Annotated in this window: 36 protein-coding genes and 2 pseudogenes (1 of these 38 cut by a window edge); 22 read left to right on the plus strand and 16 right to left on the minus strand. The window is 38.1% G+C overall.

All coding sequences use genetic code 11. The features are described from left to right. The 3 genes in view from ADICYQ_RS14105 to ADICYQ_RS14115 are tightly spaced (at most 58 nt apart) and all read right to left on the minus strand, a layout consistent with a single transcriptional unit that may run on beyond the window. A protein-coding gene (locus ADICYQ_RS14105; RefSeq protein WP_040416338.1) for a TonB-dependent receptor crosses the window boundary here: on the minus strand, window positions 1-1,832 show its 5' portion. It extends 16 nt beyond the left edge of the window; the window shows 1,832 of its 1,848 coding nt (coding positions 1-1,832); its start codon is at window positions 1,830-1,832; its stop codon lies beyond the left edge, outside the window. Then, window positions 1,822-2,259, minus strand: coding sequence for a phosphoribosyltransferase (locus tag ADICYQ_RS14110; protein WP_020891576.1), 438 nt, complete (start codon window positions 2,257-2,259; stop codon window positions 1,822-1,824). The genes ADICYQ_RS14105 and ADICYQ_RS14110 overlap by 11 nt, the downstream gene beginning before the upstream one ends. Window positions 2,260-2,317: 58 nt before the next feature. Then, window positions 2,318-2,848: a hypothetical protein gene (locus ADICYQ_RS14115; RefSeq protein WP_020891577.1), complete on the minus strand. Its 531-nt coding sequence runs from the start codon at window positions 2,846-2,848 to the stop codon at window positions 2,318-2,320. 452 nt (window positions 2,849-3,300) lie between these two features. On the opposite strand from ADICYQ_RS14115, the gene ADICYQ_RS26100 reads away from it, so the two are divergent. From ADICYQ_RS26100 to ADICYQ_RS14135, 4 genes are all read left to right on the plus strand, one after another. Then, window positions 3,301-3,687, plus strand: coding sequence for a hypothetical protein (locus ADICYQ_RS26100; RefSeq protein ID WP_146946834.1), 387 nt, complete (start codon window positions 3,301-3,303; stop codon window positions 3,685-3,687). A 118-nt stretch (window positions 3,688-3,805) separates the two neighbouring features. Further along, window positions 3,806-6,148 carry a TonB-dependent receptor gene (locus tag ADICYQ_RS14125; protein ID WP_020891580.1) on the plus strand — a complete coding sequence of 781 codons (2,343 nt, stop codon included), beginning with the start codon at window positions 3,806-3,808 and terminating at the stop codon, window positions 6,146-6,148. A gap of 117 nt (window positions 6,149-6,265) precedes the next feature. Then, window positions 6,266-7,519: a PepSY-associated TM helix domain-containing protein gene (locus ADICYQ_RS14130; protein ID WP_020891582.1), complete on the plus strand. Its 1,254-nt coding sequence runs from the start codon at window positions 6,266-6,268 to the stop codon at window positions 7,517-7,519. A 437-nt stretch (window positions 7,520-7,956) separates the two neighbouring features. Further along, on the plus strand, window positions 7,957-8,862 hold the full coding sequence (locus tag ADICYQ_RS14135) for an NAD(P)/FAD-dependent oxidoreductase (RefSeq protein ID WP_020891583.1): 906 nt from the start codon (window positions 7,957-7,959) through the stop codon (window positions 8,860-8,862). 154 nt (window positions 8,863-9,016) lie between these two features. On the opposite strand, the gene ADICYQ_RS28690 is transcribed toward ADICYQ_RS14135, so the two are convergent. The 6 genes and pseudogenes from ADICYQ_RS28690 to ADICYQ_RS28715 all read right to left on the minus strand — a co-directional run bounded on the left by ADICYQ_RS28690 (window position 9,017) and on the right by ADICYQ_RS28715 (window position 14,290). Further along, window positions 9,017-9,538 carry a response regulator gene (locus ADICYQ_RS28690; protein WP_369073256.1) on the minus strand — a complete coding sequence of 174 codons (522 nt, stop codon included), beginning with the start codon at window positions 9,536-9,538 and terminating at the stop codon, window positions 9,017-9,019. Between the two features lie 9 nt (window positions 9,539-9,547). Continuing rightward, window positions 9,548-10,194: pseudogene (locus tag ADICYQ_RS28695) on the minus strand (sensor histidine kinase); the annotation flags it as partial. Then, window positions 10,128-10,898: a 7TM-DISM domain-containing protein gene (locus tag ADICYQ_RS28700; RefSeq protein WP_316929312.1), complete on the minus strand. Its 771-nt coding sequence runs from the start codon at window positions 10,896-10,898 to the stop codon at window positions 10,128-10,130. The gene ADICYQ_RS28700 and the pseudogene ADICYQ_RS28695, both read right to left, overlap by 67 nt. 5 nt (window positions 10,899-10,903) lie before the next feature. After that, window positions 10,904-11,428: pseudogene (locus ADICYQ_RS28705) on the minus strand (7TMR-DISMED2 domain-containing protein); the annotation flags it as partial. Between the two features lie 434 nt (window positions 11,429-11,862). Continuing rightward, on the minus strand, window positions 11,863-13,413 hold the full coding sequence (locus ADICYQ_RS28710; RefSeq protein WP_235114679.1) for a response regulator: 1,551 nt from the start codon (window positions 13,411-13,413) through the stop codon (window positions 11,863-11,865). Then, the gene (locus tag ADICYQ_RS28715) at window positions 13,325-14,290 is read right to left on the minus strand and encodes a 7TMR-DISM family protein (RefSeq protein ID WP_020891590.1); all 966 of its coding nucleotides are present in this window, start codon (window positions 14,288-14,290) and stop codon (window positions 13,325-13,327) included. Before ADICYQ_RS28715 ends, ADICYQ_RS28710 begins: the two co-directional genes overlap by 89 nt. Before the next feature lie 186 nt (window positions 14,291-14,476). Between ADICYQ_RS28715 and ADICYQ_RS14150 the strand changes: the two genes are divergently transcribed. Beyond that, window positions 14,477-15,298 (plus strand): helix-turn-helix domain-containing protein, encoded by an 822-nt coding sequence (locus ADICYQ_RS14150; protein ID WP_020891591.1) that lies wholly within the window; start codon window positions 14,477-14,479, stop codon window positions 15,296-15,298. Window positions 15,299-15,452: 154 nt separating this feature from the next. Continuing rightward, window positions 15,453-16,028: an NAD(P)H-dependent oxidoreductase gene (locus tag ADICYQ_RS14155; RefSeq protein WP_020891592.1), complete on the plus strand. Its 576-nt coding sequence runs from the start codon at window positions 15,453-15,455 to the stop codon at window positions 16,026-16,028. Window positions 16,029-16,191: 163 nt separating this feature from the next. Here the strand turns inward: ADICYQ_RS14155 and ADICYQ_RS14160 are convergent, their stop codons facing one another. Beyond that, window positions 16,192-17,652 carry a hypothetical protein gene (locus ADICYQ_RS14160; RefSeq protein ID WP_040416344.1) on the minus strand — a complete coding sequence of 487 codons (1,461 nt, stop codon included), beginning with the start codon at window positions 17,650-17,652 and terminating at the stop codon, window positions 16,192-16,194. 592 nt (window positions 17,653-18,244) lie between these two features. On the opposite strand from ADICYQ_RS14160, the gene ADICYQ_RS14165 reads away from it, so the two are divergent. Further along, window positions 18,245-18,430, plus strand: a complete 186-nt coding sequence (locus tag ADICYQ_RS14165) for a hypothetical protein (protein ID WP_020891594.1) — start codon at window positions 18,245-18,247, stop codon at window positions 18,428-18,430. A gap of 496 nt (window positions 18,431-18,926) precedes the next feature. On the opposite strand, the gene fdhD is transcribed toward ADICYQ_RS14165, so the two are convergent. Continuing rightward, window positions 18,927-19,796, minus strand: coding sequence for a formate dehydrogenase accessory sulfurtransferase FdhD (fdhD, locus tag ADICYQ_RS14170; RefSeq protein WP_020891595.1), 870 nt, complete (start codon window positions 19,794-19,796; stop codon window positions 18,927-18,929). Further along, window positions 19,780-22,080, minus strand: coding sequence for an FdhF/YdeP family oxidoreductase (locus tag ADICYQ_RS14175; RefSeq protein WP_040416346.1), 2,301 nt, complete (start codon window positions 22,078-22,080; stop codon window positions 19,780-19,782). The genes fdhD and ADICYQ_RS14175 overlap by 17 nt, the downstream gene beginning before the upstream one ends. A gap of 365 nt (window positions 22,081-22,445) precedes the next feature. On the opposite strand from ADICYQ_RS14175, the gene ADICYQ_RS14185 reads away from it, so the two are divergent. From ADICYQ_RS14185 to ADICYQ_RS14195, 3 genes are read left to right on the plus strand one after another with little or no spacing between them, the layout of a single operon-like run. After that, entirely contained in the window at window positions 22,446-23,942 is a 1,497-nt protein-coding gene (locus ADICYQ_RS14185) for a sulfatase (RefSeq protein WP_020891598.1), read from the plus strand. A 13-nt stretch (window positions 23,943-23,955) separates the two neighbouring features. Continuing rightward, the gene (locus tag ADICYQ_RS14190) at window positions 23,956-25,470 is read left to right on the plus strand and encodes an arylsulfatase (protein ID WP_020891599.1); all 1,515 of its coding nucleotides are present in this window, start codon (window positions 23,956-23,958) and stop codon (window positions 25,468-25,470) included. Further along, window positions 25,454-27,598 carry a pyrroloquinoline quinone-dependent dehydrogenase gene (locus ADICYQ_RS14195; protein WP_020891600.1) on the plus strand — a complete coding sequence of 715 codons (2,145 nt, stop codon included), beginning with the start codon at window positions 25,454-25,456 and terminating at the stop codon, window positions 27,596-27,598. Before ADICYQ_RS14190 ends, ADICYQ_RS14195 begins: the two co-directional genes overlap by 17 nt. Before the next feature lie 390 nt (window positions 27,599-27,988). Here the strand turns inward: ADICYQ_RS14195 and ADICYQ_RS14200 are convergent, their stop codons facing one another. The 4 genes from ADICYQ_RS14200 to ADICYQ_RS14215 form a co-directional block, all read right to left on the minus strand. Beyond that, window positions 27,989-29,551, minus strand: coding sequence for a purple acid phosphatase family protein (locus tag ADICYQ_RS14200; RefSeq protein WP_020891602.1), 1,563 nt, complete (start codon window positions 29,549-29,551; stop codon window positions 27,989-27,991). Window positions 29,552-29,781: 230 nt separating this feature from the next. Further along, window positions 29,782-32,256, minus strand: coding sequence for an ATP-dependent helicase HrpB (hrpB, locus tag ADICYQ_RS14205; protein ID WP_020891603.1), 2,475 nt, complete (start codon window positions 32,254-32,256; stop codon window positions 29,782-29,784). 178 nt (window positions 32,257-32,434) lie between these two features. Continuing rightward, window positions 32,435-32,944 carry a DUF2911 domain-containing protein gene (locus ADICYQ_RS14210; protein ID WP_040416349.1) on the minus strand — a complete coding sequence of 170 codons (510 nt, stop codon included), beginning with the start codon at window positions 32,942-32,944 and terminating at the stop codon, window positions 32,435-32,437. 75 nt (window positions 32,945-33,019) lie between these two features. Further along, on the minus strand, window positions 33,020-34,165 hold the full coding sequence (locus tag ADICYQ_RS14215) for a Gfo/Idh/MocA family protein (protein WP_020891605.1): 1,146 nt from the start codon (window positions 34,163-34,165) through the stop codon (window positions 33,020-33,022). A 512-nt stretch (window positions 34,166-34,677) separates the two neighbouring features. Between ADICYQ_RS14215 and ADICYQ_RS14220 the strand changes: the two genes are divergently transcribed. The 12 genes from ADICYQ_RS14220 (at window position 34,678) to ADICYQ_RS14275 (ending at window position 45,158) form a co-directional block, all read left to right on the plus strand. Continuing rightward, a complete protein-coding gene (locus ADICYQ_RS14220; RefSeq protein WP_040416350.1) occupies window positions 34,678-35,199 on the plus strand; it encodes a helix-turn-helix domain-containing protein in 522 nt (173 codons plus the stop codon). Beyond that, on the plus strand, window positions 35,196-35,945 hold the full coding sequence (locus ADICYQ_RS14225) for a glycosyltransferase family 2 protein (RefSeq protein ID WP_020891607.1): 750 nt from the start codon (window positions 35,196-35,198) through the stop codon (window positions 35,943-35,945). Before ADICYQ_RS14220 ends, ADICYQ_RS14225 begins: the two co-directional genes overlap by 4 nt. 183 nt (window positions 35,946-36,128) lie before the next feature. Then, a complete protein-coding gene (locus tag ADICYQ_RS14230; RefSeq protein WP_020891609.1) occupies window positions 36,129-36,860 on the plus strand; it encodes a GNAT family N-acetyltransferase in 732 nt (243 codons plus the stop codon). 27 nt (window positions 36,861-36,887) lie between these two features. Then, window positions 36,888-37,853, plus strand: a complete 966-nt coding sequence (locus tag ADICYQ_RS14235; RefSeq protein WP_146946843.1) for a hypothetical protein — start codon at window positions 36,888-36,890, stop codon at window positions 37,851-37,853. A gap of 6 nt (window positions 37,854-37,859) precedes the next feature. Next, on the plus strand, window positions 37,860-38,780 hold the full coding sequence (locus ADICYQ_RS14240) for an O-fucosyltransferase family protein (protein ID WP_020891611.1): 921 nt from the start codon (window positions 37,860-37,862) through the stop codon (window positions 38,778-38,780). Window positions 38,781-38,783: 3 nt separating this feature from the next. Then, a complete protein-coding gene (locus ADICYQ_RS14245; protein ID WP_020891612.1) occupies window positions 38,784-40,016 on the plus strand; it encodes a hypothetical protein in 1,233 nt (410 codons plus the stop codon). A 211-nt stretch (window positions 40,017-40,227) separates the two neighbouring features. After that, window positions 40,228-41,097: an ABC transporter ATP-binding protein gene (locus ADICYQ_RS28720; protein WP_235114668.1), complete on the plus strand. Its 870-nt coding sequence runs from the start codon at window positions 40,228-40,230 to the stop codon at window positions 41,095-41,097. After that, window positions 41,009-41,833 (plus strand): ABC transporter ATP-binding protein, encoded by an 825-nt coding sequence (locus tag ADICYQ_RS28725; RefSeq protein ID WP_235114669.1) that lies wholly within the window; start codon window positions 41,009-41,011, stop codon window positions 41,831-41,833. The genes ADICYQ_RS28720 and ADICYQ_RS28725 overlap by 89 nt, the downstream gene beginning before the upstream one ends. A 246-nt stretch (window positions 41,834-42,079) precedes the next feature. After that, window positions 42,080-42,757, plus strand: a complete 678-nt coding sequence (locus tag ADICYQ_RS14255; RefSeq protein ID WP_020891615.1) for a sulfotransferase — start codon at window positions 42,080-42,082, stop codon at window positions 42,755-42,757. Window positions 42,758-42,761: 4 nt separating this feature from the next. Further along, window positions 42,762-43,379 carry an acetyltransferase gene (locus ADICYQ_RS14260; RefSeq protein WP_020891616.1) on the plus strand — a complete coding sequence of 206 codons (618 nt, stop codon included), beginning with the start codon at window positions 42,762-42,764 and terminating at the stop codon, window positions 43,377-43,379. Window positions 43,380-43,688: 309 nt separating this feature from the next. Continuing rightward, a complete protein-coding gene (locus ADICYQ_RS14265) occupies window positions 43,689-44,333 on the plus strand; it encodes a class I SAM-dependent methyltransferase (RefSeq protein WP_020891617.1) in 645 nt (214 codons plus the stop codon). Window positions 44,334-44,777: 444 nt separating this feature from the next. Beyond that, window positions 44,778-45,158, plus strand: a complete 381-nt coding sequence (locus ADICYQ_RS14275; RefSeq protein ID WP_040416354.1) for a hypothetical protein — start codon at window positions 44,778-44,780, stop codon at window positions 45,156-45,158. The last annotated feature ends 13 nt before the right edge of the window (window positions 45,159-45,171 follow it).

Consider the following 45,171-nt stretch of genomic DNA (forward strand, 5'->3'; position numbering starts at 1 on the left):
ATGCCAGTCATGAAATTTACGCCTGGCATTGGGAAGCCATTTTCGAGTTGATAGGCTTCGTCCAAGAGGTTTTTCCCTGAAATATAGGCGCTGATTTTTGGATTTATCTGGTACATGCCTTTGAGATTTAGCAAGGCATAATTTTCATTTTCTGCACTTTCCTGTAGGCTGTTTCGGAGACCACCAATAAGCTGGAAGAAAGGAGAAATAGTGAATTTGTTTATCGAGAAATCCCCCTGAAAGTTCAAGTTATGTGTCGGGGCAAACAGCACATTTTCACTGGCATTCACATAAGCGTAGTTGAGTACGAACTGCCATAATTCTGAAGACCTAAATCGGATTTGGCTTTCAATGCCATTGTTGGAAAAGCTACCCGTATTTCTCCCTATAGGAGGGGTATTGATGGGATTAACTTGTATCAGGTTGTCTCCTTTGGCCAGGAAAGCCATGACCTCAATTTCCAACTTTCGATCCATAAACAAGGCTTGAAAGCCTGCTTCGTGGTTCCATAGCTCTTCCGGTTGTAGCATTTCATTTGAGGTGGGAAATAAGAAAAGATCCACAACGGATGGACTTCTAAAAGCTTTTGAAGAGGAAGCTTTAAAGGTAACATTCTTAGCGGCCTGAAAGGCCAGTCCAAAACCTGGCAGCACTTTTCCTCCATACTGGGAATTCTGTACTTTACGCACACCCGCATTCAAACTCAAACGCTCGCCCAGATCTTGCTGCACTTGAATATACAGGTCTGTTTCATTGATCAGATGCTGCTCTCCCAAACCGGTACGGGCTGGAGGAGGTAGTGTTTCATTAAAAGCCTTCCCACCAAAACGCTTATAGTCTATTCCTACCGTAATCACTTGTTTGGGAAGTAGACTGATATTTTGGAAAAAGGTTAGGCCTTGGTTTTGATCTTTGGAGGAAAATCCTGTCTGAAATTCATGGGTTCCAAAATTATGAAACAGCAGTAATGCCCCGGAAACATTTTCCCAATCATTTGTCAGGGAAACAGCAGCTCTTCCCCTTAAGTATTCCCGTCGGTCTTCTTCCTGTGGTGCATCAGTAGACCCTGGTTGATAATAGATGGCATCAGAAAATTGTACGTCTCCGGAAAGAGCCAGGGAAGGGGAGAAGGTATAGCCCAATTTTAAATAAGCAGAGGTATTGTCGAAACTGTCATCGGCATCGGCTCGAAAACCATTTGTGCTATTTTTGTTTAGGGAGAGCATGGAATGAAATTTGTCTTGCTTATATGCGGCATTAACAGTTCCCTGAAAGGTCCCGAAAGACCCATAGCCCATGTTTGCAGCTCCCTGCCAGCCTTCTTTGGTAGCTTTTCGGGTGATGAGGTTGATGGCGCCGCCCATGGCATTGGAGCCATAGAGTATGGATGCTGCACCGCGTTGAACTTCCACCCGCTCTATATCGGATGCATTGTAGGCATCTGCAATTGGATGGGCAAAAATCCCCATGTATTGAGGTTGACCGTCAATCAATACCAGTACCCTATTATTGGGCGTTCCACTAATACCTCGAATACTGATGTTTCCACCTGATCCGGGACCCACACCATAGCCTGTCAGACTTCTGTCGTTCAGAAAAAAACCGGGTACTTGATAAGCGATAAGTGGCAATATATTAAGTTCACCTGACCGAGCGATAGTTTCCCTTGAAATGGTGGATATTGAAGCGGCTACTTTTCTTTTTTGCCGTTCAATCCTTGTTCCGGTTACCACTGCTTCTTCCAGGGAGATTACCAGGCTGTCGTTTTCCTGCGCCATCAGCGATGTGGTGCAACAAATAAATAGAAGCCCTATAATGCAACTAATTTTCATAGGTGAGGGATTTAGCGGCAGGGTTCCATGGCCAGTGTACACAGGTCTTAATGTCTGGAAAAAGGACAAAATCAGCCTTTCCTTTTAAGACAAAAGTATTGACCTCATAATCCTTCAATGTTTTTTTCAAGAGTGCTACGGTCTTTCCGGAAACAGCTACATCATCCACCAGGAGTATACGACTGCCTTTTGGGAAGGAAGCAGGAAACACATCTAAAAATTCCGGTGATTCTCGAATGGGTTGATTGCTGTCATCTCTATAGTTGACAGCCGCAATAAAAAGGGGGAGATCAAGTTGATGAGCCACCAGGCTGGCAGGAACAATTCCACCTCTGCCTATCCCAACGACGATATCGGTTGTAGGGAAGGCGAACCTGGCCAATGCTTTACTTATCTTAACAAAAGAAACGGGTACTTTTGTATCCATGCTTGTTTGATTTTAGCCACAGGTATTATCTCAGGCCTTTGGGTTTAATAAATGCTTTTTAATCCGCGCCTTCTTGACTTGGGAGGTATTTTAAACTTAAAATATTGATCACCAATAAAATCAAGATACCAGTAGCCGCATTATTTAGTGAAGTGCTGAAAAATTGATAAGGGGCAACTTCAATCAGCGGTATGAAAATCAAAAAAGCGGATGAGATTGTTTTGGCACCCAAATAGGCTAAAGGAGCAGCAAACCATTTTATGGTATTCGGAAGCAGAAGTGCATAAGCCAGAAAGGTAAAAGTGACCAGTTCTATTGTAAGAATCCCCATTAATCCCCATTGAGGATTGCCGGTGATAAGGAAGTTTAATGGTGGTGCCAAAGCGGCTACAATAAGTGCTACAGGAAGGCGGTAAGCTACTAAAGCCACAAATGGAATATAGAACATGGGCAATAAATACGCGCCAACTGGAACACCATTAATAGGAGGGGCAAGGTGCACAAGGATTGGGAATACAATGGCGATAGGCAATACCCAGCCAGCTGTTTTCAATGTAGACCTGTGGTCAGTTTTTAGGGTTATTTGCATGGTTTCTCAGGGATTTAGTACGAGCCATAAATAAGCAACAATTGAATTTGAAGTAATCAAAAGTTACTTTTTTTATTCTGTTGATATATATGTTTTAAATTAATGAATTCTTTTTTATTCTCCAATACTGAAGCATTAATTACTGTATAATTACAATAATACATGTAAAATTAATGGTTGGAATTTAGGTCAGCTTCAGCTAGTGAATGTTGTAGTTCATCAATCCGTATTGGGAGACTGAGTGGTATTTCCTGTGGTTGGGGCCTGAGCCTGTCGAAGGTCGGTGTCTGAGCTTGTCGAAGACAGACAGCAGGATTGCCCATTTTATAATTGCTTTGCCTCTAAGAAAAAAATAACTATCAGACTTAGAGCTAAGTGTGGTGGTAAGACAGGTTAGTCCCTTTTAAAACCAAAGAAAAACCATACTTTTGCAAAAAAAAACAACAACCTACTTGAATAAAGCGGTTTCCATATTGATGATAGCTGTAATGCTGCTTCCTGGTTTTACGAAAATTGGGATTCTGATCGATTTTAAAATCAACCAGGATTTTATAGCGGAAGTATTGTGTATCAATAAGGATGAACCGATGACAATGTGTAATGGTAAATGTTTCCTTTCTGAACAACTTAAAAAGGCTGAAGAAAAGGAAGAGAAACAAGCTCCTGGAAGTAAGGACGATCGGATGAGTATCGTCTATTATCAATCCAAACGACTTTTCAATTTTTTAAGTTTTAACGACAAATACTTCAGTAAATTAAAAGGAGGCTACCAAAATAAATTTTTCAAAGCTTCTTTTGTAACTGATATTTATAAACCACCAAAGCTCAATTTGATTTAATGATTTTGATTGGTTAAGTCCCTTCAGAATGATAAGATCCCTGTTTTTTTCAGGGTGTTTTGGGGACTGCTATGTGTCTTCCCCCTTTTCATTAATTCAAAATTTTTAAAGAATCAAAATGAGTTTTAAAAACATCATGCTGGCATGCTTATGCCTGTTTTCGGTAAATATTTTTGCCCAAACTATAACCGTCAAAGGAAAAATATACGATAGTGAGACCAAGGAGCCTGTAATTGGAGCAATTGTTCAATCGCTTTCTTCCGCTAATACTGGAACCATTTCTACCTTCAGTGGTGAATTTACTTTGTCAGAGATTTCAGCCAATGACTCTTTAAGTATCCAACTTCTTGGTTACATGAGGGTAGTGATACCTGCTTCAGAGCAGGCAATTGTGGCGTTAATACCAAATCCTCAGGATTTACAGTCTGTTGTGGTGACTGCCAATCGCGAAGCTGGGTTAAGGACAGAAAATCCGATTGCCATTTCAAAATTATCTCCGACCTTGATAAATGAAACAAAGGCGACCCAGGTCTTTGAAATCATCAATAAGACACCAGGTGTGATCATGCCTAGCTATAACAATGAGGAGCATGGGATGTCTATCCGTCAGCCAATGGGTACAAGTGCCTATTATTTATACATGGAAGATGGTGTACCATTGAGGCCACTAGGAGTCTTTAATCACAATGCCTTGTTGGAGGTCAATCAGTTTGCTATTAGTAATATAGAAGTGGTAAAAGGCCCTGTTTCTTCTATTTACGGTCCCGAAGCCGTAGGGGGTGCCATTAATTTCATTACGCAAAGACCTACAATTTTGCCTACGGCCAGAATAGGCATTCAGGCCGATAATTGGGGACATCGAAGAATTCAATTTGGTGCAGGTGGTAAAATCAATAAGTTCGGCTTTTATTTAGGTGGACTTAGCAGTAAACAAACCAATTCCTGGTTAGAAAGTTCTGATTATGATAAAACCTCAATAAATGCTCGATTAGAGTATGACTTTACCGATAAAACAAGATTAATCGGAACGTTTATCTATGGTGATTACTATTCCCAAAGCCCGGGAAGGGTAGACAGTGTACAGTTCTTTACCCGAGATTATAAAAGCAGTACTGATTTCACCTATCGGAAATCCAATGCCTACCGTTCCCGTCTGACTTTGGAACACGATTGGAACAATGAGGCCAAATCTTTTATCACGCTTTTTCAACGAAACAATAAACTTGGGCAAAATCCTTCCTATCGTATTCAATGGTTAGCAAGTAACCCTTCAGTTGCCACAGGACAAATAAATTCCAGTGATTTTACCAGCCTTGGAGCCATTGCCCAGCACAGTCAAAAATTTAATTTTCTGGATGCCAAACTAATTGTAGGAAGTACGCTCGATCTTTCCAAAAATGAATTTTGGGCTTATACCATCGATTTAAATGCAATATTAGACCCTACAGGTCAGTATGTTGAAAAATACACCCTTGAACAAGAACGCCCGGATTTACCTATTTCAGACTTCCATGGAGACATCACGAATTTCGCGAGTTATTTCCAGTATGACCTTCAGCCCTTAGAAAAGTTGCGTCTTTCCCTGGGTGGCCGGTATGACCTAATGCGTTTCGATTATGTCAACGTTATTAATGCTACTTCGGGAGACATTACCTATAAAAGATTCACGCCTAAAGTTGGAGCCACTTATGACTTAGGCAATGACAAGGGTCTGTATGCAAATTATTCTCAAGGGTTTTCACCTCCATCATTAACGGCGATCTTTAGACCAGTGCCCAATACCACTCCCGTTGAATTTTACACCAACTTAAACCCTGCCTACTTCAATAGCTATGAAGTTGGAGGTTGGGCAGCCTTTCTGGAAAGTAAAGTATATGTAGACATTGCCATTTATCAGATGAATGGGAGAAATGAAATTTTAAGTATTCGCCAGCCGAATGGTTCTACAGATTTTCAATCTGCCGGAGAAACACTCCATAGAGGGATTGAATTTGGATTAAGTTCCAAACCCTCTCCTGAATACAAGTTTAGAATTGGGGGGACAACAGCATTGCACCGATTTGAAGATTTTCAGGTAAGTGATATCACTACAGACGAATTACAAAATCTGGGAGGTTATGAAATGCCTTCTGCACCTCGATGGACCTGGAATGCTGAGTTCAGTTATTATCCCAAATGGTTTCCCAATTTCAGGACCTCTTTTGAATGGCAATACCTTGGCAGTTGGTATTTAAATCAGGTCAATACCGTGAAGTATGATGGCTATGATTTATTCAACTTTAGAATGGGCTATCAATGGAAGGGCATGGAAGTATATACGAATGTGTTGAATTTGACCAACAAGCTATACGCCAATTCAGCAAGGTCGGGTAATAATCCAACCGACCGAATTGAGTACAATCCTGGAGCACCACGAATATTTGTATTTGGAGTTCAATACAATTTTGTGGGCAAAAAATAATTTCTGTTTTTCAAATGCTTGTCTTCAAAATGGACAAGCGTTTGTTTTTAAAGCCCAGATAGAAAATGGAAAACCCAATAGATTGTTACACCATCTTTCAGGTGAAAAGACTTCAAAATGAAAAAGACAATTAATCAAAATATATTTCCCTGGATATGGAAATGGCATTTTATAGGAGGCATAATTTCAGCTCCGGTAATCATCATTCTGGCCATTACTGGAATACTATACCTGTTCAGGGATTCCTATGAAGCATCTCAAATTCAAAGGCTTTCCCAGGTAGAAGAAATGGCTGGGGATAAAATGACTTATCAGCAGCAATGGGAACTGGTGAAAAAGGAATGGGAGAAAGTGCCCACAGCAGTTGCTTTGCCTGGATCCGAAAGTGAGGGTACCGAGTTCATTTCAGGGAAATTCTCTCAAAAATCTAGTTTATATATCGATCCTTATGCCAAAAAGGTGAATGGGATAGTTAATGTGAAGGAAACCGACATGCAAAAAGTCCGGAAATTGCACGGAGAACTTTTGTTGGGAAGATATGGAGCGAAGGTGGTAGAGTTGGTGGCTTCTTGGATGGTTGTTTTAATAATAACCGGCCTTTATATTTTTTGGCCTCGCGGCAAAGGAATAAAGGGTTTTGTTACCATACGTACGAACCAAACTAAGCGGATCCTGTACCGGGATATCCATGCCTTGATAGGATTTTGGTTTTCAATTCTACTTATCATTGTTTTGGCAGGTGGCTTACCGTGGACAGATGTGTTTGGCGCAGGGTTCAGGTGGGTGCAAGATAAAACAGAAACCGGTTACCCAGCGACCTGGGAAAGCAATACTGTAAAGTCTATTCCTGATGAAGGCACTATTTCTTTAGATGAAGTAATGGCCAAGGCAAAGGAGCTTTCGCTGGATGGCAGGACCCTTATTGATCTTCCACAAAAGCCAACTGATGTGTTTAGTATTTATAACAGGACCGCCAATTTAAGCTTGATGAAAAAGTACCATTTGGACCAATATTCAGGTGAGGTTTTGGTAAGCCATGGCTGGGCGGATATTGGGATTTTGATCAAAGGAAGGTTATGGGTCATGGCATTTCATCAGGGACAATTTGGATTATGGAATTGGTACTTAATGATATTCGTTGCCGCAGGCCTTCTTGTGCTTAGTGTAGCTGCTATAGTGGCCTATTTTTACAGGAAGCGTCCTGGGAGTTTAAGTGTGCCAGCAGTTCCTGATGGCTTTTCACCAAGTATAGCATTGTTAGTGATTGTTATGCTTTTAGGAGTCACACTACCATTATTTGGGTTGAGTGTGGTGTTGATATTTATACTGAATAAATTGAAAGTCGAAAAAAAAATGTCTATGAATAACTAGTTTAATAAAGATTTTTGTTCTTGTCCACGGGCGCTGACCCGTGGACTACAAAAGTATCACTTCTCCGGAGTTTTTATTACCGTTTGGATTAACGCAATGTAATAATAGAACCTTACTCGGCTGCGGTTCTAGTTATTCATTTGTTATTGTGCCTATAACCTTAGGCTATTTCATTTCCAACTTATTATAATAAGCTTTGTTTCCTGTGATTTGACATTAGAGCGTGGATGGCCAATTCTGTTGTTCCTTTTTTAATGCTATTTTGAATAGGTAAATATTGTTTGTTAATGCAACTATGTTGCATTAATATTTATTTTCACTACTTTTGTTCAAGGCATTAGGCAAAAAGGGGCAGGGAGAAGTTAAAAGGCTTTTGATAGGATAATTATTTCCATGATTTTATGTTTGCCCGGACTGCCATCACAAAATTCAAACATATGAAACCAACAACAGATTTTGAAGTAATCATCATAGGTGGTAGTTATTCAGGACTTTCCGCAGCGATGGCTTTGGGGCGTTCTCTTAGGAATACGTTAATTATAGATGCGGGAAAACCTTGCAACCGTCAAACACCGCATTCCCATAATTTTTTAACGCAGGATGGGAGTACTCCGCAGGAAATCACGGAAATTGCCAGAAAGCAGGTTGCCAAATATGATACGGTGAAATTTTACCATGGAACGGCAATAGGTGGTAAGAAAGTTGAAGGAGGATTTGATATTAAGACGAGTGGAGGAGATATTTTTCATACAAAAAAACTAATACTTGCAACAGGAATAAAAGACCTAATGCCAAGTATAGAAGGTTTTACTGAATGCTGGGGCATATCAGTTGTGCATTGCCCTTATTGTCATGGCTATGAGATAAGAAATAAAAAGACAGCCATAATGGCCAATGGGGACACAGCTATTCACCTTGCTTCTTTGGTCAATAACCTTAGCAAAGACATAACTATACTTACTGAAGGTGAAAAAACATTTGAGGATCAACAGCTTCAAAAATTAAGTAAGCATGGCATTAAAATACTAGAAAAAGAGATTTCAGCAATTGAGCATGAAGCTGGATACATGAAAAACATTCACTTTAAGGATGGAAGCAGAGAGACATTTGAAGCTGCTTATGCCGCCATTCCATTTGAACAAAATGCTATACCTGTTGAATTGGGCTGCAAACTCACAGAGAATGGATACATTGAAGTGGGTCCTATGGGAAAGACTTCCGTAGATGGGGTTTTAGCCTGTGGAGATAACAGTTATATGATGCGTTCAGTGGCCACGGCTGTTTACAGTGGAAATATGGCAGGTGCTGTTATCAATCATGAGCTAACTCAGGAAGGTTTTTAATAGGATAGGAAGACATTTATTGGTGATTTAAATGTTGAATTTCTTCTTCGGAAATCTGCATGTACTTATTATTTCCAGTTGGAATGCATGGCTGACCCAACCCAATATTAAAATGAAGGCCTTAAGGCTTGCCTTGTTTGTTCAAGACCTTCATTTATTTATGTGGCATTTCAGGATTGCCTAAATAAATTGCCTTTTTGATTTTATTGTAAAGTTCTTCTTTATTTATCGGTTTGGTCATGTAATCATCCATGCCCACTTCCAAAACCCTGAACCTGGCCTTTTGTGTTACATCAGCGGTTACGGCGATAATCGGCACCTTGCTCATGGCTGTCCCGGCTGCTCCGGCACGAATGGCCGTTGTGGCCTCGTAACCATCCATGACAGGCATTTGTAGATCCATCAATACCACATCAAAAGGTTGGGCTTTCAACAAGTCGATTGCCTCTTGCCCGTTATTTGCGATCTCAAAACGTGAATTTTTCCAATTGCCTATTAAAATTTTCAATACCATTTGATTGAGTGCATTGTCTTCTACAATCAGTACATTTTTATTTTCCAGGTCAAATACACCTGATTTTGCGTAATCAAACGAATTAGCGCCATTTCCATTTTTTGGAAGGGTTTTGTTTAACTGCAAGCTCACCGTCGTTCCGACGCCTTCTTCGCTTTGCACCGCTATTTTGCCCTGATGCAAATCTACCAAGGCTTTTACTATACACAGTCCCAGCCCTAATCCTCCAAATTTTCGTTTATCATCATTCTGCCCTTGGGCAAAAGATGCAAAAATGCTTTCCAGTTTTTTCTTTTAATTCCAACACCGGTATCTGTCACCTGCACCTTTAACAACACCTGTTCGTCGGGCATCGCAATGGCTTCCACTTTGAAGTCGATTTTACCTTTTAGGGTGAATTTTAAAGCATTTTTGAGTAGGTTTTGAAACAGTTGCTCCATTCTTCTTCTATCCCCAATCAGAAGCTCCGGAAGATTACCCACCTCTTCAAATTCAAATTCAAGCCCCTTGTCCTTAGCTTGTCTTTCAAAAGTAGCAGCAAGTTGGTTAACCATTTTTTTCAAATCAAATGGCATTTCTTCCAACCTTAATTCTCCTTTTTCAATTTTTGAATAATCTAGAACATCATCAATGGCTCCAAGTAAACCCAAGGAAGAATATTGGATTACATCCAGGTTTGAATTGATTGATTCCTCCTTGTTGGTTTCCCGAATAGATTGCGTCAAGCCAATAATGGCATTTAAAGGCGTCCTTAATTCATGACTAATATTGGACAGAAAATAGGATTTGATTTCATTGGATTCTTTGGACTTCTGCAAGGCAATTTCCCGTAGTTTTCCTTTTCTGATTTTAAAAGCCTAATTCGATTAGACATGGCCAATGAGAGGAAAATTATTTCAAAACCTGTACCTATTTTTGAACCGTTTTCTGTAAAAAAGGAATTCGGTATCAAACTGAAATTATTGAAGATCAGAATAAAAAATCCAACAGTAAAACTAAAGATGGCAAATGTGAAAAAGAAATCCAGTTTTTGGCCTTTTACATAACTGAGCAAAACAGTAGTGATCAAAACCATCAACAATAGGAAACTAAGCAAATTTACGGCAGGATAATAGATAGCCTTTCCATTAGAGATAAATACTACACAGATTAAAAGTATCACTAAGGCACTGAGCAGTAGATTTAATACTTTGTTTAATCCTTTGCTCCATTTCTTTACATTGGTATAAATCTGCGCATACCTGCTAAAGGCTATTCCTGAAAGACTGGCAGTAAGCAGAATTGCATTTTTGTTGAGCCAGCCCGATGCTGGATTGATGTATTGAAAGAAATACCCATCCAATGACATGTGAAGCAAGGCCACAGAAACCACATAGACACTGTATAAAAGGAAACTTTTTTCGCCAATCCCAAAATAAAAAACAAGTAAATTGCTCCTGCCAATAGCAAAACCCCGTAAAATATGCCGTGTAAAAATTGGTTTTGATTGGAGCTTATTATCAGACTGTTGGGGGTATGCAATTCTAGTGGTAGGTTGATTACCTCGCCGTCACTTTGGTAATGTATAAATACTTGATATGTTTCGCCAGGATGCAAATCCAGAGGGAAAATAATCTTTCTATGTGGAAAGCTTTTCTCGTCAAAAGGGATTAGATCGCCATTTTTTAAATGCTTAACAGTCCCTTCGGCTGACATTAAATACAAATCCACATGATCAGTGACGGGTCTGCCGGTTTCTAAAAAATAGTGTAGAAGGACTTCAGAGGTATTTTTAATGGAAAACCTCAACCAATATTTACTTTCTGTAAAGCCAAGGTTGGTAGAAGGACCTTTGATTGGCTCAAATTTTAGCTTATTCTCATTGGCTAAAAATTCTTCAAAACTATAATTGCTGTCGCCGACATTTGTGATTTCTGCATATTCATAAAGAGAAATAGAATTGAATTTTTGCTGATCTTGTACTTCAAAAATTTTTAATCCATAAGAAAATGCATTAACAGAATAAAAAAATGCTATTAATAATAAAAAGTAAATTTTCATGAAGTAAATCATTCGAAATCAAAATAAATAAGTTTTAAAATAAGTTAAAATATAACCGATTTCCTATTAAAATGTTTTTATACAATAGGCCTTTCTTACATAAACCATTGATTGATAATGCTTCTTTTTAGCCGGGAATTTTTGTTTTAGACAAGGTTTATAAGTTGGGTAGCTTGTCATGATTGGAACAGCCATAACATTCATTGTGAGTGGTTGCTTAAAGCCACTGAAAAGCGGGTGATTTTTAAGCCTGCGAATTGCAGGTCTTGTAAACCTTTTGATTAAATTCTAAAAGTGAGGGTGGAAAGGCCGCTTTGTCAAAGTTCTGGGAGGGCATTGACAAGGGATACAAGTAAATAACAAAGTGAAGCATGATCCCAAAGTTGCAGCACTTTGTGCAATGTCTTTGGTTTTATTGGTCAAAGCAATTTTTATTGATGTTTAATTTATTGTGAATCTTTTAGGCGGTTATTATGGCTTGCTGAATAAAGTACATTCTTGATCTTATTGTAGAGTTCCTCCTTTTTAACGGGTTTTGTCATATAACCATCCATGCCTATTTCAAATACCTTGTTTCTTGCTTTTTGTGTCACATCTGCTGTTACAGCAATGATTGGTATGTCGCTATTTCTTGATCCACATGCTCCAGCACGGATGGCCTGCGTGGCTTCGTATCCATCCATCACAGGCATCTGTAAATCCATCAACACCACATCAAAAATTTGTTTTTTGAGCATTTCAATGCCTTCTAGCCCATTGTTGGCAAATTCAAAACTTGTATTGGCCCATTTTCTTAGAATTAATTTCAATACGATTTGATTGAGAACATTGTCTTCAACGATAAGTATGTTTTTGTTGTCCAGATCAAGAACCTCTGATTTAGCAAAATCATAAAGCGCCGTTTGTTCTCCGGAATCCTCTGGCAAATTGTAGTTTAATTCAAGCTCAACGGAAGTACCTTTTCCCTCCTCACTTTGAATATTAATTTTACTCTTTTGTAAATCCACCAAGGCTTTAACAATGCAAAGTCCCAAGCCCAAGCCGCCAAATTTCCGCTTGTCATTGCTTTGTCCTTGTGTAAACGAAGCAAAAATACTTTCCAATTGTTTCTTCTTGATACCCACACCTGTGTCCTTCACCTTTACTTTTAGTAAGATTCGGTTTTCACTTTGTGTTTCCGCTTCCACTTCAAGACCGATTTCCCCATGTCGGGTAAATTTTAAAGCGTTTTTCAAAAGGTTTCCGATGAGCTGCTCAGTACTTCTTCTGTCACCTATGATGTACTGGGGAATTAATCCAATTTTTTTAAAGTTGAAACGAAGTCCTTTGTCTACTGCTTGGGTTTCAAAAGAACCGGCGATTTGAGTTATCATTTTCTCTAAATCAAATGGGGTCTCTTGCAGTTTTAATTGACCCTTTTCAATCATAGAATAGTATAAAACATCATCAATGGCTCCAAGTAAACCCAATGACGAATAATGAATTATATCAAGGTCTGAATTTATAGATTTCTCCTTATTCGTATCTTTAATAGATTGGGTCAACCCTATAATGGCGTTTAAAGGAGTCCTAAGTTCATGGCTTATATTTGAAAGAAAATAGGATTTAATTTCATTGGATTCCTCAGATTTCTGCAAGGCTATCTCCTGATGTTTTTCCTTTTCTGATTTCAAAAGCTTTATTCGATTAGACATGGCCAATGAAAGGAAAAATATCTCAAATCCAGTACCGATTTTAGAGCCGTTTTTTGTAAAGAAAGAATTCGGAATCAAACTGAAATCATTAAAGATCAGAATAAAAATACCTACGGTAAAACTGAAAATAGCCAAAGAGAAAAATAAATCGAGTTTTTTTCCTTTTATGTAGTCTAACACTACCGTTGTGATCAAAATCAACAGTCCAAAGAAACTAAGCAGGTTTACCGTGGGATAATAGTATGCCTTTCCATCCGGATAAAAAACAACTAAGAGTAAGAGGACCACTAAAGCACCCAACATAATATTCAGTCCATTGTTCAATACTTTGCTCAACTTTTTTCATATTAGTATAAATCTGAGCATACCTACCAAAGGCCAAGGCTGAAAATATGGCTGTGATCAAGATTGCATTTTTATTGAGCCATCCGGACTCCGGATCAATGTACTGTAAAAAATAGCCATCTAAAGACAAGTGAAGTAGTCCCACGGATAAAACATAGACGCTATATAAGAGGAAACTATTATTACCTATCCCAAAATAGAAAAGCAAGTATATAGCACTTGCCAATAATATAATGCCGTAAAAAACACCATTGAACAATTGGTTTTGGTATGTACTCAATACCATGCTCGTTGGGGTGTGTAGTTCCAGTGGAAGATTGATTACTTCTCCATCACTTATATAATTTATGTAGAGCTTATAAGTTTTGTTTGGCTCCAAATTCAGTGGAAAAATAACCTTTCTATGGGCAAAACTTTTTTCAGAAAAAGGAATAATGTCTCCATTTTTCATTTTTTTGACCGGTTCTCCCTCTGCCAACATGTACAAATCAACAATATCAGTAACAGGTCTTCCCGTTTCTAAATAATACAGTAAAGGAAGCTCAGAAATATTTTTAATCGTAAACCTTAGCCAATACTTACTCTTGGTAAAGCCAAGATTGGTAGATGTGCCTTCGATTGCTTCAAATTTTAGGCTGTTCTCCTTCGCTAAAAACTCCTCAAAAGTATAGTAAGAGTCCCCTACATTTGTGATTTCTGCATTATTATAAAGTGAAACAGAATGGTTGGCATTCTGGTCCTTAGCCTCGAATGGTTTTGTTGTATACGAAAATGCATCACCAAAACAAAAAAATGTAATTAAAACTAAAAAACAGAACTTTATGAGATGATTCATAAGTCAAACAATAATATTATTTTATAAATTACAATTTAAATTGAAATATTCCATAGACGTATTTTGAATTATCTTAATAATATTCAATAGAAGTAAGCTATTTTTCTTTACTTACTTGAGGCATTTAACGTTGATTCTAATACATTAACGATAAGTCTGTACGAACGCTTAAGCATTAAAACAGCGATGACAAAAAGAAATGAAAAATACCATAGTTTTAAAATCGCTGTTCCAAAAGATTTTGAAGAAGTTATTTCTCATTTCTACTATGCTGAAAACAAGTCAGAGGAACCATTGACCCAAACGCTCTTACCGTCCTACCAAACTATATTGGTTTTCAATTTTGGGTCTAAAGCTTTGCTTCATTCCAAACAAAATACCACAATCGAAGTAGACAAATGCCTTGTTTTGGGACCAATAAAAAAAGCTTTTGACTATTCCTTACAACCTCAATCAAAAATTTTGGTAGCCAATTTTAAAAACGATGCCTTTTATCGCTTTTTTAGAAATACTCCTATTGGAGAAAAAGAACCATTGGATCCGGACAGTTTATTTAAAGAAAATTGTTTTACGGCGCTTTGGTATGAACTTAATGAATTTAGCGAGGTAAATTTACAGGTAAAACACCTTCTTGAATATTGCAATGTATTTTTAAAGCCCCGAAATCCAATTGCCGAACAATTATCCAATTTCAAGGAAGCGCATTTAAATCCTATCAAAACTGTTGCTAGCAATAATAATTTAACTGAGCGAATTATTCAAATAAACCAAAAGAAACATTTTGGATATTCTGCGAAAGAAATTAGCCGGTACAGGAGGTTTTTAAATGCCATAGAACTTTTAGAAAACTTCGCCACCAAACCATCAAAAAAGGATTGGTTTGCCATAATAAGTGAGTGTGGCTATTATGACCAAAGTCAACTTATCAATGATTTTAAACATTATATAAATTTAAGCCCAACAAAATACTTTAAGTTTCAACAAGAAATTTGTAACCCTACAAAATGACCTTCGTTTTCTTACAGTTTTAATAAATTACAAGGGCCTACTTTTATACCATTAAATCTACAAGGATTACTCAATAGCTTTTGAGATGTGACACTTTACGAATTGAAAAGCTTTTTGAGTGCTGAGGTAGAATAGGTGTTTAAAAAAGTAGAAAATGAAGTATTTAGTAATTTATGCACATCCAAATCCCCAAAGCCTTAATGGACATTTGAGGGAAATCATTGTAAAACTTCTTGAGGATAGGGGACATGAGGTAAGGATTCGTGATTTGTACCATCTTAAATTCAATCCTGTACTTTCATTGGAAGATATGGAGGGGCAACGAAGAGGACAGGTTTGTGTTGAAGTAAAAACGGAACAAGATTTCATCACTTGGGCAGACTGTCTTTTGGTCATACACCCAATTTGGTGGACAGGTTTGCCTGCAATTCTAAAGGGTTATATTGATAGGGTTTTTAGTTATGGTTTTGCCTACCAATATAAGCAAGGGGTTCAAAAAGGACTGCTTAATGGAAAACAGATTGTTGTTATTAACACACATGGGAAATCTAAAAAAGAGTACCAGGATATAGGTATGGACCAAGCCTTGGTCCTAACATCTGACAGGGGAATTTATGCCTATAGTGGATTGGAAATCACACATCATTTTTTCTTTGACCAGGCAGACAGTGCAAAGGACGAAACAATTGAAGATTGGAAAAGTCAAATCAAAGGTGCTTTTTTACTTTGAGGCTTGTCTTTTTTTAGGCGTTGAAGAAATGGTAATTGCTAAGGTTGTTTAGCTACTTAAGTAGGGATTTTGGAGTTATTGCTGCAAGGAAATAGCAACAATAACTCCAGGTTCAGGTGTTTGTGTTTCCTTTTTTCATGGCTTGAAAGCCATGTTCATTGATTTACAATGTATCAAAGGAATATAAGGTCCCATCCATTAGCGTAAACCGAAGTCGAACCATTTTTCCTTTTAAGTCACTTAATTTTTTATTGCCCCAGCTAATTGGGGAGTTCAGCCCTGACCCAGTAAAAGGAGTGCAATCTTCCGCAGTCCATCCCTCTAGTGGTTCATCACGAATCGCCGAACGAACTTCAACCCGAATTTCTCCCGCTGCATCGGCATTGATAAATAAGTCGCCATTGACCTCAAAAGGGCGAGTAAGAATTCTGCCGAGGGTATCGGCTTGTGAGCGAGCACCGAATAATCGATCCAGCTTCGTAGTGGCAATGCCAATGGCAGGGCTACCTGGACTGTCATGATTTGACCTGTTGCCAGAATAGTAAAACAACATTTCATCCCCTTTAATGACGGGTTCTGAAATGCGTATTTGGCCTGCGTCCCATTCATTTTCCGTACCCAAATTTAAAGGACTCTTTTGGGCATCTGCAGGTAATCGATACCATCGATAGGCATCATCACTCCAGACCAATTCTGCAGTTACTTTTTCTGTTTTACCAGGGGCGTAAAGTTGAAGAAATCCAAAAAATAAATCACCTCTTCTAATAACAGTCATACCGTAAAAATCGGTCACATCTCCTTCTTCAGGAACCATTACCGTGCGCTCATGTGTCCAGTTTACTAAATCGTCACTTTCTACGACCGCAATGCGCCGTCTATTAACATGTTTTATACCTTCACCAGCAAAGGCTCTTGGACGTACATACACAAACCAACGCTTGCGAACTTCATCATATACAAAGTTGTTTCGTGTGTCACTGTGGTACCAGACCGCAGGATTTTTAAAGGAACTATTGAAGGTCTTTCCATCTGCAGAATAGGATACAAATACCCCTCCGGCCTCATTGTGGATAGCAACAAATTTATTCTCAGGTGCATTTGAGACAGGATTAAACTCAACATCTATGTCTTGGGTTTTCTCCCTACCCAATTTGATCAAGTTAGTTTTTTTATAGGAAGCATCTTTTCGATCAAATACATTTAAAATCGGCTTTTCCCATTTGATACCATCCGTTGACTCTGCATAAGAAATATTGTAAGAGAAAGGAAGTTTGCTATAATAGGAGGCAGAATCCCATACACTGTACCACATTTTGTACAATTGTTCTTGCGGGTCGAATAAAACTTTGCCACCCAATAATGGCCCGCTGCCTTCCCAAGGATGTTCCTTCACAACAACTGGATTTCCTGCATATTTTTCGAGCGGAACAACAAAACGCTCAATCATCCAGCGATCCTCAATTATTCTGTCATCAATTACAAAATAAGGACCTTTAGCAGGGAGTTTGTCTATCTGCCTGTCAGATTTGCGTTTTTCCCATGGTTCCAAATTATTATTTTGAGCAAAGCCTTCTGTCAAAGCAAAAAAGCTTAATGCCAAACAACCAATTTTATACAAATACATATTCACTCATATTAAGTCCCTAAGATTAAATCACAGTACTGGTATAATAATAACGATAAAATCTTTATTTATTTAAATAAGTACTATAAATTAATATTATTGTTAATTTTTAAGTTGTATTTTGTTTAATAAGAAATATTTTATTTGGTTTTAAGTTTAACTGGTCCTAACGTCGCCTTCATCTGATGTTTTTTTTGATAAAAAATTTATCGTGGACGATCACTCAATTTTTTCTAGTAAAAAAGACTATAGGATTAACAGTGCCAGCCATTAGTTAATTCAGGAATTTGACCTTTCAATAATATTGAGCCAAATGAAGATAAACTCTTGGTCAAAAAGTCTTTTTTATGTCAAATCTACTATAAGTCTCAGTCAGATTGGCATGCTACAATTGCACTTTAATTATTTAAAATAAAGTCAAATTTATGGCACAAGGTTTGGAGTATAGTTTAACCAAATTTAAGGTTTTAATTGCTAACATTATTGAGCGATAAACGTAATATTATTTACAATTACGGAATCCTGCTTGGTTTATGAAGGGTTATAGATGTTTGGGTTTTATAGACGTAATTTTAAATTAGATACAATTGTTATGGAGACTTCTTATTTAGATTATTACAAGAGAATTATAAAAAATGTGCGTTTTGATTTGGGAAGGTTAAAAAACGAAATCAACAAGGCCAATCAAATCCTAACAGAGCAAGAAAGGGATTCCTTAAAGAAATGGATGCTTCGAAATGGGCTTTATTCTGAAAAGTTGAAAGGAAATGCCTTCTAATAAAGGCATTCCAACTTTATTAGCTTTTTGGGTTTATTAAAGTTTAAGAGGTAACTTAAATATCCATCATGCGTCTTGTTTTTTAATATAGAATAAAAGCATTAAACCGGATAAATAAATCTGTACTTGGATCCTCAGCTGTGGTCATTATTCCAGCATTTATCAGGCTTTCTCGATATACTCTATTCCTTGGTTAAAACCAAGGTTTTTTATTCGTTCCAGTTTTAAGGTTGTTTTTTTCGTTTTTACCCTAAAATATGGTCTAACTTTTAGTTGGATTTTAGTAAAACTTATACCTTAACTCAAAAAATTGATTTTTTTGTAAATGTCTTAAAAATAGCTGTTTACGATTTATAGGATTGAAAGGAAAATCAAAAATGCAGAAAAAATACCCCGATCACGGTATTTTTAATCTAGTCAACCTTTGTACCTTTGAAACAGGTGATAAATAAACTTTTCAAAATGGAATTTTTCCATTGTAAATGGTGGGTAATCGTTAAACTATTTTTTTACCCACTATTTTAATTCTTTCCTCCGCACTGTAGATATTAAAGCTTTCATTTTTTAAAAATCCAACCAAAGTCATCCGTTTTTCCTTGGCAAGAGCCACAGCAAGATGGGTAGGAGGTCCAAATGCTAGTAGAACAGAAATCCCTGCATTGATGGCTTTTTGCGCCATTTCATAGCTTACCCTGCCACTTAACAAGACAATTTTCTCGTTTCCTAAATCAATTTTGGCTTTCAAGCTGGCTCCTATAAGCTTATCCAAAGCATTGTGGCGCCCAATGTCTTCCCTAAGCATTACCAATTCTCCATTTTTGTCATACAATGCGGCTGCATGCAGACCACCAGTGTATTTGAAAGCTGTTTGAGAGGACTGTAGGTTTTCAGGAATGGCCAGGATGGTTTCAGGACTAATCTGCCATTTCTCATCCAATGGCAAAGCACCGTTTTTACATTTTACAGCTTCTATGGCCGTTTTTCCACATACACCGCAACTTGAATTGGTGTAAAAGTTCCTCCCAAGTTTTTTGAGGTCTATGACGTGGCCTTCTACAAATTTGATGATCAATACATTTCCTTTTTCCTCTGGCTTTACTTTTTGACAATACCGCATCAGCAAGATGTCCTCGTCACTTTCGACGATTCCCTCTGCAAATAAAAAGCCCAGGGCCAAGTCAAAATCATTTCCTGGACTCCTCATGGTGACTAGCAAATCCTTTTTGTGCCATTCTCCTTTGTGTTCAAATTCGAGGCGAATTTGCAAAGGCTCTTCCACCGCTATCAAATCTTGCAGTTCTGTTACATCAGAATTGCTGTACTTGTATATGCTACTAAAACTTACCAGACTATTCGTCGCTTCCATTGTCCATTTTTTCCAAAAACACTTCAATATATTTAGAGGCAGGGCAGTGGCTTTCTTCTGAATTGTTTCCCAATGCCACCAGTACATTTCCCTCAGGGAAATAAACGGAAAGGCATCCTGGAGAGATGTCATAAGGAACCACCTGGAAACCTTCAAGTATTCGCTTTTCTCCCTCAAATACACTTGTCAACTTCACCAGATCCCCAGCTTTGCATCCATATTGATTCATGTCATCTTTATTCATCATCACTACTTCACGGCTGTTGCTGATACCCCTGTAGCGGTCATCATAGCCATAGATGGTGGTATTGAATTGGTCGTGACTTCTAACCGTCATTAAAATAAAAGGAGTCTCAGGGTTTTTGTTAAAGTTGACCGGATTTACTGTTAGCCTGGCTTTTTTGTCTGGAGTGTTAAAATTCCTTTCTCTGGCCCCATTGGGCAGGTAAAATCCGCCCGCCACTTTTATGCGCTCATTGTAGTCTTCAAAACCAGGAATTACTTCGGCTATCTTATCACGAATAAGGCCGTAATCTTCGCTCATTCCTTCCCAGTCAGTGGGGTTTTCCTTACCTAATACCGCTTTTGCCATGTCACAAACAATGGCCACTTCGCTTTTTAAATCAGGGGAAACAGGCTTGAGGTCGCCATGAGATCTTCTAACTCTCCCAGCGGTATCTTCTGTACTGACAAACTGGGGGCCATTGTTGGAAATGTCTTCTTCTGTTCTGCCAAGGCAGGGTAGAATTAGGGCTGTTTTGCCATGGATAAGATGGCTTCGATTGAGTTTGGTGGAGACATGAAAGGTTAAGGCGCATTGTTTTAATCCCTCAAAAACTATATTGGTATCAGGAGCTGCCAGTGCAAAATTACCACCCATGCCCATGAAAACTTTGCCTTTACCATCGACCATGGCCTGAATGGCACCTACGGCATGCACGCCTTCATTGATAGGCGGCTTAAAATTGAAAGCATTCCCAAGTCGCTGCATAAAGCTATCCGGCATTTTTTCCCAAACTCCCATGGTGCGGTCGCCTTGTACATTACTGTGGCCTCTTACCGGCAAGGTGCCAGCACCAGGTTTTCCTATGGCTCCTTTTAGCAAAAGGATATTTACAATTTCGCGTATGGTATTTTCTGCATTTCTATGTTGGGTGATTCCCATTGCCCAGGCAATAATAATGTTCTTCTTTCCAATAATAAGGGAAGCTGCTTCCCTTATTTGCTTTTCGGGAACACCACTTTCCTGGATCATTTCGGCCAGATTTGTTGTTTCTATATGCTGGCGAAGGGCTTCATATCCTACCGTAAATTCAGCAATAAAAGCTGTGTCAAACACTTCTCCTGGAGCGTTTTTTTCTGCCTCTAAAAGCATTTTAAGCAAGGCTTTCATTAAGGGTAGGTCACCATTGACCTTTACCTGTAAGTGAAGGTCATGAATGGAAGTAGGCTTACCAATCCACTCCCAGGGTTTCTGAGGATGTCGAAATTGCAATAAGCCAGTTTCCGGCAAAGGATTCACCGAAATGATCTTTCCACCGTTATTCTTTAATTCCTCCATTGCCGTCAGCATTCTGGGCGCATTGGTTCCGGGGTTTTGCCCCATCACGATCAATAAATCCGCTTTAGGGATATCATTGAGTACTACGGAAGCTTTACCAATGCCTACGGTATCGGTTAGGGCTTTACCTGAAGCCTCATGGCACATGTTGGAACAATCGGGTAAATTATTGGTACCATATTGCCTGACAAAACACTGGTAAAGAAAGGCTGCTTCATTACTAGTGCGGCCAGAAGTATAGAATATGGCCTGATCTGGATGATCAAGTGCCAGAAGTTGCGTGGCAATAAGAGAAAAGGCGGCTTCCCAGGTAATAGGCGAATAATGGGTGTCACCTGACTTCAATACCATTGGCTGTGTAAGCCTGCCTTGTTTTTCCAGCCAATGATCAGATTTTTCCAATAAATCATTGATACTATATTGCTCGAAAAAGGAAGGTTCAATTGTGTTCGCACTTCCTTCCCATGCTACTGCTTTTGCGCCATTTTCACAATATTCAGCAATCTTGGAAACTTTATTGGCATCAGGGTCTGGCCAGGCACAGCTTGGGCAATCAAAGCCATTAGGTTGGTTGAGTTTAAAGAGTGTTTTCACCCCTTTACCCACATGGGTTTCCTCCCAAATGCGATAAGCAACGGTCTGTATGGACTTTAACCCAGCGGCTGTCTCTGCTGGAGGGCTAATTTTAACTTTTCTTTTGGACGCATTGTGTTGGTTGAAAATTCAGAAAACTTGTGTGCCTTATAGGCTACAAGGTAAAAAGAATTATAAGTTTAAGCTGGATTCTGCAATAGAATTCGTAATGACCTGTCCTGACCATTTATTAGAAACAATTTCACCAGGTGACAGTATTTTCAGAGCCTTATTAAGGTCTAAGCTAAATCAGAAAGGATTATTTAAAATTCAAGGAATATATTTTTACCTGCACTAGTAAATTGAAATAGTACCTGATTTTTTTCATTCACTCTAATTATACCATCTATTATTATTGGAATTGACCGCTTAATAAAAGTATGTTTTTATTTACATGATTAACCTTTATATTTAAATTGCTTTAATCTGAATTTTATTAATAATAAACCTACCCAATGACACCTAAATTATCGCTATTCCTTTGCTTTATTTTTATCGGTTTCCTTCAGTCCTGTGGAACCGAGGTTCAAGAGAAAAAACCTTATAATATTCTATTCATTGCCATTGATGACCTTAGACCTGAACTGGGGGTTTATGGAAATGACATCATCAAAACCCCTAATCTTGATGCCATAGGTCAAGCAGGAACAATTTTTGAAAATCACTATGTGCAGGTGCCTACCTGTGGTGCTTCACGCTGTAGTATACTCACGGGAATGCTTCCAAGTAATCGGGAGCATTTAAAAAATTCAGCCATTGAAAAAATGATGGCCGATGTTCCTGAGGGAGAACGACCGGAAAGTTTTGTTCATCACCTAAAAAGAAATGGCTATTATACGGTAGGAATAGGCAAAATCAGCCATTCTATAGAAGGTCTGGTATATGGTTATGAAGAAAGCCCTGTAGGAGCAAAAGCGGAAATGCCTTTCAGCTGGGATGAGATGCTTTTTGACGCAGGGAAGTGGGGGAATGGTTGGAATGCTTTTTTCGGTTATGCGGATGGCTCAAACAGGCAAGGTAAAAAGAAACAAGTAAAACCTTACGAGGCAGGAGAGGTGTCTGATGAGGGCTACCCAGATGGTCTTTCAGCTCAATTGGCCATAAAAAAACTCAGAGAGTTGGCGGATAAAGAGGAGCCATTTTTTATGGGTTTGGGCTTGTTTAAACCACATTTACCTTTTACTTCTCCTAAAAAGTATTGGGACTTATACGATCGTGAGGATATTCCCTTATCGCCTTCCCCTGATATTCCTGAAAACATTGATTTGAGCAGTTTACAAGAAAGTGGAGAGTTCAATCAATATGCGCTTGGTGAAGAAAAAGCAGGCTTAGACCATCAGTTGTCAGATGAATATGCCAGAAAACTTAAGCATGCCTACTATGCTGCCGTTAGTTACAGTGATGCACTGGTAGGTAAAGTTATGGATGAATTGGAAGTGCTAGGGCTTGCTGAGAATACTATAATTGTGGTTTGGGGTGATCATGGCTGGCACCTGGGCGACCAAAGGGTGTGGGGCAAACATACCATTTTTGAAACTGCGCTTAGGAGTCCTTTGATAATTAAAGTTCCTGGTTTAGCGGCCCGCAGGATTTCTTCCGATATGCCTGTGAGTAGTATTGATCTTTACCCTACGTTAATGGAGCTTGCGGAGGTACCTACCAATTTCACATTGGATGGACAAAGTTTGGTGCCATTGATAAAAGATGGGAAGGATGAAAACAGAGAGGCGCTAGCTTTTAGCTACTTTAAAAATGGTATTTCGATGCGTACCGACAAGTATCGGATGATGAAATACTTTAGAGAGGAGACGCCAACAATAGAGCTGTATGACCATCTCAATGATCCCTTAGAGACAAAAAACATAGCCAATGAGCAGCCAGAATTGGTGGAACAATTACTAGTACAACTAGAAAAAGGAGACACAGGTCTGTATACCGATGAAAACAATTAATCCTAAATCCAAAATGACAATCAAAAACAATAGCCTAACCAATTGGACCCTTTTTTCGGCCCTGTTTATCATGGTGGCGGCCTCCTGCACCAATAGTCAGGAAAAAGAAGAATCTATTGAAAAACCAAATATCATCTATATCCTGGCAGATGATCTAGGATACGGAGACCTGAGCTTTTTAGGTCAAACCAAATTCAAAACGCCAAATATTGATAAACTGGCGGCGCAAGGAATGGTATTTACCCAGCATTATTCAGGATCCACGGTCTGTGCTCCCTCAAGGTCGGCATTGATGACGGGTTTACATACAGGACATACCCAGGTCAGGGGAAACAGAGGTTTAAATGGGGGGCAGTTTCCATTAAAAGAGGGTACCCAGACCTTGGCAAGTATATTGAAAAAAGCGGGCTATACCACTGGGGCTTTTGGAAAATGGGGACTTGGTTACCCGGGGTCTGAAGGAGCACCATTAAACCAGGGTTTCGATGTCTTTTACGGTTTTAACAGTCAGACCATCGCTCATAATTATTACCCAAGAGAGTTGTGGGACAATGACAAAATCGTAACCCTTGAAGGCAATCAGGGAACGGATGAAGGACAATATGCACCTTATCTTATCCAGGAAAAACGATTGGCCTTTATTGAAAACAATAAGGATACTAATTTTTTCCTGTTTGCACCTACCATTATTCCACATGCAGAGCTTTTTGCTCCTGAGGAATACATGGAGAAGTTTCTGACCAAGACAAATCCAGAACCTCCTTATCAATACGAAAGTAAATTGGGCCCTGAAACTAATTATGAAGGGACAGACGATCCCGAACATCCTCGCTACAAAATGGGGGGATATGGCTCTCAGCCTTACCCACATGCAGCTTTTGCGGCCATGGTAACACTTCTGGATGATCATGTAGGTCAGATCGTCTCCAAATTGGAGGAATTAGCAATTTTGGACAATACAGTGATCATTTTCACTTCAGATAACGGTCCCCACCTTGAGGGAGGAGCAGACCCTGATTTTTTCAATAGCAATGGGCCCTTTCAGGGATATAAGCGAGATTTATTAGAGGGAGGAATTCATGTGCCTATGATTCTTAGTTGGCCAGCACAAGTTGAAAAGGGAAGCCAAACCGATCATATCAGTGCTTTTTGGGATATTTTACCCACCTTTTCAGAAATCGTTGGTGTGGGTACAGAAGGTGCACTCGATGGGCTGTCATTTCTTCCTACGCTATTAGGCAAAGAAGAGCAAGCTACTCATTCCCATCTTTATTGGGAGTTTCATGAAAAGGGAGGCAAACAAGCAGTAAGGAAAGGCAAATGGAAAGGGATTAAATTGGACGTATTCAAAGGAAATGAAACCATTCAACTTTATGATTTGGAGCAAGACCCTGGAGAGACCAAGGACCTGGCTGCAGACTTTCCTGAAGTGGTAGAAGAATTAAAAGGCTTGATGCAGAGCTCCAGAACTGAGGATGCAGAATGGCCATTTGAAGAGACAATTGAAAAGAATGTTAAGAACAATTAATAGTATTATCGCTTTTATTTGCCTGGTTGCGATCTTTTCTTGTTCACAGGAAAACAATAGCTCAAAAGCAAAAGATTACCAAACCTGGGAGCATTATCGTGCTTCAAAAACAGCGGCTCAGTTCTCAGGTTTGGATCAGATAAACAAAGAGAATGTTCACTTGCTAGAGCCCGCATGGACTTTTCATACAGGGGACAGCAAGGAGAGAACACCTATGGAATGCAACCCAATGATCATAGGTGATATTATGTATGTGAGCTCACCACAACTTGATCTGATAGCATTGGATGCCGAAAAGGGTGAGGAGCTTTGGCGTTTTGACCCTGAGCTTTACGGTCAGTCAGGAGGGGTTAACCGAGGGTTTTTCCACTATAAAGAGGGAAATGACTTGCGTATTTTTATGGCAGTTGGACAATACTTGTTTGCCATAGACGGTCATTCAGGTGAATTGGTGGCAGAATTTGGCGAAGCAGGTAAGCTTGATTTGCGAAAAAACCTAGGCGTTGATCCCGAATCCCTATCGATCTCTTTGAGTACACCAGGACTGGTTTTTCAGGATTTGATTATCATTGGATCTGCAACGGGGGAGGGTTATGATGCTTCTCCAGGTCATATAAGGGCATACAATGCTAAAACGGGAGAATTCAAATGGATATTTCATACCATTCCTAAGGAAGGCGAGTTTGGACATGATACCTGGCGCTGGCAAGAAGGTGAAAACTATGGTGGTGCCAATAACTGGGGAGGGCTGAGTTTGGATGAGGACCAAGGCTGGGTCTATGTTTCCACAGGCTCTCCAGCATATGATTTTTATGGTGGAAATAGGTTAGGAGAAAACCTTTTTGGTAATGCCATAGTAGCGCTAGATGCTGCTACTGGAGAAAGAAAATGGCATTATCAGGCCGTGACCCATGATATTTGGGATTATGACTTGCCTTGTGCCGCTACCCTTGTCGATTTACCAACCGAAAATGGTATCGTTAAAGCTCTGGTACAACCTACCAAGATGGGAGAACTGATTATACTGGACAGAATAACAGGGAAATCCTTAATGGACATGGAAGTGAGAAATGCACCTCCTTCCTATGTTCCAGGCGAAGTAGCCCATCCCACTCAAAAGTTTAACCAGGGAATCACTGTTGTGAGACAAGGTTTGGACAGCGCAACACTGACAAATATTTCTGCTGAAGCCAATGCTTACGCGAAAAATGAATTTAAAAAATACCGCAATGAAGGCTTGTATACTCCTCCAAGTTTAGAAGGCACCCTCACCAATCCAGCAACAAGAGGAGGGATGATTTGGGGTGGGGCCTCTTATGATCCGGACAACCAAATGCTGTATGTGAATGCCAATGAAATCCCTATGATTTTACAGCTCCGCAACATTTCTGAAAACCAGGATGGCAGTGGTTCGATTGGAGTGCTACCTGGGAGGAGTACTTACTTGTCCAATTGCTCCAACTGCCATGGTGCAGACTTAGAAGGGCTAACGGATGCCTTTCCACCACTGAAAGATATTAAAGCCAGGCATTCCCGAGAATCTTTGGCTAAGATAATTACCCAGGGAAATGGTTTGATGCCAGCATTTCAAGGTTTCAATAAAGAAAAGCTAAATGCTTTAATGGATTACTTGCTTGAAATAGAAACTGTTTCGGATCCTATTCATGATATCAAGGAAGAAGCTGGAGCCACCGATAGATATGTACTGCAAGGCTTTAGACTTTTTACAGATGAAGAAGGTTTTCCTGCCAGCAAGCCACCTTGGGGAACTTTAAATGCCATCGATTTAAAAACCAATACCATTAAATGGAAAGTGCCTTTAGGTGAATACCCAAAATTAAAAGAAAGAGGAGTGCCAGCGACAGGAACCCAAAACTTTGGTGGCTGTGTAGCTACTGCAGGCGGACTGGTTTTTATGGGAGGGACGCCGGATGAGATGTTTAGGGCCTTTGATGCAAGTACAGGAGAAATTTTATGGGAATATAAACTCCCTTTTGGGGGCTATGCGGTACCTGCAGTCTATGAAGTTGGAGGAAGACAGTATGTGGTAATCGCAGCTGGTGGGGCAAATAGATTGGGTACACCAGCTGGAGATGCCTATGTAGCTTTTGCTTTACCTGAAAAATAAAGTTTATTGCGTAATAGGTCATTTCTTGTGCCCGTAATAATTCCCATGTCGAAGGGGGAATTGCTGATTTGGGAATTTAATGCTGAATTAGTGGCATTGAAATGGGTTGAGAAAATTCAAATCAGATAACACTCGTCAATCCTGAAAACTCGAAATCCCCCTTTTCTTCAAAGGGGGGCAGGGGGATTTTTTTGGTAAACTTTGATTATATAAAAAATAAAATAATGCTATTTAGAGCCTTGGGCTTAGTTCGGGTAGGAGTCAATTAAAACTGTTCCTAGAATGGCCATTTCCTATTTCGGTTTTGAAAATTAAAATGGGGTCAGTTTTTGAAAAGCTTCAAGAACTGACCCCATTATATTTAGTTTCTATTCACTTATATTGGTAAACCTATTCCAGTATATTTCCTTTTTCGTCAATTTTCACCATTGTTCTTTCCCCATCTTTTTCTAGCCTTACACTAAAAACCAAGACTCCTTTTCCATTTTTGGAGGCATTTACCCTTGAGATTCTATTTCCAGGATATTTAGAAAGCAATATGGGTTGAAGATTTTCCGGCAATGGGTCTTCATAAGGGATGGTGTTTGAGAATCTTTTTTCCTCTCCTGCTTCAGCTTTTCTTTCGATGAACTCATTGATCCCATTTTCTTGTTTTACCAAATCGAAAGCATCGTATAATTCACCTATAGCCGTATAGGACTCAAAACTTAGCTTATCTCCATCTACTTTAATCACCTGAAATAATTGGGTGTTTTCAGCTTTACGATCCCTTTCTGCACCTAAGGCGTCCCATCCTTCTTCACTCACACTGTACATTTTTCCGCCACTAACAGAAACTACATAAACAGTCCCTGTTTTATCCCTTGCATTCATTCCATCAATGACATTGTCCTCTGGGGAAACACGACCCCTTGCATAGCTGTGGTCATGCCCTTGTAGGGCCAAATCAACTTTGTATTTGTCAAATATAGGCTTCCATGCTTTTCTTAATTCATCATTGTCCCTACCTGCTGAGGCAGAAAACAAGGGATGGTGATAGGTCACGATGGTCCATTTTTTTGTGTTTTCTGAAAGCACTTTTTCCAGCCATGGGATTTGTTCCTTTTGCAAAACATTGCTGTTTAGAGAGATGATCCGCGCGTCTTGGTAATCCATATAATAAACAGTTTCTTCTAGACCTTTTACTTTGGGTCCGTTCTCAGGAAGTGTAAATTGAGGGCGCCATTGTAAGGAAAGTCTTCTTTTCGCATCTTCTCCGTCTAATTCAGGAATGTCCCCATATTCATGATTTCCTGGGGTAACCATGGAAGGAACCATACTATGAATAAATCCTCCGGCCGTAAACCATTCATGCCAATCCTGCTCTCTATGGGCGCTATTGATCAGGTCACCAGCATGGATGATGAATTTAGCATCCGGTGCTTTTCTAAAACCTTCTCGTATTAACCTGGACCAAAGTTCAAGAACATAATTTTGTGCATCTCCTACATATAGGAAAGAGAAAGGCTTATCATCGTCTCTGGAAGCGGTAGTGAACTGTATCCATTCGGTCCATGATTCACCATCTCCAACCCGGTAACCATACATGGTGTCCGGTTTTAAGTTTTTAAATTGTACGGAATGGTAATGGGCTTTGACTTTAGCATCCTCTACCTTCAATCCATCCAATACTTCGGTTTCTGCCTCAACAGTTAATCCATTTCTCCAGAACTTTGGTGCTCCATCAGCTATGGCAATTTCAGCATACCCTGTTGGAATGGAGGTATCTGTTCTCCAGGTAACGTTGGCTTCAGTTGCAGGATCTGCACCGAAATTTAATACAACTCTGTCAGGGTAGTAGCCGGGTTTGCTCCACTCTTCTCTAAAAGTAGGCGCTTTATAAACCTTGTACTCTTGAGCAATTGAGGCATTAATTAGGAGGAACAAAAAGAAGGAAAAAAACACTTGTTTCATTGTGGATGGGTTATTGGTGTAATTCTGTAAATCTAGTGAAATCAAAATAATATTTCAAGTTCAATAATTATTATATTATTATCAAATGAGGAAGAGAATTAATGGTGATTTTATCTGTTTGATTTGGATATTTGTGAAGTTGTCAAGTAATTGAAATTCTCTATTTAAGTTATAATGGTACGTTTGCCATTCAGTTAATGCTTGGCAATCCAAAACGTTTGGCCCAAGTTTTATGATTTCCTTCTAACCCCTTTTACTGCCTGGGCTTCCCATGGGTTTTCAGGCCAATGATGCTTCGGATACCTGCGTTTTAGTTCTTTCCTAACTTCGTGATAGGTGTTGTCCCAGAAACTTTTTAAATCTTGCGTTACTTGAACTGGCTTAAAACCGGGAGATAATAAATGGATGAGCAATGGTATTTTCCCATTATTGACCTTGGGTGTTGTGCTCCAGCCAAAAAGCTCTTGAAGTCTTGCTGCCAAAACAGGTGGTTCACCATCCATACCATATTTAATGGATAAAGCGGATCCACTTGGGAGACTTATTTTCTCTGGAGCAAGGCCTTTAATTTCTTCCTGTTGCTCATAATTAAGACTATTTTTAAGGATAGTAGCAAGAGGCAATTTTTTAATTTCAAAGCCAGATCTTACGTCTTTTAAATACGGTGAAAGCCAAATTTTTAGGGTTTTTAGCAACTGGGCTGTACTAAAATCGGGTAAGGATTCAGGTCCATTCCAGGCACGAAGACTCATAATCCTGTGCTGTAATTGCATGAAATCATCATCAAAGGTAAGCCACTTCCCTCCCTGCTGGGCAAGCATGTCTAATAGGGTTTGTTGCATCAATTGAGGGTCCGGATTTTGAATGCGCTTTTTCTGTAGGACGATTTGCCCGATTTTCAATTCTTCGACAGCTTGCAGCGATGCTTCCTGCTCATCCCAATATACCCTTTGGGTGGATTTAACCATAGGTCTGAGGTCTGTGGGAGATAAAGGTGCTGCCATAAATATTTTACCCATGCCTTTCCTTTCATCCATTTGAGCGATAGCTAGCCAAGGTTCATGGGCCAGGTCATCCTTCTTGTCCATGCTGGCGATTTTACCATTTGCCAATTGAAACTGAGCCTGGTTAGCAGGTCTGGCTGAAGCGATTCTCTCCGAAAAAGCTTGCGCTATCAACATCCCTGTAGCATAGGGGTCTATAGGCTTATTTTCAGCTTTTATTCCAAGTATTTGTCTGTAAGCTTTCGCAACTTGCTCAATTTTTTTATAGGTAAAATGACTTGAAGAAGTGGCCCTATACCTTCGAAGTCCTTCTATTCTCAGGTTGATATCCAAACTTTCTCCTGGAGGTAGTGGATCTTTTTCTTCTAACACTGCCGCAAGATCTGTTGCCAGTCCCTCAAGACCTAAATCCTGACTGTATACCAGTAAATGTGCAATTCTGGGATGGCAGGGGAAATTATGCAGGGCAATGCCATGTCGAGTGATTTTCCCTTCTGCTATTGCTCCCAGATGCTCCAAAGTGCTTATAGCTTGTGACCAATTGCCTTGTGGGGGAGGCGTAACCCAGCTTAATTTTAATGGGTCATTAATGCCCCATTTATAAAGTTCAAGCGCCAGAAAGGTAAGGTCAGTTTCTAAAATCTCAGGTTGCCTGAAAGGAAGCAATCTTTCCTGACTTCCTATGGACCATAACCTGAAACAAACCCCTGGGCTTAATCTACCAGCCCTTCCTGTTCTTTGGGTAGCCGTATCCTGGGTGACAGGTATGGTGACAAGCCTGTTCAATCCCGAGTTGGGATTAAATCTACTGGTCCGCATATATCCGCCATCTATTACGATTTTTATCCCCTCAATAGTGAGGCTGGTTTCTGCTATTGCGGTGGCCAAAACAATTTTTTTCTTTCCTTCGGGGTGGGGAAATAGCGCCGCTTGTTGTTGATTGAAAGCCAACTGGCCATACAGTTTATTTATAGCAAGTTGGGGATACCTTTGCGTTAATATTTGTGCGGTCTTATTTATTTCTCCCTGTCCAGGCAAGAACACGAGCAAATCTCCATCATGCTCGCTAATTGCTTCTTCGATTGTATGGCTGATACTTTCCGGTAAAGCGTATAAATCAGTTCCTTCTCGATAATTGATGGTCACAGGAAAAGCCTTTCCCATACTTTCGACTAAAGGCGCCTTAAGGTTAGTGGAAAGGTCTTTGCTATCAAGTGTAGCTGACATTATTAATAATTTCAGGTCTGGGCGAAGTACTTGTTGGATTTCTCTGCTTATGGCCAATCCAAGATCTGCATGAATACTTCGCTCGTGAAATTCATCAAAAATGATTAAACCTACCTCTTCAAGCGCATTGTCTTGTTGCATCATTCTGGTTAAAATCCCCTCAGTGATGACTTCTATCTGAGTTTGTTTTCCCACACAAGTATTGAACCTTACCCGATAGCCAATTCTTTCTCCTACCTGTTCATTTAGGATTTGAGCCATGCGCTGCGCAATACTAATGGCAGCAAGTTTCCTTGGTTCAAGCATTAATATTTTCTTTCCCTGAAGCCATGGTTCATCCATTAAAGTCAATGGAGCAAGCGTACTTTTACCAGCACCGGGAGGGGCATGTAACAGTAGGATAGGAAATAACTGAAGTTGTTTTTTTAATTGAGGGATTACCTCTAAAATGGGTAGTTGGGGAAATGCCTTCAAGTGTAATTGTTTTTTTCAAAGGTAAAAAAACAAGGCGGTCTAGAAAGTTAATTTCAGTAGGGTGAAATTAGAAGTGACGACTTTTTGCAAAAATTTAGGAGCAGTATTTACTATTTTTAGAAAATAAAGGCAAAAAAAAGAGGTTGAATCTTTAATAGAAACAACCTCTTTTTAATAATTATTTAATGGATGCTTTTGCGCTTCCGTATTCCCATTTTACTTCCAAACCATCCTCTAAAACAGAGTAGGTAAGGTTTTCTGTCAGGCTGTTGGTTTGACTAGAACTTACAGATACTCTCAAAGCATCTTTGCTTTCATCGTATTTGGTTCCCCATTGTCCAGTTTGCTTATTGAAAATAAATGTGCTTGAATTTTCTCCTGGAATGATAAAGAAACTGTACTTTCCTGCCGGTAATTTCTTACCTTCTACTTGAATGTCTTTGCTGGTTTCAATCAAAGTCGCTTCATTTGCTCCAGCTCTCCACACTTTTCCCAATGGAACAAGATCACCAAAAATAGTTCTTCCTTTGACAGCTGGGCTACTATAGTTAACGGTTATTTTCGCACCATTTATAGTACCTACTGCAGTTTTAGCAGGACTAGCTTTTTTCTGAGCATTGGACATAAAAACTACTGATAACATCAGTAAAGTCGATAGGCCTAACATTTTAATAGTTGATGATTTCATTGTTTGGTTAAGATTTAGGTTAAAATATTCGAACAACAATTAGAAACGTTTAAATCCAAAATTTGTTTAGCATCATCAAATTTTTACCCAAGCCTGTTTTTTATGGCTTTCGATAATACGTTCACAAATCAACAATTCCCTATGGCCATCGGCAAAAGTAGGATAGCTTGGGTTTTCTGGTTGCTTGCCTTCTACTACGGCAGCGTATACCTCCTTGAACATTTGCTTTGAAGTGTCAGGGAAACCTTCATTGTGTCCTCCTGGAAATCCTATAAGTTTAGCTGCTTCAGGACTGAACAAAGAAGGGTCTTTCATCAGTTGTTGGTTGGCAGTTTCTCTTTTACCAATCCACATTTCATTTGGCTTTTCGCTACACCATTCAAAATTGGCTTTGGATCCAGCTATTTCAATGTTTAACCTGTTCTTTCTTCCAGCATTGACCTGACTGACAGTTACTGATCCTTTATTGCCATTGTCAAACCTTAACATGACGGTGGCATGGTCTTCAGTATTAATTGGAACCTCTGCATAATCAGATTCATCCAAGCTTTTACCGCTATAAGTCTCTATGGCTTTAAGCGGTTTTAAACGTGTTTTATGGACTGTAGAAAAGTCAGCCATCACTTCTGTGATTTTTAAACCTGTAACATATTCGGTTAAATCCAAAAGGTGAGACCCTATGTCTGCAATCGCTCTTGAGTCACCTGATTTATCAGGTTCCAAACGCCAATTGTAATCTGTTTTTAAGAACAACCAATCCTGTAAATAGGAACCCATGATGGAATAAATGTCTCCTAATTCACCGCTTTCCCTCATGGTTTTCATTTGTCTAACCATAGGATAATACCTAAGGTTAAAATGCACAGCATTTACCAATCCTGTTTTTTTAGCGAGCGCAACTAGTTCTTCAGCATCTTCGATTTTGGTGGCAAGTGGCTTTTCACAAACCACATGTTTTCCTGCTTCTAAAACTGCTTTGGATTGGCTATAATGTAGGAAATTTGGAGTGCATATATGTACCACTTTAATTTCCTCATCCTTTAGCATGTCTTCGAAAAGCATGGCCTTTTCTATCCCTAACTGGGCTGCCTTTTCTTTTGCCAGTTCTTCACTAACCTCACAAAGGGTAGCGACTTCAATATTAGGGTTTCTTCTTAGGGCTTCAATATGGGCAGGGCCTATAAATCCTGTGCCTACAACCGCTACTTTGATTTTTTCCATAAGGTTAATATCTTCGGTTTATTTAAAAGGTTAGCCCTAAAGATAGAGGGTACATTTGTATTTTTCAATGGTTCCTTGCTTTTACCTGTATTGTTTTTTAAGCCGGTTTAGGCAATTGGGTTTACCAGGGTCAAGGTAATCAATAGAAAATCAATCGATTTAGCGATGGAGAAATAGCAAGACTATGTTAGGGATGGAAATGGTAATAAAGGGGTGGGCATTGTATTGATCTAATTCACAAAACGAAGATAAAATGCCTGTTTCGGGCCAGTTTAATTGTGTCAATAGCATTTAAATTTTGGCTCAAATGAAATTTTTTATTCTAAAATTTTCAATAAAACTTGTGAAATTGTTACGATCGAGTAATTTTGTTACTCCCACGATGTGTGTTACGTGGCGAAGCTATGAAGGCGTACCAGTGCCCTATGATTAAGTGTGGCTATATTTGTTTTTTGCTTCTAATAAATTGCATTTTGTATTAAGTTTTTCATTCCTACGATTTTGACGCTATATTGTTAGACGCTCTTATTACTTCTAAAACACGCATAAAGTTATTGGTGAAATTTTTTTCGAATTCGAAAAACCGAGGATATTTGAGAGGTTTGGCAGAAGAATTTGGAGAATCCACAAATTCTATAAGAATCGAGCTTAACCGGCTTACAAAAGCAGGGTTACTCAGTTGGGAAAATGAAGGGAAAACCAAAAGTTACCAAGCAAATGAAATTCATCCACTTTACCAAGAACTCAAAAGTATCGTAAGCAAATATTTAGGTTTCGATACTTTAATTGAGCAAGTTGTTCAAGGGCTGGGGAGTGTAGATAAGGCAATAATCCAAGGGGATTATGCAGAAGGTAAAGATACTGGAACCATAGAATTGACCATAATAGCAAGCTCGATTGATTTGGATTACCTTGATTTTTTAATCAATAAAACCGAAGAAAAGATCAATAGAAAATTAAAAGTGAATGTTTTAGAGAAAGTACCTAGTGAGGGTGTGGTAGGTTTGTTGGTTTATGAACAAGTGCAAGAATGACCGACCCAAAGAAGGTATACCTTTCCGTTGTAGTTCCGGTGTTTCAATCTGAGGCAGGGTTAAAAGAATTAATTGATAGACTAAAAGTCGTTTTGTTTTCAATTAGTTCGGAAGTTGAATTGATTTTGGTGGATGACGGTAGCAGTGACGGAAGCTGGGGTATTATTGCTAAAGCTGCTTCAGAAGATTCCTTTATAAAGGGGCTGCGGTTTAGCCGTAACTTCGGACAGCATCATGCCATTTCCGCAGGCTTAGATTTGGTTCAAGGCGAATGGACTGTTGTAATGGACGCAGACTTACAGGATCTTCCCGAAGAAATACCCATGATGTTAACCAAGGCCCAGTTTGGTTATGATGCGGTCTTGGCAAGAAGAACGGGAAGAAAAGAGGGTTGGATAACGAAGATTTTATCGGTTGTTTATTACAGGGTATTTTATTTTATGTCTGGGATCAAGCAGGATCCAAGTATTGGTAATTTTGGTGTTTATCATAGAAAAGTGATTGATAGCATCCTGAAGATGAAAGAAAGCAATTGGTATTTCCCTACCATGGTTCATTGGGTGGGTTTTAAACAAAGCACTTTTAATGTAACGCATGGTAAATCCACCAGCATTAAATCTAATTACATTTTCAGTTCTAAATTTCGATTGGGATTAAATACCCTGCTTGCCTTTTCAGACAAACCGTTGCGGTTAACCGTAAAATTAGGGCTGTTGGTGGCTTTTATTGGTTTTTGTTTGCATTGATCACTATGTTCCGCTATTTTACAGGGGCCATAGTAGTACAGGGTTATGCAAGTATGATTGTATCTCTTTGGATACTCTTTGGCTGTTTGTTAACAACCATCGGAATAGTTGGACTATATGTTGGGAAGACTTTTGAAGGGGTTAAGAAACGTCCACGTTATATTGTAGATCAGAAAACTTGATATGATAAAATTCCTACCTTTTGACACTTCTTTATTTGGATACAGAGTAGGCAAACTTCAGTTGGGTAGATGTCTTCCAGATTTAGATAGTGTACATAGCCAAGCTGAAGATTTTGATTTGATATATGTAATGGGCAAACCCGGATTAGTCAAATTAGGGGGCTGGTCTCCCATTAGTACTCGGGTTGATTTAGTCAAGAATATTATAAAATCGGATTTAGTTAAGGTGTCTGATTTTCATGAAGAAGTTGAGATTTCAGAAATGGTTATTTCTGGAAACCTTTCTACTTCGGATAAAAAGGAACTTAGAGAACTTGTTTTTACTAGCGGTCAGTGGTCCAGGTTCAAACAAGATTTGCTATTGGAAAATCAGGAATACGAAAAGTTGTACAGTAATTGGTGGGATACTATCAAAACAGAAAAACATAAAGTGGTAGTGGCAAGAATTTCCGGTAAACTAGTAGGGTTTATTACTTTTAAATTACTTCGAGGAAGAGGACATGTAGATCTTTTTGCCGTTAAAGGCAGTGAACAAGGAAGAGGAATTGGCAGACAATTGATGCGAGAGGTGTTTGTTAATCTTAATGCCTGCGGGTTTAATTTGTTAGGACTATCCACCCAGAAGGCCAATGAAAGAGCCATGGATTTCTATAAAAAAATTGGTTTTCACCCTATTAAAGAAACACTGATCGCACATTGGCGACCAGGTTTAAAACCTCAAAAGGTCCACTAAGCCTTGCCTGCTAATTTTTATGAGGTAATGCCATATTCTTCTAAGGTGAAAGAAGACTGGAAGAGAGTTCTTCTTAAGGCTACCAATGCTACATTAATGCATGACAGGGCGTTTTTAGCTTATCATCCTACTGGTAAATTTCAAGATTGTTCAGTAATTGTATATAAAGATAACGCTCCAGTAGCAGTATTTTCTGCCCATAGGGAAGGAAAGCTGGTTTATTCCCACAAGGGCTTAAGTTTTGGCGGGTTGATTCATACGCCTTGCTCTTTTAACCAAAAGCTGGAATGTTACAACTCCTTGCTGAGGCATTTTGATTCATTGGAGGTTAATAGTTTACAGATAAAGGAAACGCCTTCCATTTACGATGTTAACCATGACGAGTCTACAGCATATATAATGCATTTAGCTCAGGCCGAAATTATTCAAATGGAGCTTTCTTTGGCCATTAAATTGCCCTTAAGGGTAACCAATAAAGGAAGAAAAGCCAATATAAAACAGGCCAATCTAGCAAAGCTAGAAATCATTGAATCCAAAGATCCCGATTTATTTTGGGAGGAATTGCTTCTGCCAAATCTTGATAATAGGTACAATAAAAAACCAACCCATTCTAAAGAGGAGATGGTGTTTTTAATGAAAAAATTTCCTCAAAACATACGGCAATTCAATGTTTACAAAGAAAATCAGGTTTTAGCTGGCGCAACAGTATACTTTACACCAAATTGTCTACATACTCAATACCTGGCAAGCAATAAGCAGGGGAGGGACCAACATGCCTTAGATGCCCTAATCCAATACCTTTGTGAAAATTTTGCTGGGAAAAGACAATTTCTTGATTTCGGTCATTCCAATGAAAACCAGGGATTAAACATAAACAGGTCCCTTTTTAAGTGGAAGGAAAGTTTTGGTGCCAGTTCAATTGTTCATAGACATTATCAGGTACCCGTCAGAGGTTGGAAAAGCTTGGATAACCTATATAATTATTCCATTTAGTGATTTATGCCTAAAAGGTCTTTGGTATCAGAGAGTAGGTTGAAACAGTTGCAGCAGCAAAATGCCAAATACATTATTACTTGTTATGAAAATGAATTTTTTTGTGAAAATCATCCCGATGGAAAATGTACTCGTGGCTTTTTTTCCTTGTTTCTACAGGTTGTTTACGGTATAGGTTTTGCCAAACGGCATGGATTGCCATTTTATGTAGACTTTAGCAATTTAATTTATCCCTACTCTTCAAGAAAAGGGGGAGATGAAGCTAAAAACTTTTGGGCGGAGATTTTTATTCAGCCTTTACTTTCAACAACAGATAAACCGATAGTTAATCAGCAGTTCGAAGTATATCCATTGCGTATCTGGAATAGAAATCATCTTCGACAATTGTATGGGTTTCTGAATTCAGGGATCGAATTTAATGGAGCATTAAAAGCTAGAATAGAAGAGATCAACATAAAAATGGCTAAAGTGAAGACTTTAGGGGTTCACTTTAGAAAAACGGATCATTTTTTAGAAGTGAGACCAGCCAGTGATGAAGCATTTTTTAAGCAGATAAAAAATAAAATACCAGGATATGACCAATTATTTGTAGCTACAGATGACAGCAATTTATTGGAAATATTAAAAAAGAAATTTCCAGGAAAAATTTGGGCACATGATTGTGTCAGGTCTAAAGGATCTTTGTCCATCCATCACAATGAAGAGCATAAGGATGGATTGCTATTAGCCAAAGAAGCCTTGCTGGATTGCATAACCCTTTCCAATTGTGACGAACTTATTTTATCGCCTTCAAACCTCTCTTATACAGCCTTGGTCTTTAATCCTGAAGTAAAGTATACGATTATTGAAAGCAAGGTAGCTACTTGGAAAAGGTTAAAAACCTTACTGGGCTATCATTTGAACAGGTTGGGAATTAGAAAATGGTAGGGAATGATTGAAATCTATCCTGAAATAGTCAAAAGTGAAAGTCAATGTCCAAGGTGTTCAGAGTTACAAAATTCAGGAGGAGCGCTTTATTTTCAAGGAATTCATGTATTGAGTAATTGTACCTGCCAAGCCTGCGGTTTGGAATATTATGCAACATTACCGTCAGGCCATTCATCACTCTTTCCTGTATCGTTTACATTGGATAAAAATTACCAACAATTCGATAAAGAAAATGCTAGTTGGATGGCCATTCCACTGCTTGCTTCTATTGGCGACAATTTGAGTGTTGAAGGGAATTTTCAGATTTATAATCAAGGAGAAGGGAAGGAATTGATTTTGATTAATTGCCTGGACGATTGCTTTGGTCATGTGTTTACCAAGGTTTGGAATGTTTATTTGGAGAATGGCAATCATCCAGAAAGTACTATAGCTGTTTTAATACCAGAACAATGTAAATGGTTATTGCCTTCAAATGGGGTGGAGATATGGACTGTAAACTTAACTCTAAGCCAAATTCAGTTCGGGATTAAAGGGTTGGACGCCTGGGTAAAGAGCCAATTTAGCAGGTTTGGTAAAGTATACTTGCATCCTACTCCCATACATCAAAATCATCAGCGTCTGGATTTCCGAGAGATTTTAGGTGTAGAACCATTTAATTTGGATCAGTTTAATAGTTCTACTCCGTTGATAACTTTCGTCTGGAGAGATGATAGGTTTTGGTTGGCTAACCGATTCCTCTATTTTTTGCGCAAACTTTCAAGAAAATTTAACGTAGAGAAGTTATTTGCGCCACTTTTTATATGGCGGCAAGCTCATTTATTAAAAAAGCTGATCAAAAAAATAAAACAAAAACTCCCTAGTGCTAATTTTTCGATTACTGGTCTCGGTAAATCAGGTAATTTCCCAGCTTTTATAAAGGATGAGAGAAATAGTGTGATAGACTTGCAGGTAGAAGACAAATGGAATCATATTTACAGGAAAAGTCATGTTATTATTGGTGTCCATGGGTCCCATATGTTGATACCTTCTGCATTAGCTGCTGGTTTTATAGAAATCTTACCTCGGTATAAAATAGACCATTTGACTGAGGATATTGCCCAGTCACATAACAGTAGGTTAAGCCATTTTTTAGGCCGGTTTGTAGATGAATATGCCGGATCAGGTTTGATTTCCAGACATGTTGTAAGCATGGTGAAGAAATTTGACTTTGTGAAGCGAAATATTGAATCAGTTTAATGCTTAAAAAAATGAACTTTTAATGAAAATAATCAAGGCAATAATAAAAAAATATTTTTATTACTTCTCGTACTTCTATCAAATAGTTCGTGGAAGGCTTTTTATTGCTTTTGGGCTAAGTATGATGGTAGCCTTGATGGATGGGCTAGGGCTTACCATGTTTTTACCTTTGTTAGAAATGGTAGATGGAGGGAATGCCAGTGGTGAGGGTATGGGCAAGCTTGAATTTATTCTTGAGGCGATGGGAAGTTTAGGGATTCCAATTACGGTTTCTGCTATTCTTTTGATAATGGCCTTCTTTTTTATATTTAAAGGAGTTTTAAAGTTTATTGAACAGTATTATAGTGTTTTAGTTAGAAGGTTTTTTGTGCGAAAAATTAGATTTTCAATTGTCGATTTATTTGAAGACTATTCCTTCAAAAATTTCATTAAACAAGATTCTGGAAGAATTCAAAATACTGCTACAGGTGAAATAGAAAGAATTTTAATTGCTTTTAATAGCTATATGTATGTATTACAAGCCTTTTCAATGATATTCATTTATGTGGCAATGGCTTTTAGTGTAAATGTCAGATTTTCACTTTTCGTGATGATTGGTGGTGTGCTTTCAAATTTTCTTTATTCGGCCATTTACAAAAGAACGAAAATACATTCCGTAGACGTTTCAAAAGGGAACCACTATTTTCAAAGTCTTTTAATTCAAAAAATAGCAAATTTTAAGTATTTAAAAGCGAGTGGACTTCTTTCAACCTATGGCAATAAGCTTAGAAGTCAAATCAATGCAATTGAGTACCATTATAGAAAGCTAGGTTTATTTTCTTCTATAATAACAGCGATTAGGGAGCCGATTATTATTGTAATTATTGTTGCTGTTATCCTTTTTGAGGTCAATGTAACGGGGGGAAGTATTTCTGGAATAATATTGAGCTTGTTATTTTTTTTACCGATCTCTAACCTATTTATTGGCTCTTCAGGCTTATTGGAATTCGGTTATGGCAAATTATGGTTCTTTAGAAAATATAAAGGAATTCAAAAAAGAATTAAAAGCAGGAAGGGAGTCTCAGGGCAAGATAAAGGTTGAAAGTTTTCAGAAGGAAATAAGGTTGGATAATGTGAGTTTTGGTTACGGTGAAAAGAGGATTTTGAATAGTGTTTCTTTTGCTATTGTTAAAGATCAAGTAATAGCGATTGTTGGAGAAAGTGGATCGGGGAAGTCTACCCTGATGAATATTTTGGCAGGTCTTTTTTTACCGGATAGTGGATTAATTACTTTAGATGGAATTAACATGAAAGAGATTGATAGAAATCACTTTCAAAAGAAAATAGGCTACATTACTCAGGAACCTGTCATTTTCGATGATACTATTTATAACAATGTTAGTTTTTGGGATAAAGATACAGATGAAAATCGAAAAAAATGCAAAGAAGCCCTTAATAAGGCATCAGTTTTAGAGTTTGTTGAGTCCTTGGAAAATAAAGAGGATAGTAGACTTGGAAATAATGGGGTTATGGTAAGTGGAGGACAGAAACAAAGGATATCCATTGCTAGAGAGCTTTATAAGGGTATAGATTTATTACTTATGGATGAGGCCACATCTGCTTTAGATTCTGAAACCGAATTAGGAATTCAAGAGAATATTGACAAGCTCAGGGGACAAGTAACTATAATAATTATTGCCCATCGATTATCGACAATTAAAAATGCTGACCGTATCCTATTATTGAAGGATGGGGAAATACAAGCTTCTGGCGATTTTGAGGAATTGGAAAAACATTCTATTGGGTTTAAAAAGATGGTTGCTTTGCAAGGTTTTTAAATAATAACAAAAAAAATATTAATAATTTGTAAAGATTTTTCAACCCTGGAAAAAAAATATGAATATTCTTTTTCCAGGATGATCTAGATGTTGCACTACAAGTTGTAATCTAGTTAAAAAAAAGATTTTATTTGGATCAAGGGAATGATATATGAATGATTTAAATTGTTAAAAGTTGAAGTTGTTGAATTGTATGCTTCTTATCGTTTTTTTGTTCTATGTAACAATATATATTTGAATTAACTAATGACATATTTCAAGGGTGAATTAGTGGGTATTTTTAATAGTTTAAGGGTACTGGGTAAGCCTAAAATCTTTTGTATTGGTTTTAATAAAACAGGAACTACTTCGCTAAAAATACTTTTCAGAGAATTGGGATTTGTGGTAGGGGCACAGCATGAGGCCGAATTCCTACTTTCTGAAGTTGAAAGGGGCAAATTTGATGGTTTGTTTAAACATATTAATAAAGCTCAATTCTTTCAGGATTATCCATTCAGTGTCCCCAATACCTATAAAGTTCTCGATGAAATGTGTCCTAGTGCTAAATTTATTTTAAGTGTTAGGGATTCTCCCGATGCATGGTACAAGTCTTTGGTCAAATTTCACTCATTAAAATTTAATAACGGGAACTTGCCAACGGTAAAGTCCTTGAAGGAAAATAATTATATTTATAAAGGATGGATTTGGGAATTTTTGACCAAGGTTTACGGGTTTGAGGAAGATAAAAAATTATATAACAAGGAAGATTTGACCAAATTATACATTAATCATAATGAGGAGGTAAAAGACTACTTCAAAGGAAAGAAAAATAAGTTGATTGTTATTAATCTTCAGAATAATGAAGGGGTGGAAAAATTATATAAATTTATAAACATCAAATCTTCAATTTCTCAATTTCCTTGGGAAAATAAATCTAAATCTTAATTTTATGGTAATTGCAGGAGCAGGAGGGCACGCATTAGAAGTTCTAGATGTGTTAATATCAAAAAATATGGCTTCAGGCGTTTTATTTTATGATGATTTAAGTACAAATACATACTTTCAGGAAACCTACCCAGTGGTTAAGAATAAAGAGGAACTCAAGCTGCGGTTTGAAGAAGACCCACATTTTATAATTGGGGTAGGAGATTGTAAGGCTAGGAGATATTTTCATGAACTATTTGAGTCATTGGGAGGCATACATTTAGCTATTCATGCAAAATCATCTATTGTTAGTGATTTTGCCCAACTAAATCAAACAGACGTTTTTAATTTTTGTTTTATTGGTTCGAATGTTGTTTCTGGAAAGGGTACCATGATCAACTCTGGAAGTCAAGTTCACCATGAAGTTCAGATAGGCCAATTTTCAAATATTAATCCAGGAGTTCAATTAATAGGGAAATGTCATATTGGAGACAATTGTTCGATAGGGACTGGAGCAATTGTTTTACCCAAGATCAAAATCGGGAATAATGTTACAGTAGGTGCTGGGACAGTAGTTACCAAAGATGTTCCAGACAATTGCACTTTGGTTGGTGTGCCAGGTAAGGTAATCAAAATCGCTTGAAGTTTTTATTTATGAAATTAAAAGAAGATGATAATTATCCCTTGTATGTTAAGTCTAGTGCGTGAAACTGTAATTATACAAACATTGCATGGATCATCTTTTTAGTGGGACATATAGGATATTATTAGGTTACACTAGGCCTAATTCTATGTGTTTTTTGCTCCTAGAAGGAAATGAATTTTATGTATTAGCGGAATAGAGGGATTCAAAAAGGTTTGATTCCTTTAGAGTTTGTATTCATAAAAATTTAATTTTACTCAGTTATAATCAACTCTTACTTTAATAGCTCATTTTAAATCAGACCGCAAATTGAAAAAAGCACTCTACAAATTTATTCATCAAAAAGTATCCAAAGTCCAGAGTAATATTGATGCTACAATACCAAAGTTAAATCTTGAAGAAAAACATATTGTTAACTTGAAAGTTCTTATTAATAGAGAGAAATTATTGGAGAAGCTCCCTAAAAATGGAGTTATAGCTGAAATAGGAGTTAATAAGGGTGAATTCAGTCAAGAGATTCTCAGACTTTCTAAGCCCCAAAAATTCCATTTGGTGGACGCATGGGATTCAGTTCGGTATCATGATGGATTAAGAAATCATGTAGAGTCATTGTTTAAGAGCGAAATAAAAGCTGAAATAATTGAAATTCACCAAGGATATTCTATTGAAAAGGCTTCAAATTTTAAGAATGGTTATTTTGATTGGATCTATATTGATACAGATCATTCCTATCAGGTAACGAAATCTGAGTTACAGGCCTATAAGGACAAAATCAAACCTGATGGAATTATTTCAGGCCATGATTATTCCCAAGGCAACTGGGGGAAAATTCTCCGTTATGGTGTTATGGAAGCCGTTCATGAATTTTGTATCCAAGAAGATTGGGAATTGATTTATTTTACTATTGAAATGAGTAACAACCCTAGTTTTGCTATAAGAAAAATTCAAAACTGAGGATTAAATATTATTTTACGCAGTTTTCATTCTATCCATTACCTACGAAAGAAAATCATTTTCAATATGCCTTTAGATCGAAAATATATAATGGACAATTTAGCCATATTTGAATTTCCTCATGTTCCATCTTGATTTAGATTTTTTAAGAGGCCCTGAAAAGGTATCCAATCTCTAATATTAAAAGAAAATCTCCGAAAAGGAGAACAGCTTGTTGGAAGTTTGGGCGTTTATTTTAGTTGCTTTTGAGAGATATTCATTTTTAAATATTACGAGAAAATTGAATCTTTATGATTATATGAAAATCATACTACATTTGGTGGAGGATAAAAAGTTCCTACAAGCATCTATAAATAAATTTTCAATTGATCCTTCAATTCGAAATATTTTTATTTCGATAGGTAAGTTAAAATATGACAAAAAGGATCAACAATTATTATATCCTTGCCTACTATAGTTATCAATAAATTTATCAGATTTATTCATTTCTTTGTAAGGGGGGTAGTAATTCATGGTTTTGGTAATTCATTTTTCAATGTTCAATTCAATAAGATTCACAATAAAGTTAAAATATTGGGGATTTTTTGGGGGTTTGACCTTTATTCTATAAATGGTTCAAAAGAAGATTTTCTTATGCCAGAAACTATAAAAATGAATAGGGGAAGTCATAATTTTTCTAAGAAGTTTGGTGAGAAAAAATTTATTGAATTTATTAATCAAAGAATTGACTTTGTATCAACGATTGTTCCATCAGAAAATAAATTCTTAATTCTCATTTTCCTAAAGCTAATTTTAAATTCACTTGGTTTAGCTATTTTGATCTAGAAAATGATGTTTT

It is taken from the genome of Cyclobacterium qasimii M12-11B (genome assembly GCF_000427295.1).
Lineage (GTDB): Bacteria > Bacteroidota > Bacteroidia > Cytophagales > Cyclobacteriaceae > Cyclobacterium > Cyclobacterium qasimii.

What these genes read in the sequence shown, in the direction of transcription:
- ADICYQ_RS14110 (WP_020891576.1), bottom strand. Translation starts at nt 2,259, where the DNA reads ATGGATACAAAAGTACCCGTTTCTTTTGTTAAGATAAGTAAAGCATTG.
- ADICYQ_RS14115 (WP_020891577.1), bottom strand. Translation starts at nt 2,848, where the DNA reads ATGCAAATAACCCTAAAAACTGACCACAGGTCTACATTGAAAACAGCT.
- ADICYQ_RS14125 (WP_020891580.1), top strand. Translation starts at nt 3,806, where the DNA reads ATGAGTTTTAAAAACATCATGCTGGCATGCTTATGCCTGTTTTCGGTA.
- ADICYQ_RS14130 (WP_020891582.1), top strand. Translation starts at nt 6,266, where the DNA reads ATGAAAAAGACAATTAATCAAAATATATTTCCCTGGATATGGAAATGG.
- ADICYQ_RS14135 (WP_020891583.1), top strand. Translation starts at nt 7,957, where the DNA reads ATGAAACCAACAACAGATTTTGAAGTAATCATCATAGGTGGTAGTTAT.
- ADICYQ_RS28710 (WP_235114679.1), bottom strand. Translation starts at nt 13,413, where the DNA reads ATGTTGGGTGCTTTAGTGGTCCTCTTACTCTTAGTTGTTTTTTATCCG.
- ADICYQ_RS28715 (WP_020891590.1), bottom strand. Translation starts at nt 14,290, where the DNA reads ATGAATCATCTCATAAAGTTCTGTTTTTTAGTTTTAATTACATTTTTT.
- ADICYQ_RS14150 (WP_020891591.1), top strand. Translation starts at nt 14,477, where the DNA reads ATGACAAAAAGAAATGAAAAATACCATAGTTTTAAAATCGCTGTTCCA.
- ADICYQ_RS14155 (WP_020891592.1), top strand. Translation starts at nt 15,453, where the DNA reads ATGAAGTATTTAGTAATTTATGCACATCCAAATCCCCAAAGCCTTAAT.
- ADICYQ_RS14160 (WP_040416344.1), bottom strand. Translation starts at nt 17,652, where the DNA reads ATGTATTTGTATAAAATTGGTTGTTTGGCATTAAGCTTTTTTGCTTTG.
- ADICYQ_RS14165 (WP_020891594.1), top strand. Translation starts at nt 18,245, where the DNA reads ATGGAGACTTCTTATTTAGATTATTACAAGAGAATTATAAAAAATGTG.
- fdhD (WP_020891595.1), bottom strand. Translation starts at nt 19,796, where the DNA reads ATGGAAGCGACGAATAGTCTGGTAAGTTTTAGTAGCATATACAAGTAC.
- ADICYQ_RS14185 (WP_020891598.1), top strand. Translation starts at nt 22,446, where the DNA reads ATGACACCTAAATTATCGCTATTCCTTTGCTTTATTTTTATCGGTTTC.
- ADICYQ_RS14190 (WP_020891599.1), top strand. Translation starts at nt 23,956, where the DNA reads ATGACAATCAAAAACAATAGCCTAACCAATTGGACCCTTTTTTCGGCC.
- ADICYQ_RS14195 (WP_020891600.1), top strand. Translation starts at nt 25,454, where the DNA reads ATGTTAAGAACAATTAATAGTATTATCGCTTTTATTTGCCTGGTTGCG.
- ADICYQ_RS14200 (WP_020891602.1), bottom strand. Translation starts at nt 29,551, where the DNA reads ATGAAACAAGTGTTTTTTTCCTTCTTTTTGTTCCTCCTAATTAATGCC.
- ADICYQ_RS14210 (WP_040416349.1), bottom strand. Translation starts at nt 32,944, where the DNA reads ATGAAATCATCAACTATTAAAATGTTAGGCCTATCGACTTTACTGATG.
- ADICYQ_RS14215 (WP_020891605.1), bottom strand. Translation starts at nt 34,165, where the DNA reads ATGGAAAAAATCAAAGTAGCGGTTGTAGGCACAGGATTTATAGGCCCT.
- ADICYQ_RS14225 (WP_020891607.1), top strand. Translation starts at nt 35,196, where the DNA reads ATGACCGACCCAAAGAAGGTATACCTTTCCGTTGTAGTTCCGGTGTTT.
- ADICYQ_RS14230 (WP_020891609.1), top strand. Translation starts at nt 36,129, where the DNA reads ATGATAAAATTCCTACCTTTTGACACTTCTTTATTTGGATACAGAGTA.
- ADICYQ_RS14235 (WP_146946843.1), top strand. Translation starts at nt 36,888, where the DNA reads ATGCCATATTCTTCTAAGGTGAAAGAAGACTGGAAGAGAGTTCTTCTT.
- ADICYQ_RS14240 (WP_020891611.1), top strand. Translation starts at nt 37,860, where the DNA reads ATGCCTAAAAGGTCTTTGGTATCAGAGAGTAGGTTGAAACAGTTGCAG.
- ADICYQ_RS14245 (WP_020891612.1), top strand. Translation starts at nt 38,784, where the DNA reads ATGATTGAAATCTATCCTGAAATAGTCAAAAGTGAAAGTCAATGTCCA.
- ADICYQ_RS28720 (WP_235114668.1), top strand. Translation starts at nt 40,228, where the DNA reads ATGGGCAAGCTTGAATTTATTCTTGAGGCGATGGGAAGTTTAGGGATT.
- ADICYQ_RS28725 (WP_235114669.1), top strand. Translation starts at nt 41,009, where the DNA reads ATGGCAAATTATGGTTCTTTAGAAAATATAAAGGAATTCAAAAAAGAA.
- ADICYQ_RS14255 (WP_020891615.1), top strand. Translation starts at nt 42,080, where the DNA reads ATGACATATTTCAAGGGTGAATTAGTGGGTATTTTTAATAGTTTAAGG.
- ADICYQ_RS14260 (WP_020891616.1), top strand. Translation starts at nt 42,762, where the DNA reads ATGGTAATTGCAGGAGCAGGAGGGCACGCATTAGAAGTTCTAGATGTG.